This window comes from Gemmatimonas sp. (genome assembly GCF_027531815.1).
Taxonomy (GTDB): domain Bacteria; phylum Gemmatimonadota; class Gemmatimonadetes; order Gemmatimonadales; family Gemmatimonadaceae; genus Gemmatimonas.
This window is the reverse complement of record NZ_JAPZSK010000006.1, coordinates 172,356-230,026: the sequence shown is the minus strand read 5'-3', so window position 1 is coordinate 230,026 and position 57,671 is coordinate 172,356. Positions and strand designations below refer to the sequence as shown.

Sequence of the window (57,671 nt, the reverse complement as noted above, 5' to 3'; positions counted from 1 at the left end):
TCCAACTGGATGAACATGGAGATGACGCCGAAGGAGCGATACCTCGGCGTAAAGGCGGAGTTGCAGGATCTCGCGCACCGGCTGCTGATCTTCGGCACGCACGTGCACGTGGGGATCGAGGATCAGGAGTTCCGCATCGACTGCCTCAACGCAGCCCGCTACATCCTGCCGCACATCCTCTGCCTATCCACCTCCTCGCCGTTCTGGTTCGGGCGCAACACCGGGCTGCATTCCTACCGCAGCATCGTCTTCAAGAACTTCCCGCGGACCGGCGTGCCGCGCATCCTCAATGGGTGGAGCGACTACGCCGACCTCGTGGATACGCTCACCAAGACGCGCTCCATTCCCAACGGATCGAAGATCTGGTGGGATGTGCGCCCTCACCATCTCTACCCCACGCTCGAGTTCCGCGTCTGCGACGTGAACACGCGTGTGGACGAGGCGGTGTGCATCGCCGCCATGCTGCAGGCCGTAGTCGCCAAGATGTGGAAGCTGCGCCGCGACAACATGACGTTCCGCGTGTACGCCTCCGACCTCATCGAGGAGAACAAGTGGCGCGCCGTGCGCTACGGGCTGGGTGGCAAGCTCATCGACTTCGGCAAGAAGACGGAGCTCGAGGCGCCGGTGCTCATTCGTGAGCTCATCGAGTGGTTCCTGGATGACGTGCTCGATGAGCTCGGTACCCGCAAGGAAGTCGAGTATGCCTTCCGCATCATGGAGGAGGGGTCGAGCGCACAGCGGCAGTTGGCCACCTATGCACGCACCGGAGACCTTCGCGCCGTGGTAGACCAGCTCATCCGCGAGACCGCCGAAGGCGTGTGCGAACCCACACTCGGTCCGTCTCTCGACACCTTCGAGCGGCCGGTGAAAGCGGTCGCGGCGGCGCGGCTCAGGCCCGAGGCCAATCCGGCGGTGCGGGGGCAATCGATCCCGTAGGGTCTCTCGCCGTAGGCGTTCTCTCGCTCGCTACCGGAGCATGGCGGCGGTATATTCCCCCAGTGGGAAATCTTGGTCGGTGAGGTCTCCGGTTGCGTACACACATGGTGTACGGGCCGTCGGCCAACGGCATTCCGGTATTGAATATGGTGGGACCGGTTCCTCCCAGCGCTGCGGGCAGCGGTGGTACTGGCGGTGATGGACCCGTGTCTTCCGCCAGTTTGCGTTTGCGCGCACTGTCCACCCTGAGTGGATCCCTCACCGACGCGTTGACGCCGGAGATTGCCGCCGACCTCATCGAGCGGCAGGCGCTCACGGCATTGGGGGCAACAGGCGCCGTCGTGGTCACGCTGGGCAACTTTCCCCCGCTCCCCGGGCAGCCGCCCGCGCTTCCGGGCCCGGCCGCCCGTCTGCACGTGGTACACTCCGTCGGCGTGGACGCCGAGGTGAGTGACCTGCTGGAGTGGCGAACGCTCGATTCGCCATTGCCCTTCGCACAGGTTGCCCGGACCGGCGAGCCACTGTTCTTCGATGTCGACGAAGCGGAACGGCAGTTCCCGGAATGGGGGGCAAGCTTGCGCCGCGCCGGGGGCAGGGCTGCCGCCGTGGTGCCGGTGTGGGCGAACGGTGAACTGCGTGGGGTCCTGGGGCTGACATGGCCGCATGTGCCCGTCTTCGATGAGGACGAGCGGGCCTTCGTCACCACCCTCGGCATCATGTGCGCGCAAGCCATCATGCGTGCGCATCTCAAGGTGGCCGAGCGGGAGGCGCGGGAACGCGCCGAGAAGGCCAATCGCGACAAGGCCGAATTCGTGGCGAACGTGAGTCACGAACTCCGGTCACCCATCAGCGCCGTCATGAACTACGCCGAGGTGATCGCCCGTGGCGCCCTGGACGGAAGCACCGACGCAGCACAGCATCGGCTGAATCGTATGCACTCGTCGGGTCGGCATCTCATGTCGCTCATCGACGATCTGCTGGCGCAGGCACGTATCGATTCGGGGGTGGACCAGGTACGGCTGGAACGGGTGAATCTTGGCGAAGTGCTGAAGGAGGCCATCGCCATGACACGTCCGCTCGCTGAGCAGGCGGGCATGGCCGTGGTCTTCACGCCCATTCCTGGCTCGGTGGTGCTGCAGACCGATTCCGGCAAGGTGACACGCATTGTCGTGAATCTCATCACGAACGCCATCAAGTACGCCCACCGCGGCATCGTGCATGTGGTGCTGGAAAGGCCCGAGTCCCCGTCGCTGGCCAACGTGCGGGTGACCGTGCAGGACGAAGGGGAAGGGCTGTCCCCCGCCGACCGGGAGCATTGCTTCGAGCCGTTCTGGCGAAAGAGCGCGCCGGCAGGGGAGAGTCCACAGCCCGGGTCGGGGCTGGGGCTCAGTATCTCTCGGCAGCTGGCCCGACTCCTGGGTGGAGAGCTCATCGTCGAGGATACCGGGGCCCTTCCCAGTACCACCTTCGTTCTCACGCTTCCGCTTACTCCACCCCCGCTGCATTCACTCGCGTAAGTGGTCGGCGTCGCCGTAGTGATCAGGGATCGGTGGCCAACTCGCGCAGGTAGCTGCCGACCATCTCCGCCATCCCCGCCCGGGTGTACACATCCGGTCGGCGATCGGCGATGACCTGCGCGATGACCTCCGCCACCTCCTCGGCGCTTTGTGAGTTGGGGAGCGTGTGCGAGTCCGGGCCGCCGTGCAGGGCGTTGCTGCCGAAGGCGGTGCGTACCACGCCGGGGCTCACCAGCGAGAACTGAATTGCCGGGTGCGTCTCCTGCACTTCGGTACGCAGGGTGGCGGTGAGCGCGTTGAGGAAGTGCTTCGACGCGCTGTAGGCCGAGCGGAAGGTGGCCGTGGGCACCCGCCCCAGCATGGACGACACGTTGATCACGTGGCCGCGCCCCACGAGACGGAAGTGCGGGAGCACCGCCTGCATGCCGTAGAGCGCGCTCTTCACGTTGACCCGCATCATGTCGTCGACGTCGGCATCGGTGAGCGCCGACGGCGCCCGCGTGATGCCACGCCCGACATTGTTCACCCAGACGTCGAGGCGACTGAAGCGGGCGAGTGCGGTGTCGACGATGTCGTCGACCTCCTGTCGCACGGTCACATCGGCCGCGACGGTCACGACGTCCGGGGACCCCAGCGTGCCGGCGAGCGCGCGGAGCGGCTCGGCGCGTCGGGCCACGAGCACGAGGTGATGGGTGGGCGCCAGGCGGGTTGCCAGCGCCGCGCCGATGCCGGAGCTGGCGCCGGTGATGACGACGACCGGGCGGGCAGGGGGAGTGGGGGACATGCGCTCAAGGTTAGGGGGGAGGGGAATACCCTACGTCACCCCTCGGACAATTACGAATGCCACCCGCAGGACCGCTTTGCTAGGATCGGGCATGGTGCTTTCCCGAACGATTCCGACGCCGCCGACCCTTGCCGGGACGGCGCTTTTCCGCCGCCGACAGGCGCGCCATACCGTCGCCACGCTGGCTGCCCTGTTCACCCTCACCGCCTGCGAAGGCGAAGCCGACCTCACCGGCCCGGGCGCGCTCGGTCGTGAGCCGGCTCTCAACGAGGTGGTCACCACCGCGCCGCTCAACGCCAGCAGTAACGACACGCTCGTCTACTTCAGCTTTGCTTCCGGCGGGCTGGTGCCACGCAGTGCCGATTGGGACTTGGCGCTCCGTCGGTTCGAGGTGCGGCTGGCCTCGCCGGCCACCGGCGCCGGCAAGACGGTGTTGGGCTTCACGCTGGCCAACAATCAGAATGCCACCGCGCAGCAGGTGCTGGCGTTCACGCCGGCCAACACGCTCGCAGCGTTCGACGCGCTGCGCGACGCGCAGGTGCCGGCCGACAGTCTGTTCGTGACCGACCGCCTCGCCGACAACCCGCAGGGGCATATCGTCCTGGGGGGGGTCCCCGTGGCAAACGCGGGCCAGTTCTGGAAGATCCGCCTCGCCAATGGCCAGTTTGCCGTGTTCCGCAACGCCGCCATCGGATTCAATCGCACGCGCGCCACCGACTCGGTGGTGTTCGAGTCGCGGCTGCAGACGGGGACGGCGCTCGGGGCCGTGCAGCGGCTCGTCGTCGTGCCCGGGACCACCACGCGCGCGATCAGCCTTGCCACCAACAGCGTCGTCACACCCAGCGGCTGCAACTGGGATTTCCAGTTCAACCCTGACCCGACGCGCCTCGCCATCACGGTGAACACGGCATGCAACGTGGGCACCAACCCGGGGGGCGCGTCGCCAACCTTTGCCGCCGTAACGGTGGCCAACGACGCACCGCAGTACGTGCCCTTCCTGTCGCAGCTGCTCGGCCCCATCCCGAACTCGATCCTCGATCCTCGCGCGCCGTTCCGCTACGACCTCACCGGGCAGCAGCGTCTGCACCCGGCGTTCAATACGTATTTCGCCAGGGTCGGCACACGGGTCTGGAAGTTCCAGCTCATCGACTACTACAGCGCAACGGGAGCCGCCGGATTCCCGACCATTCGCTACGCGCGCATCCGCTGAGTTCCGCTCGGTGCTGATGCGGTGTGCGGGTCAGCTGGTGCCAGTCGTGGCGATGATGGCGTTGGCCGTGGGGCTGGCGCCGGCCACCGCTGCTGCACAGGTGCGCGGCGTCGTGGTGTCGCGTGCCGACGGAGCCCCCGTGGCGTCGGCAGAGGTGCGCCAGGTGCGTGGGAACGTGCGGCACCGCAGCGACGGCGAGGGGCGGTTTGCCGCGCCCTCCCGCGCCGGTGATACGCTGCTGGTGCGTATGCTCGGCTACCGTGAACAGCGCCTCGTGGTCACCCCCGAACGGCTGGTGGGTGAATGGCGTATCGCACTCGAACCATTGGCCACGGTGCTGCCGGTCTTCACCACCACCATGGGCCAGCGCGTCATTCGTGCCAGTGAATCACCGCGCAGCGTCACGGTGGTCGACCGCAAGGAAATCGATGCCGTGGCGGCAGTATCGGCGAACCAGCTGCTGCGGCAGTTGCCCGGCATGCAGGAGCTGCCGGCGCCTCCCAGCAAGACAAGCATCTCCATCCGTGGCTTCGATGACTCGCGCGTGCTCGTGCTGGTGGATGGTGAGCCGGTGGCGGGCTCGCTCGTGGAGAGCCGCGACATCGGGCGACTGAGCACCATTGCCGCCGAGCGTATCGAAGTCACGAAGGGGCCCAGCAGTGTGGAATTCGGCAGTGACGCGCTGGGCGGTGTGATCAACATCGTGCAGGCGGCGCCCACGCGCACGCTCACCGTGGACGGTGTGGCGCGGCAGGGGGAACTCGGGCGCGAGGAAGCCTCGCTGGGCATCAGCAACACAGCGGGGCGGGTAGGCTATCGCGTGAATGGCGGCTGGCGGCAGAGCGATCGGGTGACCGGCTACAACGCGGCAGGGTCCACGTTCAACCGCATCTTCGACCTGCGTAGTGACGTGCGCGTGGCGCTCGGGTCGCAGTGGACCGCGCGTCTCGACGTGCAGGGCTCGCAGGAGCGCCAGCGGTTTCCGCTCGATGCCAGCTTCAACGGCTTCATCGACAATCGCGGTGCGCAGGGATTCGCTGAAGTGCAGGGGCCGGCGCTGGGTGGCCACCTGCGCGTACGGTCGTTCCAGCAGCGTTTCAGCTACCAGTACCGTCAGGCCCGCGGGCTGCTGCCCATTCGCGGCTCTGCCGACTCGGTGGAACAGCAGGAGCGGCAGCAACGGTATCTGGTGGCGTATACCACGGTGGTCGGGCGTCATGCCCTCGATCTCGGGGTGCAGCATTCGCGGCGCACGCTGGTCGCTCCCGACAAGGTCGATGGTGACAGCGCGCGGGAGAACATCAGCGAAGTGTTCGCGCGCGATTCGTGGACGATGGGCAACGTGCTGCTCACCGCCGGTGCGCGGTACACCGCGAGCACCTTGTGGGGGAGCACGGCCAATCCGTCGGTGGGGCTGGCGTGGCAGGCGACACCGGCGCTGCGTTTCCGCAGCAATGTGGCGCGTGGTTTCCGGGCCCCCGGTTTCAAGGAGATTCGCTACACCTTCTTCAACCCGGCGGGTGGGTACGAGATCGTGGGCAATCCCGATCTGCGTCCCGAGAGCTCGGTGAGCGGCAGCGCCGGCGGTACGTGGGCCCCGTCGCTGCGCTGGTCGCTGGATGTGGAAGCGTACCGCAACGACGTGAAGGATCTCGTCGACTGGAGCTATCGCGGAGACAACGCCGCCGGCTTCCAGACCTACGCCAACGTGAACGTGTCCCGTGCGCGCACGCAGGGGATCGAGACCAACGCGCGGATGAATCTGCTGGGAGCCGAGTTCACGGTGGGGTACGACTATTTGCGGGCGCGCAACCTCTCCAGCGGGCTCCCCCTCAATCGCCGGGCCAGCCATACGGCGCGCTTCCGTGCGTCGCGGGAATTCGCGGTGCTGCAGGGGCTCGCCGGCGATGTTTCGGTGCGTTACACCGGCGGAGCGCCGCTCGTGGGGATCCCCGCTGGCGCCCCCATTACGGGGCCGTTCTCCACGGCGCCCGGGGTCATCGGGCGCCAGGGCGCACTGCTGTCGGTTGATGCACAATGGCGGTTGCGCATCACCCCCACCGCCACGTTGTCCGTGGGTGGCAACAATCTGCTGAACCAACGGCCGGCGCTGTGGACGCCGGCGTTCGACCGGCAGCTCTTTGCCGGCCTGCACATACACTGGGCGGCACTCGACTGATTCGTCGTCGCGTGCAGCGCTCCCGGTTGGCGCTCCCTGCATGGCGCTCCCGGTTGGCGCTCCCTGCATGGCGCCGGGTGACTACAACGGCGCCAGCAGGGCGTGATCGCTGTCGGTGCGTTGTGTGAGCACCGCGCGCGCCAACGGTTCGGGGAACTCGTGTGGACGCACCTCCTCCGGCGCCTCGTTCGGTACGGCAGCGTTGAACAGCCGCACGATCAGCGAGGGGCCCTCGCCTTCGACCGTGCCGAAAAAGGACGCGGTGGCGCCGGTGCGCCGGTGCGTGGTGCGCACATGCCACCCCGGTTCCCCAGCCTCCACCTGCACGTCGAACGTTCCCACACGCGATGGGGCACCGGACACGGTGGCACTGGCCGCGGCCATGGCTCCGGCGGCCACGCACAGCGTTGGATCGCGGTGCGGGAGTGCCTCCCGCACGAACACGTCACCGGCACTCGGCGCGTCGGGACGGCCGTTGGTGGCGGGTGCCAGCCACTGCACGAACTCCGGGGTGAGTCGCGCCGCGACGCCGCTCAGCTCGAGGCAGCGCGCGGCATAGCGCAGGACCTGTCGGACCTCGATGCGATCCACCTCGTCGAAGAACCAGGCACACGAGGTGAACAGCCGCAGGGCCGCACGCTGCAGTTCCAGCAGTGCACGTCCGCGTCGCACTTCGCTGTCGGTCGCCCCGGCGCGCATGACCTGTCTGGCGAAGGTCTCGAGCAGCGGGCCGTCGGCGGCCACCGCATCGCCGTACCGGTCGCGCACGGTCCAGGGATCGTCCGCGAACAGCGCGGCGCCCTCGTGCTCGTACACGGCATGCATCTGAGCGGCCAACTGTTCGAGGGCGGCGCGTAAGGGGCCGCGCCACTGCTGCAGCGGCGGCTTGCCGCCGTCCAGACGACAGCCGCAGTTGCTGCGCCAGCGCTCCACGCCGTGCGCGCAGCTCCACGCCGACGGGGAGACGAGATGCACATCGTGTATCGGGGCGTGGTTGGCCACCAGGGCGGCCGCGTTGGTGAGTCGGGTGCCCGACTGCCGCGCGACGATTGCCAGTGCTTCCAGCAGCACGGAGTCGCCCGACTTGTGATGATGTCCGAACGTCTCGCCGTCGGTGGCGAGCGTCGTGCCGCGCGGCCCCTCCAGCGTCTGGCCGCGATAGGGCATGAAGCGTTCCGCGAGCGCATACGCATTGCGCAGCAGGCCGCCAAAGGCCACGTCACCGGCCAGTGAGCCGTCGTACGGCACAATGGTGAGTGAACGCCCGGAGGCGCCGCGTCCGGTGGTGGCGCGCCAGCGTACCGGCATGCCTTCCCCCTGATGACCGTGCAGCTGATACGGCGCCAGAATCGTGAAGGCGATACCTTCGGCGGCCACCGCTTCCAGCGTGGCCTCATCGGCCGCGCACTCCGGGAGCCACATCCCTTCGGGCTCACGGCCGAAGCGGCGACGGAAGTCGCGAATGCCCCAGCGGATTTCCGTGAGCCTATCCCGTGGTGACGCGAGGGGCAGGATGACGTGGTGATACGGTGCCGCAATGGCATTGCCGTGCCCCCAGCGCCGCACGCTCGCGGCATCGCCGGCGATCATGGCCTGCATGGAGTCGGGGGCTTCGCTGTCCAGCCATTCGCACAACGTAGCCCCTGCGTCGAACGAGCACCACGCGTAGAGATTCACCACGCGGGCCAGCCCGGAACGCGCGTCGGCATCACGGGCCACGGCGCGCGGATCACGACGAAACGCCTCGGCGCGACCGAGCCGCGCGTAGCACTCGCGATTGATGCGGCTGTTCCAGTCGTGGTCGGGAGCCGCCGACGGTTCGCCCGGCACCAGCTCCAGCCAGGGATCTTCGCGCGGTGGCTGATAGAGGTGCTGGTGCACGATGAGGTGATGCGCGCCCTCGCTCATGCGTGATGGCGCGCGATGTCGGTGGCGCGCCGATACACCTCGGCATAACGCTCGGCCGAGCGTTGCCAGCTGAAGTCGCGGCGCATGGCCGTCTGCATGCGCGGTAGCCACGCGGCCGGATCATGAAAGCGCGCGAGTGCCCGCGAGATGGCCCGATCGAAGGCCGTCGGCTCGAACGCGTCGAAGAGGAACCCGGTGGCATCATCCTCAACGGTGTCGGCAATGCCCCCGACACGTCGGCCAATGGGGAGCGCGCCGTAACGCTGCGCCCGCAGCTGCGTAAGGCCGCACGGTTCGTACTGCGACGGCATGAGGAACAGGTCGGCGCCGGCCATGAGCCGGTGCTCGAGCCGGTCGGTGAAGTCGAGTTGCACCCCCACGTGGCGCGGACGTGCGCGCGAGAGGGCGGTGAGCGCCTGTTCGTATCGCTGTTCGCCGGCCCCGAGAAACACGAACTGTGCATCCAGGGTCCACACGAGGTGCGAGTTGAGAATCAGGTCGAGTCCCTTCTGCTTGACCATGCGTCCCGTGAAGCCGAAGAGTGGCGTGCGCTTCCGCTGCGGCAGCCCGAAACTGCGCTGCAGCGCCGCCTTGCAGCGCGCCTTGTCCGTCGGATCAACATCGCTGTAGGGCGCTGTGATCTGGTCGTCGTCTGCCGGATTCCATACGGCCTGATCGATCCCGTTCACGATGCCGGTGAAGCGGTTGCCCAGCCACTGGAAGACCTCGTGCAGGCCGAAGCCACCGTCGGCCGTGCGCAGTTCGGCGGCGTGATTGGGGCTGACCGTCACCACCATGTCCGCGTGCGTGAGCCCCGCCTTGAGGAAGTTCACCTTGCCGTACCATTCGGCGTGGCGGAAGGTGAACCGCTCCGGGGGAATGCCGCAGTCGTTGAGGGCGGCCGGGGGGAAGTGCCCCTGATAGCCCCCGTTGTGCACGGTGAGCACCGTGGGCGTGCCGGCGAATCGCTCCCGCAACTCCGCATAGCTGCGCATGTAGAGCAGGGCGAGTGAGGCGTGCCAGTCGTGCGCGTGCACGAGCACGGGGCCCGCGATGAGCCGAGGAATGGCGTCGAGCACCGCGCGCGAGTAGAGCGCGAAGCGGCGGGCATTGTCGGCGTAGTCACGCCCCCCTTCGCCATACAGACCGCTCCGCGAAAAGGCGGACGGGATGTCGACGAATACCACCTTGGGGCCCTTGGGCGCGTTGACCTCGCGGAAGAAGCGCACCTCTTCGCGACGGAACCCGAGGTCGACGGCAATGGGGCGGCCGAGCGGCGCGAGATCGGGCGCAAAATCGCGCACCGTGCGGTAGAGCGGCAGGAAGACCACCACATTCGCGCCGCCGTGCACCTGGACATTGGCCAGTCCCATGACCGCCTCGGCCAGCCCGCCGGAGCGGGCGAAGGGGCTGTACTCCGCCGTGAGGTGCACGATGGTGGGCGCACCCGATTCCGGAGCGCGCACTAGTGGCGAGCCCCAACTGGGCGTGGGCTTCATGGGGGAGGTCATCGTTCTATTCTAGCAGAATCCCGCGCCGATTCACGGAACTGGTGGTGAATCGACGCGGGAACGTACAGCAGGCAACGGTCTCGTTGGCCACGTTGCCGGTTCAGGCGAGTGGCGGATCGTCGGGAAGGGAATCGCCAAGAATGGCGGGGGCGTAGTAGGCCCGCGCGTACTGCTCCACCATGCGCCGCGCCGTGAACTGCTGTCCGCCCACACGAATGGCGTGCTTCATCATCGTGAGCCAGCGGCGCGGCAGTTCGTTCTTGTCGCGATCGTAGAAGCGGGGGACGACTTCCTGCTCGAGCAGTTCGTAGAGGCGATTGGCGGTGTTCATGCCGTTGTCGTCGTCCACTTCGGGCTCGATGGCCCAGCCGTTGTTCCCCTCGAAACCCTCCTCCCACCAGCCGTCGACGGTGGAGAGCTGCGGCACGCCGTTGAGCGCCGCCTTCATGCCGCTGGTTCCCGACGCCTCGAGCGGCACTCGCGGCAGGTTCATCCACAGGTCCACCCCCTGCACGAGCAGGTGGGCCAGGTGCATGCCGTAATCCTCCACGAACGCCACGCGCCCCTCGAACTGCGGATCGCGCGTGAACTGATACACGTTCTGCAGCACCTGCTTGCCCGGATTGTCGGCTGGATGCGCCTTGCCAGCGAAGACGATCTGCACCGGCCGCTGCGCATTCGTGACGAGGCGGCGCAGCCGCTCGACATCACGGAAGATCAGGTTGGCGCGCTTGTACGTGGCGAAGCGCCGCGCAAAGCCAATGGTGAGCGTGTTGGGGTCGAGCAACGTGCCGGCCCCCACCAACTGCGTGGTTTCCATCTGACGCGCCGCAAAGGCCCGACGCGCCTCCTCCCGCACCAGGCGCATGAGCGTGTTCTTGAGGCGCGAGTGCGTGTACCAGAGCGTTTCGTCGTCGAGGGTGAGCACCTGCTCCCAGAGCGCCGGGTCGTTGCTGTGCCCCCACGCCGGCCCCAGATGCTCATCGAGCATCGTCATGATGGGGGTGGCCATCCACGTGGCGAGATGCACGCCGTTGGTCACGTGCCCCACGGGAATCGATTCCGCGTCGTGAGTGGGCCAGAGCGAGCGGCTCATCTCGCGCGTGACGATCCCGTGGCGGCGCGACACCGCGTTGACCCGGCGCGAAAGACGGACGCTGGCGGCGGTCATGTGGTACACGCCCGATCCGGATTCGGGGTGGAACCCGATGCGCAGGAACGTCTCGGCATCAATCCCCATCTCGTTCCAGTAGCCGTTGGCGCACTGCCGCACTTCGTCCACCGAAAAATGGTCGTGACCCGCCGGGACGGGCGTATGGGTGGTGAACACGCTCGCGTTGCGGACCTGCTTCACCGCGTCCCGATACGCGAGGCCGCCGGCACACAGCTCGCGCACGCGCTCGACCATCATGAAGGCCGCATGCCCCTCGTTGGCATGCCACGCCGCCGGGGCGATCCCCAGGGCACGCAGCGCGCGCACGCCGCCCACTCCCAGCAGCCACTCCTGCCGCAGACGCATCGCCGGCCCGCCGGAATACAGCTTGGAAAGCAGGGGCCGGTCTTCGGGGTGATTGACCTCGAGGTCCGAATCGAGCAGGTACACCGGCACGCGTCCCACCTGCATCTTCCACACGCGAATGTGAATGTCGCGCCCGAAGGTGTTGACGGTGACCAGATGGCGGGCCCCGTCGCGCCCGGGAAGCGGCACCAGCGGTACCCCGTCGAACTCGATGCGCGCGTCGCTGTCCTCCTGCCAGCCATCCACCCGGATGCGCTGGTCGAAATATCCGTTGCGGTAGAGAATGCCGACCGCCACCAGCGGGACGCCAAGATCCGACGCCGTCTTGAGGTGGTCGCCGGCCAGCACGCCCAACCCACCGGAATAGATGGGCACCGAATTGTGGATGCCGAATTCGGCACAGAAGTACGCGACCGGTTTGCCACGAAGTTCGGGAAATGTACGGGCGTACCATGTGTGCTCGTCCGACCGCTCGGCCGCCAGCCACTGCATGGCGCGGTCGTAGCGGGCGCAAAACACCGGGTCGGTCGCGAGTGCGTCCAATCGATCGGGCTGGACCAGCTGCAGCAGCCGGATCGGATTGTGGCGGGTCCGGTTCCAGAGCGACTCGTCGATGGACTTGAACAGCGAGCGGGCGTCGCGGTTCCAGCTCCAGGCGAGGTTCTGAGCCAGCTGGGCCAGGCCGGCAATGCGACCGGGGAGGGTGCCCGGGGCCTGCACGAACGGAATCTGGGGCGCGTCGACGAGGAGTGTCATGAAAGGTGGTCTTTGTTTCTGAAAACGGGGATGCTTCAGTTTAGCACCCGCACACGGGAATAGTATGCCCCGTGCGCAGGGTGTGGACAGGCACACCAGCCGCGGCTAGTGTCGGAACGACCCCGTTACGCGGGACGTCCCGTCATCTCTGAGCCCATGCCAGCACGCACCGCCTCCCCATCCCGTTCCCCCCGTTCGGCCTCCTCTGGCCGGCGAAAGGCTGTCGACGTGTTCAAGTTCGGCGGGGCGTCGCTGGCCGATGCCGCTGCGGTTCGGCACGCCATCGACCTTATCCTGACGCCGCGCCCCTCCCAGGTGGTCACAGTCGTGTCGGCATTGGCCGGGGTAACCGACGCCCTGCTGGCCATGGCCGAATCGGCCCGCGCCGGCGACTTCCGGGCTGCCGACGCCGCGGTGGACCGCCTCGAGGCCCGGCACGTGGCCGTGGCGGAGGGCATCATTCCCACCCGGCGTGCCCGGGCCGTGCTAGTGGAGGAGCTGGAGGACGCCTTTGCGGAGCTGCGGACCCTCGCGCACGGGGTCGCCAGCCTGCGCGAACTCACCCCGCGCACGCGGGACTTTCTCGTGGCGCGGGGGGAACAGCTGTCCGCGCGGCTGGTGGTGGCCGGAATGCAGGCGCGCCGCGCCAAGGCTCAGTACGTCGAGGCGGCGGAGCTCATCGTCACCGACGGCGTCTTCGGCAACGCCTTTCCCGATCTGGCAGCGACCGACCGGCGGGTGCGCGACCGGCTGGCCCCATTGCTGCGCCGGCGCGTGATGCCCGTGGTGCCGGGCTTCGTGGGGGCGAGTCCCGACGGCGCCCTCGTCACGCTGGGGCGCGGTGGCAGCGACCTCACGGCCACCGTACTCGGGCGGGCCCTCAAGGCCCAGCGCATTACGCTCTGGAAGGATGTGCCCGGGCTGATGACCACCGACCCGCGCCTCGTGCCGAGTGCCCGCATCGTGCCGCAGCTGAATGTGCGCGAAGCGGCCGAGCTGGCCTACTACGGCGCCAAGGTGCTGCACCCGCGCGCCCTCATTCCGCTGGCGCGTATTCAGGTGCCGGTATTCGTGCGCCCGTTTGCCGAGCCGGACGCCCCCGGCACGGAAATCAGCACGCGGCACACGCTGCAGCGTTATCCCGTGAAGGCGCTCAGCATCGTGCGCGGCCAGGCGCTGGTCACCGTCACCGGCAACGGCATGCTGGGGGTGCCGGGCATTGCGGCGCGCACCTTCGCGGCGCTCCAGCAGGCGGGCATCAGCGTGACCCTCATTACGCAGGCCAGCTCCGAGCACAGCATCTCGTTGTGCGTGCCGGCGGAACGTGGGGCGCAGGCCCGCGCCGCACTGGAGGAGGCCTTCGCGCTCGAAGTGGCGCGTCGCGAACTGGAGGGGGTGGAGGTGAAGGGCGGGATGGCCACGCTGGCCGTGGTCGGCCTTGGCATGGCAGGCTCACCGGGCATTGCCTCCCGCATGTTCTCGTCGCTCTCCGGCGCCCACGTGAACATCGTGGCCATTGCGCAGGGGTCGAGTGAGCTGAACATCTCCGTCGTCATCACCGAAAAGGACGCTGAACAGGCGGCGCGCGCGGTACACGATGAGTTCCAGCTCGACAAGATCGGCGGCGGCGGCGTACGCCACGACGATCGTCTCGATGTGGTGCTGCTGGGGGTCGGACAGATCGGTCGTGAGCTGCTGCGCATCCTGCCGCGCACCCGCCGTCGCGTGAAGCCCACCATTGTGGGGCTCGTCGATCGCAGCGGGTACCTCTTCAACGCCGATGGCCTCTCGGCCAAGCAGCTGCTCAACGCGGTGACGCTGAAGGAGCAGGGGGCATCGCTCATGGCCATCCCCGGTGCCATCAAGGCCACGGCCTCCGAGGCGGTATCACAGATTGCGCGGCACGCGCTATCGCGTCCCGTGCTGGTGGACCTGACCGCCGATCAGACCTTGCCGGCCGTACGGAAAGCCATCACCGCCGACTGGGACGTGGTGCTGGCCAATAAGAAGCCGCTCTCCGCGTCACGCGTGGAGGTGGAGGCGCTGCGGGCGCTGGCCACCCAGCACGGTGCGCGTATTCTTCACGAAACCACGGTGGGCGCTGGCCTGCCCGTCATGGACAGCTACGCGAAGCTGGTCGAAACCGGCGACAAGGTATTGCGCATCGAAGGGTGCACCAGCGGCACGCTTGGCTTCCTGCTCACGGAGATCGGCAAGGGGCGCCCCTTCAGTGAGGCGCTGCGCGACGCCATGGCGCGCGGCTACACCGAACCCGATCCGCGCGACGACCTGAGCGGCATGGACGTGGCGCGCAAGGCGCTGATCCTCGCGAGGCTCATCGGCTTCACCGGCGATCTGGACGATGTCACCGTGGAGAGCCTCGTGCCCGAGGCCTTCCGCTCCATGCCGGTGGCCCGCTTCAAGGCCACGCTGGCCGATCAGGACGCGGCATGGGCCGCGCGGCAGGCGGCGGCCACCCGGCAGGGGCGCGTGCTGCGCTATGTGCTGCGCGCGACGCGCACCAGAGTGCAGGTGGGGCTGCAGGCGGTCCCGCCGTCGCATCCGCTGGCCGGACTGCGCGGCACCGACAATCAGATCGTGTTTACCACGATGCGCTATCGCGAGCATCCCCTCGTGATCACCGGCCCCGGGGCAGGTCCTGCGGTAACCGCCGCGGGGGTGCTCAACGACATCCTCCAGCTTACCCCGGCCTGACGATGGCAGCGAACGACTCGATCTTTCTGGGCGCGCAGGAGGCGCCCGGGCAGCACAGTGTGCAACGCTGCGATGTGTGCGGTGCCGACTGGCACGAACTCGACGCGAGTCCCGCCTGTCCGCACTGCGGCGGCCTGCTCGCCATCATTCACCGGGCGCCGGTGGACAGCATGGGCGCGTCCGCTGCACCAGCGGCCCTGCGGCACGCCTTCGCGCAGCACTGCTGTGCGCGCCCCGCCGGACATGCCAGCGGCGTGTGGCGCTTTGAGCAGGTGGTCATGCCCGCGGCCGGAGCGGCCATCACCAGCCATCCCGAGGGCAACACGCCGCTGCTCTCCCGGACGCGCGTGAGCGCCTGGGCCGGATGTGACGGCCTGTTGCTCAAGCATGAGGGGTACAATCCCACCGGTTCGTTCAAGGATCGCGGCATGACCGTGGGCACCACGCAAGCGGTGCGCACGCGGGCCACCGCCGTGGCGTGTGCCAGTACGGGCAACACGAGTGCCTCGTTGGCGAGCTACGCGGCCCAGGCCGGGATTCCCGGGTTGGTGTTCGTACCGGCCGGCAAGGTGGCGCTTGGCAAGATGGCGCAGACGCTCGCCTACGGCGCCACCACTCTGCTGGTGCGCGGCGACTTCGACGACTGCCTGCGCCTCGTGCAGGACGCGTCACGCGAGTTGGGCATTTACCTCCTCAACTCCATCAATCCGTGGCGGGTGGAGGGGCAGAAGACCATCGTGCTGGAGTTGCTGCAGCAGATGGACTGGTCCGTCCCCGACTTCATCGTGCTCCCCGCCGGCAACCTTGGCAACACGGCGGCCTTCGGCAAGGCGCTGCGCGAAGCGCACGCGCTGGGGCTCATCAACCGCATGCCGCGTCTGGTGAGCGTGCAGGCCGCCGGGGCGGCCCCCTTTGCCAAGGCGTTTCGCGACAGCTTCCGGGAGCGCCTCCGCGTGCAGGCCGAGACCATCGCCACCGCCATTCGTATTGGCGATCCGGCCAGCTGGGATCGTGCCGTGCGGGCCATTCGCGATACGGATGGCCTCGTCCTCAGCGTGACCGACGAGGAGATCATCGACGCCAAAGTGCAGGTGGACGCGGCCGGCGTCGGATGTGAGCCGGCCAGTGCCGCCAGTGTGGCCGGTGTCCGGCAGCTGGTACGCAGTGGCGTGATCCGCTCGGGCGATCGCGTGGTGGCGGTGCTCACCGGACACGTCCTCAAGGATCCCGGCATGCTCGTGGAGCTGCATCAGCAGCGCGACGATTTTGCCCACGCCAACCGGCCCGTGGAGATCGAGGCCACGGTGCGGGCGGTCGCCGACGTCATCGCGCGTCGTGCACGGGAGGTGGCGTGAGCGCCGCCAGTGCGCGCCGCACGCTCGTGACCGGTGCCTCGCGGCCACTGGGCGTCGAGTTCGTGCGACAGAGCCTCATCCGCGGCGATCGTGTGTATGCCTGCTGCCGCAATCCCGCACGCGTACCCATTCTGGCCGACCTGCGCGCAGAGTTCGGCGGGCTGGAACTGCTGCCACTCGATCCGGCCGACGCGTCGAGCGTGGCCGATGTGGCGCCGGTGCTGGAAGGACTGACCGATTCGCTGGATCTCGTGGTCATCGGCCCGGCGGAGCCCGGGCCGCACGAGACGCTCGCCAGCACCGAGCGCGATGAACATCTGCAGACACTCACCGGCAGCGGACTCACCGAGCATCTGCGCCGTCATGCCGTGGCGCCGCTGCTGCTGGTGCGCACGCTGCTGCCCTGGCTGGCCCGCGGCGATCGCGCGCGCGTGCTCGCCGTGAGCAGCTGGCTGGGCTCCCTCGAAGGCAAGTCGCAAGGGGCCGACTATGCCACGTGCACCAGCGCGGCGGCGTTGCACATGTACATGCGCACCCTCGCCCACGACCTGGCCGAGGAGCGCATCGCCGTGTTGATCGGCAACCCGGGCAACTACGCCACGACGCCCGATGGCCCGGCCTTCAAGGTGCCCATCGACGAAGCCGCGCTCGGCCTGCTCATGCAGGTCGAGCGCCTCCCGCTTGATCGAACGGGGGCCTTCCTCGACTGGACCGGGGCGGAACGGCGCTGGTAGCCCTCGCCGTGCCCGAGTCGGGCAACGCCTTGCGGTGGCCTGGCCCATGAGCGGGCGCGGCCATCGCACACCGTCGCTGGCGTTGGCCTCGCTCGTGCTGGCGGGTGCCTGCGCGCGCGCTGCCGGGCCGCCCTCCGGCGCCGCCACACCGCGCCCATTGCCGGCCAGCCCCGTGTCCGCCGGCACGGTGCCTGCGCCCGCGCCTTCGGCGGCACCGGCGGGCGGCAGCGAACTGGCCGTAGTGCCGGTCAAGGTCACCTACGTGCTGCGCGCGCTCGTGCCGTCGCTCGACTCGCTCTTTCCGGCACGCGACTCACTCACCGCGGCCCTGTGCGCCAATGCCGGTGGGCTGGTGTGTCATCAGTACGTATACCGGCGGGAGCCGCTGCGCCTGCGTGGCCGCGACAATAGGCTGCTCATCGACACGGACCTTGCCTTTCGCGCCCGTCTTGGCGTAGTGGGTGGTGCGCGCGTGGCCAGTTGCGGCTACGCGCCGGAGTCGATGCGCCGTGCCGCACTGTCCATGAGCACGGCGCTCTACTGGCGTCGGGACTGGCGCATTGGCGCGCAGGACAGTCGGCTCGCCGCCACCTTGCAGGATCCGTGTCTGGTGACGGCGTTCGGCGTGGACGCATCGAAAACGTTGCAGGGCATTGTCGACCGCCAGCTGCGGGTCTTTGCGGCGCAAGCCGACAGCACCATTCCGCTGGTCGCCGATTTTCGGCCGCTGGCTGACTCGCTCTGGCGCAGCTTTCTCGAACCGACGGCGCTCGACAGCGCGTCCAGCCTGTGGCTGCAGCTCGAGCCCGAAGCGGTGCGGGTCACCCCGTTCGTGGGAGCGGGGGTGAACATCACGACCACGTTGGTCCTGTATGCGCGCCCGCGCGTGGTTGCCGGCGGCAAGCCCATGGTGCGCACGCGCCCCCTGCCGCCGCTGGCGCTTGGCACGGCGCCGGCAGAGTTCTCTGTTCCGGTGACCGTGGAACTGCCCTTCGTGGAGCTGGCACGACGGGCCACGGTCTTGCTCACCGAGGACACCCGCAACGAAAGTGTGCGAGTGGACAGTGTGTTCGTGCGCGGCCAGGGCGATACGGTACTCGTGGACCTCGCGGTGTCGGGCGCGTTGCGTGGCCGCCTGGAGCTCCTGTCACGACCCCGATGGGATGCCGCCACGCGTGAGCTGCGCCTCGATGATCTGGATTGGACGCTGCAGAGCCGCGGGGCACTGTCGCGGGTGAAGGCCACCCTGGCGGCGCCGCTTGTGGCGTTCGCGGTGCGCCGTGCCACCGGCGGCGGCCGGGTGCCGCTTGGGGCGCAGCTCGATTCGGCTCGTGCGGAGTTGCTCACCAAACTGAATGGCACGCTCGCCCCGGGTGTGGTCATGGGCAGCAGCGTGCGCGACGTGCAGATCATGACCGTGAGTACCACGCCTACCGGCATCGTGGTGCGGGCGCGACTCACGGGGCAGAGTGGGGTATGGATTCAATGACCCCGCACCCTCACCATCCCACCCCCGTTGCCGTGTCGATCCGAGCGTCCCGGTCCTTCCTGTTGGCAGCCTCCCTCGCTGTGGCGCCCATCGCCGTGGCGCCCGTCGCCGTAGCGCCCCTCGCCGCGCAGCCCTTCCCGCCGCCCAGCGATTCCGTCACGTCTGCCCTCATGCAACGCCTGTCCGTGCTGGCGGCCGACAGCATGGAGGGGCGCCGCACCGCTACCCCCGGCAGCGCCAGGGCGCGCGCGTATCTCGTGCAGCAACTGCACGCCATGGGTGTGCGTCCCGTGGGGGCACGCTTCGAGCATCCCTTCCGTTTTCGCGCCCGTGGCGCCGCCGGGGCCGACAGCATGGCCGGTGTGAACATCGTGGCCCGCATTCCGGGGCGCTCCGGCTCGGGACGCGCCCTGGTGCTGAGCGCCCACTACGACCATCTCGGCGTACGCAACGGGGAGATCTTCAACGGCGCCGACGACGACGCGAGTGGGTGCGTGGCGCTGCTCACCGTGGCCGAACGGCTCATGCGCGCGCCACCGCAGCACGACGTCGTGCTGGTGTTCTTCGATGCCGAGGAAATGGGGCTGCAGGGCGCCCGCGCCTTCGTGAGCGCGCCGCCCATTCCGCTGGAAAGCATCGCGGCGAACCTCAATCTCGACATGGTGGCACGGCAGGATGCCGGCGCGCTCTGGGTGGCCGGCACCTCGCATTATCCGTTTCTCAAGCCGCTGGCCGAGGCCGCCTCGGCGGCGTCCAAGGTCACCGTGCGTTTCGGACACGACACCAGGGATCTCAAGCCCGGCGATGACTGGACGGGCTCGTCGGACCACAGCGCTTTCCACGCCAAGGGGATCCCCTTTCTGTATTTGGGGGTCGAGGATCACCCTGATTATCACAAGCCGGGCGACGATGTCGACAAGGTGGATCCCGCCTTCTATCGCCGCAGCGTGGAGTTCGCCGCCGCACTCGTGCGCCAACTCGACGGGGCGTTGGCAACGATCAGGCGCTGACGGGGGAGAGGGGCCTGCTGTGTGCCTCCCCACCTCTGCGCCTCCCCACCTCCGCGCCTCCGGTTATCCCGGAACGACGAAGGGCCGCCCGTTCGAAAACGGGACGGCCCTTCATGATTTCCCTGCCGGCTCGAGGAGACCCTGAACCGGAAGAACCCGTGTTACCGGGCGCCGATCAGGAGATCTGCTGCCCAGGACGAGCCGGCAAAGGGACAGGAACTAGACAATTGATCACCTCCTCGAGTAAGTGTGGAACATCGGGCGTGAACTACCACCGATTTGCTGCGCCGCCCCTGCGAATCGGCACACCGGCTGGCTGCCGGGGACGAACCTCGGGTCGGTTACGCGGCCGCTCCTCCGCGATGCCGAACATGGTAGGGGGATACCCACGGAAGGGCAAGAGAGAATTGGGATAAATGTCACAATCCTGCCCTGTCGGCGGCGCCGCCAATCGACTCGGGGCAGCGAAGTTGGCGCAAGACCGGCAGCACACCACCTACGGCGGGCGTATGTCAGGCAGGGTTGCCCACCGCCTCTTCCGCCCGCCATGATTCCGCCGCCCCTCCTGAGCGGCCCCCTCCTTACCCGTCCATGCCCATCCGACGTCTTGTCCCGATGCGGAGCCGCGCCGCTTGGCTCGCGCTTGCCCCCCAGCTGCTCCTCGTCCCGGCCGCCGTGAGCGCCCAGGGCGCCGCGGCCGCACGATCGGCCGCAACCGCCACACCGCTCCCCAAGGGCCCGCGCGCCATGATGCTCGGCGACTGGTATCGCGTGGTGAATGTGAGCGCACCGGCCGTGTCGCCCGATGGCAAGCGGGTGGCCATGACCGTGACCCGCGCGGTGGAAGGGGATAATCGCCGGCACAGCGAGGTGTGGGTGGTGAACACCGCCGGCGGCGAGCCGCAGCGGTGGACGGCGCCGAGTACCGAGAGCAGCAACCCGCGTTGGAGCCCCGACGGCAGCTACCTGTTCTTCACGTCGTCGCGCAGCGGCGGCACGGGAAACACGTGGGCCATCCGCCTCGACCAGCCCAGCGGGGAGGCCATGCAGGTGCCGGGGTATCCGACCAGCGGCACCATGCCGGCCACCGGCGCCTTTGCGGTGTTCGCCGAGCCGGCAGCGCCGGCCCCGCAGGTGCCCGCTGGTGACCCGTTCGCGCAGCAGCAGCCCATGGCGCGGCCGCCCTTCGACGCCATTACGCGCCCCGCCGTACCCACGCGCTTCGACGGCCGCCATGTGGTGGACATGGCGTACAAGAACAACGCCACCGGCTTTGTGCCGGGGCGCCGGGTCGCGCGCCACTGGCGCCCGCAGCAGCTGTTCAAGCAGCTGGTGGGCGATACGGCCAAGAAGCAGATCACGAACGTGGCGTATTCACACCGGAGCCCGGTGGTAAGTCCTGACGGCAAGTGGGTGGCCTTTGTGGCCGACGCGCGCCTGCGCCCCGACAGCGTGGTGGAGCTCGAGCGTGACTCGCTGGCCAGACTGCCCTACGACAAGGTGCGCGACGAGGCCGAGCGCAACGAGGCCGACATCTACCTGCTCAGCGTGGACGGGGGGACGCCGCGCAAGGTGGCCGACTGGATGGGGGCGGAGTCGGATCTCACCTGGTCTCCCGACAGCAAGCAGCTGGCCTTCATTGGCCGCCCTGGCCGTACGAAGAGTGCCCGCCTCTTCGTGGTCGAGGTGAACGGCGGCACGCCACGCAACCTGCTCGGCGACTGGCAGTTCGAGCCGAGCGGTATGGACTGGCTGCGTACGGGCATCCAGTTCACCGCCGACATTGGCGGTCGTTCGGCCGTGCTGCGCGCCGACCTCGCCGGGAAGAGCGCGCCGAAGGAGCTGGTGGGCGGCCGCCGACAGATTCGCGGCACCAGCTACGACGCGGCGGGCAAGGTGCTGGCGTACGTGGCGACCAGCATGACCAGGCCCACCGAGCTGTTCGTGGCCAACGCCGACGGCACCGGCGAGCGCAAGCTCACCGATTTCAACGATGCCGTGAACGCCGACGTGGTGTGGAGCGACGCCGAGCGCTTCACCTACAAGAGCGTGGGCAACCTCGAGATCGAAGGCTGGCTCATGAAGCCGTACGGCTACGAGCCGGGGAAGAAGTACCCCATGGTGATCTACATCCACGGCGGTCCGCACTCGGCGTATGGTGAGGGCTGGTTCGACGAGTTCCAGAACCTCGCCGCGCAGGGGATGTTCGTGCTGTTCACCAACCCGCGCGGGTCGAGCGGCTATGGCGCCGACTTCACGTACAGCACGCGCGGCCGCTGGGGCATGGAAGACTACGAGGACCTGATGAAGGCCGTGGACATCGTGGCGGCGCGCCCCGATGTGGACAGCGCGAAGCTGGGGGCCACGGGCGGGTCGTACGGTGGCTTCATGACCACGTGGATGGCGACGAAGACCAATCGCTTCGCCGCCATTCAGACGGACCGCACCATTACCGACTGGACGTACTGGTACGGGTCGAGCGATGCGCAGGGGCTGACCGAGTTCGAGTTCTATGGGAAGCCGTGGGACAACCAGGCGCTCTACGACACGCTCTCGCCCATCCGCTATGTGCAGAAGGTGAAGACGCCCATGCTCATCGTGCAGAGCGAGGAGGACCATCGCACGCCCATGGGGAGCGCGGAGATGTGGTTCATGTCACTCAAGAAGCAGGGGGTGCCGGTGGAGCTCATTCGGTACCCGCGCTCCAACCATGACCTGAGCCGCGCGGGAGAACCGTGGCTGCTGGTGGACCGGCTGGGGCGGTTGCGGCAGTGGTTTGCGTATTGGTTGCAGGACAAGAAGCCGGGTACGAACTGAGTAACGGCGGGACGGCTTACAGCGTGACGGATTACTGCGTGACGGATTACTGCGCTCAACAGCAGACGGCAGACGGCAGGAACTACAGCACGCAGTAAGCAGCACGGCGGTAGAACAACACAGGAGCGTGCGCTGCGCGCCGCTCCTGATATTCCTACCACAAAGGAAATCGGGCGCCCCGCGAAGCGGGGGCGCCCGTTTTTTCTACCACATTGCTCCCGTCTGCGTGCTGTGGTTCCTGCCGTCTGCCGTCTGCAGGTAACCGCAGTATGCAGTGCCGCTGTCAGCCGTTCGCGCAGTTACACCGCAAAGCAGTAGAACAACCCGTTCCCGCCCGTCGCCTGCAGGTTCTTCTGGCTGCAGCCGCGGGAGGCGTGCGCGAAGTTCCAGCTGGTGGGGTTGGCGCCGCCCCCCTGACGATCATGATGGCCCACGGAGGCGCTGCCGGTTTCGGCATTGCTCGTCCAGTTGCTGCACGTGCTGTCGCCGTCACCGGGCTGCACGCGGCCGTCGAGCGTCGAGCCGGTGAGGATGTCGTGCGTATTGGGCGTGTCACCGCGGCCGTTCACCACGGTGCCCTTCTCGGTGAGACTGTTGTCCTTGCTCAGCTTGTTGGCCTCGCTGTGCAGATCGTCCACGCTCGTGGCCACCACCACGCCCTTGGCGTTCTTCCACGGGCCCTTGCCGATGCGATCGCGCGCATGGACCGCCGACTTGCCGCCCACGGCCTGCTGGCTGAGATACGCATGCCACGTCTTGCCGCGCACGCCGGCGGCCTCGGCGAGCGTGGCGCAGTGCTTGTCGGCCCCCTCGAGCCCACCGAGGTTGGCGCCGTCGCCGGACCCCACGCTGGTGATGAAGAACGACATGTCCTGCTGCGCAAACGTCGGGCGAGGCGACGGCGACGGCGTGGACGCGAGGGATGCGGCGGCGATGACGACGGGCAACGTGAGCGACAGCATGAGCAGGTCTCCGGGAGCAGATGAACGGGTGACGAAGGGGGAGCGGCGATGGGCGGACAGATCGCCGGCTCAGGGGGTGAGGACCACGACTTCCGCGGCCTGTCGCTTGACGGCCGCAGGAGAGTAGGGCAGGGGCAGGAAGCGGTTTTGCGCCCACGACGAGAACAGGTTGGTGTAGAACGGGCTGCGCGGGTCACCACTCTGACCTGGCGTGTTGGTCACCAGCGCGGCGTCCCAGTCGGCCACGTCCATCACCACGCGCAAGCTGGCGCCATGATTCTGGTTGTCGGCATTGCTCGTGGCCAGCAGCGTATTGGCGTAGCCACCGCGCGGTGCCGGACCCGGCGACAGCACGCGCTTCAGCGAGTCGGATACCAGCGCGTCCAACGGATGCGCAATGCGCGCGTGATGGAAGCGCGCATCCCCGTAGCGCCAGCCACTCAGGTCGTCGCCGAAGCGTTGGCGCAGGTCGTCGATCGTCTCGGTGAACGCACGGACGAGCACGTCGTTGCGGGTGCCCTCCGGACGGTCGCCAAGCAAGGAGTCCGGGCGGGTGAGCAGCTCCACGACGCGGGACAGCGGCACCGTGCGCAGCAGCGGGCGTGCGTTGGGCGGCACGACGAGCGCCGCGGTGTGCGACGCCAGTCGGCGCTCCCACGCCACGTAAATGGCGGCGCCCCGCGACTCGGCATCGAGCACGCGATTCCACGCCATTAGCGTATCGCGCGCCGCCTTGGCCAACGGCGTGGGAACGGTCACGTGATCGAGCAGTGGGACCAGGCGCTCTGCCGCCAGGGCGTAGGCGTCGTGCTGCAGCGCCCCCGAGCTGGCCACGGTGGCCTGGCGCGTGGTGTCCAGCACCTGCTGCAGACGATCGTGACGGAATGGGTCGGACCAGCTGCGCGCGAGTGCCTCGAAGTGCGCATAGGTGCTTGGCACGTTGAAGGCGTTGGCCGTCCCCACATAGCCACGGGCGGGATTGGTCTCGTGCGGCAGCTGGGCGATGGGCAGCAACCCATCCCACTCGAAACGCCCATCGCCAGGGACCGGCATGAGCCCCTCCCAATTGCGCCGCACGGGCGCCACGCCCGCGGTCTGCCAGCCGATGGTGCCGCTGGTATCGCCCCAGATCCAGTTGAGCGCGGGCATGCGCGCATACGTGAGCGCCGCGCGCGCCTCCGTCCAGTTCGTGGCCTGATCCAGCCGCAGGCTGGCGAGATACGGCGCGCCACCGGGCTCCAGCCATCCGGCGCGCAACGCCACGGCGACGTGGCGGGTGCTGTCCACGTACAGCACCGGACCATGCCGCGTATAGGACAGCGAAACGGGAACCGCGCCGCCCCCTTTCACGCGTACCGTGTCGCCAAGCACGCGCAGCGGCTCGAAGCCGCCCTTGTAGCGATAGGCGCGGTTCGCGGCGTCGAGCTGGTACACGTACAGGTCTTCGCTGTCGATGCCGAAGATCGTGAGCCCCCACGCACCATGCTGATTGTGGCCAATGGCCACCCCGGGAATTCCCGGTTCACCACCGCCAATCACATCCCAACCCGGCGCCTTGAGATGCACCAGGTAGCGCAGCGACGGCAGCGAGATGGCCCGGTGCGGATCGTTGGCGACGATGGGCTTGCCGCTCGCGGTGCGCCCGCCGCTGATCACCCAGTTGTTGCTCTCCCAGCGGTCGGTCTCGACACGCGCGGTCGTGTCGCCAGGTGCCGCCGTCGGCCGGCGCCATGAGGCGGCCAGCTCGTCGGCGCGGAAGGACGGTGCGCTGCGCGAGCCACTGTAATCGGCCAGCAGCCGCGCATCGGCAACCGTGGCGACGAGCTGCGCCACCGCGCTGTCCAGCGCGAGACGCACATTGCCCGGTTCGAAGCGCCGCCGGCGCATCACGGCGTCGCTGCCCAGCATCCGCACGGCACGCGCCAGCCCGGCTTCCTCGCTGGCATTGCTGGCCAGCGCATTGTGGCGCGACACCACGACCGCCGGCGTCCAGTGCCCGGGGGTGATGCCAAGGGCCGCGAGATCGGGAGGCATGAGCGTGGCATCGGCGCGCACCCGGTCCACCCACGCGTTCACTCCTGCGACGAACGCCTCGATGATTGCCTTGCCCCGCGGGTGGTAGTGCGCGAGTTCGGTGGCCATGTCGCCGCGGTACGTCATGAGCCGCGCCGCCCGATCGCGCGCGACCCAGCGCGGCCCCAACGCTTCCGCCATCGTGCCCGTGGCCTGCCGGCGCCACAGCTCGAGCTGGAAGAGCCGGTCGCGCGCGGCGCTGTAGCCCTGCGCGAAGAACAGGTCGTGCTCGTTCTGCGCCTCGATGTGCACGATACCCGCACTGTCGCGCGTGAGGGAAACCGGCGCGCGCAGCCCCCTGGTGGCAAGCGACTGGGCGGACGCCTGCGCGTGGGCGGCGAGTGGTGTGGCGAGCAGGCAGCACACGAGCCACACGCCTGAACGGCGCAAAGTCGAAAAAGCGTAACGGGTCATGATGGCGAACCTGATGAATGGGGCGACGCATGCGTCGTGTCGCTGTCGGCCAGGGAGACCGGTGCTCCCTCCAGCGCCGCCGCGAATTCGCGCACGATGTCCCCCGCGGGTCGGATGTCGTGCACGGCGTCCACACTGCGGCCGGCCTGCCAGTAGTCGCTGGTGGCCCCATCCATGCTCGAGCGCTTGAGCTGCCGCAGTGAGCGCAGGGCGTACCAGGTGCGAATCCAGTGCTTGGTCTTGCGTCCCTTGAACAGCAGGCGTGAAATCGGACCCACCGTGGTACCCAGGCGCTCCACGTACGGGGTGCGCAACACCGACACCGGGACGCCGGTGAGCCGTTCGGTCAGCACCACGTCTTTCGAGGTCGCGTGCACGATGGCTTCCTTGTAGCGCACGTCGCTGTTGCACTCGGTAGTGGCGATGAAGCGGGTCCCCAGCTGCACGCCCGCATAGCCCATCTCGAGCAGTGCGCGGAAGTGGGCCGCCTCCCCCACACCGCCGGCCGCCACCACCGGCAGGCCAAGATCGGCGATCTCGTCGAACAGGGTGCGCGCATCACGCGACCCCGTGTGCCCGCCCGCCTCACGATTCACGGCCACGAGGCCGTCCGCGCCGCCGTCACGTCCCTTGAGCGCCCATTTGCGTTCGGTGATGTCGTGGTACACCACGCCGCCGGCGGCATGCACGCGCTCGCACACCCAGCGCGGGTTGCCCAGTGACGTGAGAAAGAAGCGCACCCCCTCCTCGAGCGCCGTCTCCACCCACCGCACCATGCGATTCTGGTACGTCTTGCTGGAGGCTTCGATGAGCGCGTTGAAGCCGATGGGGGCGCCACCGCTCAGCTCGTGGATCCGGCGCAGCCCCGCCCGGAACTCGAACCCGTGCACGTACGTGAGCGAAATGGGCTGCACGATCCCCAGCGCGCCCGCCCTGCTTACCGCGGCCACCAGTTCGGGGTTGCTGCAGGGATACATGGGGCCGCAGATCAGCGGCACGCGAATGCCGGCGTGGCGGGTGAGCGCGGTCTCGCCCAACGGCGAAGGCGGGAGCGGAGCAGCGGGCATGGTCACGCGGAAGGGGGAGACAGGCGCCAGTGCACGGTGGCCACGGCCACCACGTCCCCGGCGCTGTCGGCGATGGCGGCGTGTACATCGTGTGTCACGCTCGCGGGCATGCCGGGCGACACGGCAGACGGCACCGCCGCCTCGCATTCGCAGGTCAGGCGGCCGCGGGCCTTCTTGCGATACTCGATCGACAGCCCCGTCACGATGCCACGAACCCCGGGCGGCAGCGCCGTCATGAGCGCCACGCCGCTTGCCATTTCGGCGAGGTTCACGAGCGCCACAGCGTGGACCGACGCCAAGTGGTTGCGCACGGCACGCCGGTCGCGCAGCACGACGCGGGCAAAACCCGGGCGAACATCGGTGTAGACGCCACCCACCGTGCCGGTGTACGGCGCCGTGTAGCCCACGGCCCAGCTGAACAACCGCTTGCCGAGCGGGAGGCGGTGCAGGCGGTCCCAGTTGGACAGCAACTGGCGACCGGGGGAGGGATTGGCGCGAGACACGGGGAGCAGGAAAGGGGGCGTCAACGATGGAGAGAGGCTACCCCCTGGGGCGACAAGTCGCCACCTTCGCGGTGTGGATGGACTGGGCCTGCGCGGCCGGCCGGAGCCACAGGAGGAGTCTGCCACCCGGTATGTTGGAGCGGTGGTCGATGGGTGCCGGACGGACGCCTTCGACCCGTCACGAGGCCTGCTGCTGCGGGCAGAGACGTGGCTCCCCGGATACGTCTGGCTGGAATGCCGGGCGGAACCGGGCGGGGCAGGTACCCGGTTCATGCAGGAGGGGCGTTTCGTGCCTCCTGGGTTGTTTAGCCACCTCTACTGGTTCGCGATGGTCCCCGCACATCAGCTGCTCTTTCCGGCCTTGGCCACTGCCATTTGCGATCGTGCGGCGGTGCGCCACGCGTCGGATCCCCGGGAGGGTCGATGACGTTGCCCATGGTCTTTGCCGACGCGGGGCGCCTGATCGGCGTGGTCCTGCTGGGGCTGCAGGTGTGGCTCCTGTTCGTGCTGCTGGCGCGGTTGGCCCCGGGCTACTCGCGTCGGCCGCCCATCGCGCCCCGCCGTACGCCGCGTAGCGACACCACGGTCACCGTGATGGTCACGACGCTCAACGAGGCCAAGCGGGTGGGCCCGTGCCTCGAAGGGCTCATGCAGCAGGACGCCCCACTGCTCGAAGTGCTGGTGGTGGACAGCCGGTCTACCGACGGCACCCGCGAGCTCGTGGAGGCGGCGGCACGCAAGGACCCGCGCATTCGTCTGGTCACCGATGACCCGCTGCCGCCGGGGTGGGTGGGCAAGGTGTGGGCGCTCGAGAACGGTCTGCGCGAAGCCAAGGGCGACTGGGTGCTCGGCATCGACGCCGACACCGTGCCGGCGCCGGGGCTCGTGGGCGCGGTCATCGACGCGGTGGAGCAGGACGGCTACGACGTGGCCAGCTTCTCCCCACAGTTCCGCGACCAGACGCCGGCCGAGCGCTTCGTGCAGCCGGCCATGCTCACCACGCTGGTGTACCGCTGCGGTGCGGCGGGCGCCACCCAGCCGCCCCCCGATCGGGTGCTGGCCAACGGGCAATGCTTCGTTGCGCGCCGCGACCTGCTGCTGGCCCACGGGGGCTATTCGTGTGCCCGCACGTCGTGGTGCGATGACGTGACGCTGGCGCGGCACCTCGCCGCCAACGGCGCGCGCGTTGGCTTCCTCGATGGCTCGCAGATCATCCAGGTGCGCTCGTACGCCTCGCTGGGCGAAATGTGGCGCGAGTGGGGGCGCAGCTTCGACCTCAAGGACGCCACACCCATGTGGCGCCGGTGGCTCGACGTGGCGCTGGTGTGGGCGGTGCAGGGGCTTCCCCTGCCCATCCTGCTCGTGCTCGGCGCGCTGATTGCCACGGGAACGATCGCCCTCACCAATGCCCCCAACGCCATGCTGTGGAAGGCACTGCTGCTGGTGAACGGGTCGGCACTGTTCATCCGCCTGTTCATGCTGTGGGCGCTGCGTGGCAGCTATGCCGAGCGTGGCGTCACGTTCTGGCTCTCGTGGCTGGCCGACCTCGGGGCCGCCTGGCGGCTTACGCTGAGTACGGCACGACGCCCGAAGGCATGGCGCGGGCGATCGTTCGAGTCGCTGCCGGCATAGCCGTCTTCGGCCAGACGCCTTCCGCAAGGCGCCTTCGGCCGGGTTGGTCGTGGTGGGCGTTCCTGAATGCTACGGCATCTGCTCGGGTTGGTGGCGCCTGATGATCGTGCTGGACCTGTTCCGTGCACGAAATGCACGTCGGTTGTTTCGGTGTTCAATGATTTGGGCGGAAACAATGGCTGCTGTATTGTCGTTCGTGCAGAATTGGCACAAAGTCGTGTGCATGCGCCTGCTGCCCACGGTTCCATTCTGCCCGGAGTTTTCGTGAAGCTCATCGTTGCCGTGCTCCGTCCGGAAAAGCTGGCCGACGTGAAACGTGCGCTATTCCAGGTTGGCGTGACCGGAATGACGCTCTCCCGGGTCAGCGGGCACGGCGGTGAGCGCGACGTGGTGCAGCAGTATCGCGGCGAGTCCGTGGTGCTGGAGTTTCACGAGAAGGTGCGTATCGAGATGGCCTGCTCCGAAGAGTTCGTGGAGCGCACCATTCAGGCCATCTGCGACGGCGCCCGCACCGGCGAGGTGGGAGACGGCAAGATCTTCGTGCTACCGCTCGAGCGAACCGTGCGCATCCGCACCGGCGAGAGCGACAACGACGCGCTGACGGCGGTGAACGCCGACGAAGTCATGCGGCAAACACAACTCGAAATGCGCGTGCCCACGCGGGAGTCTCGCTGAATGTCGTCACCGAGCATGCTGCTCCCGCTTCTCTCCGCGGCGCAGGCCGAAACGCCCACCGTGTCCGCCGGTGACACGGCGTGGGTGCTCATCAGCACGGCGCTCGTGCTGCTCATGGTGCCCGGGCTGGCGTTCTTCTATGGCGGCCTCGTGCGCACCAAGAGCGCCCTCAACACCATGCTCATGAGCCTCGGGGCGCTCGGGGTGGTCACGGTCCAGTGGGTCCTTATCGGGTACAGCCTCGCCTTCGGTCCGGGGTCGTCCTGGATCGGCGGTTTCGAATGGGTGGGGTTTGCCGGCGTGACGGGTGCCCCCAACCCCACGTACTCGGCGCTGCTGCCGCATCTGCTCTTCGCCGCCTTCCAGGCGATGTTCGCCGGCATCACGGTGGCCCTTTTCTCCGGTGCCGTCATCGACCGCATGCGGTTCGTCGCCTACCTGGCGTTTGGCGTCATCTGGACCACCATCATCTATGATCCGCTGGCGCACTGGGTGTGGGGAGACGGGGGGTGGCTCCGCAAGCTCGGCGCACTGGACTTTGCCGGCGGGACCGTCGTGCACATTTCCGCCGGGACCACAGCGGTGGTGCTGGCGCTCTTCCTTGGACCGCGCCGGGACTTCAAGCGCCTCCCCAACGTGCCGCACAACGTGCCCTTTGCGCTGCTGGGCGCCGGATTGCTCTGGTTCGGATGGTTCGGCTTCAACGCCGGGTCGGCGCTGGCGGCCGACGGGATCGCCGCCAACGCGCTCGTCACCACGCACACCGCGGCGGCCGCGGGGATGATCGCGTGGCTGGCGCTCGAGCTGTTCAAGGGCGGCCGCGCTACGGCCGTTGGCGCCGCAACCGGCGCCGTGGTGGGACTGGTGACCATCACCCCCGCCGCGGGCTTCGTGACGCCCCTGTCGGCGCTGCTCATGGGCGCGCTCGCCGCCCCCTTCTCCTTTGCGGCGCTGCACTACCGCCCCAAGACACGCCTTGACGACACCCTCGACGTCTTTGCCTGCCACGGCGTGGCCGGCATCATGGGCGCCGTGCTCACGGGCGTCTTTGCGTCGAAGGCCGTGAACCCCGCCGGCGCCGACGGTCTGCTGCACGGCAATCCGTCACTCATTGGCGTGCAGCTGCTGGCCGTGGTGGCCACCATTGCCTTCGCCGCGGTCGCCAGCGTGGCCATCCTGTATGCGCTGCAGGCGGTCATGCCGTTGCGCGTGCCGGTGGAAGTGGAAGTCCAGGGCATCGACCTCGCGGAACACGGCGAAGAAGCCTACCACGGTGGCGATCTGTCCGATCTCACGGGCCGCACGACGTCGCTGAGCGACGCCGTGGTGCTCTCCGCGACGGAGCTGGGGCGGGTGCCGCGGGTGGCGTAGCCGCCCGGGACTCGAACTCACAACCCACAACTCGAACTTTCGACTCACCACTCGAGTTTTCAGTCGTGAGTTCGAGTTCTTGGTCTCGAGTCAGTCGACGCCACACAAGGAAAACGGCCCGCTCGATCTCCGAGCGGGCCGTTCGTGCGTTGGGGGATCGCGCCTTACGACTCGAAGCCGCCCTGCTTCTGCTTGAGCCACGTGAGGGGAATCACGAACAGCGGCGACAGGAACAGCCCGAGCAGGATATTGATCCAGGTGAGCGCCATGTAGTAGGCGGTCATCCCGAACGAAGCCCAGATGGTGCCGAGGGTGCCGTGTGATTCCACTGTGAGTCTCCGGAGACGAAAGATTGGCGACGTCGAACGTGATGGCGGCGTGCCAGACCCTGACAACTGTAGTCGAGCCAGGGCAGGCAGGGTAGGGGGCGCGGACCCGCCCGGGCGCCGAATTCGGCGCGGTACCGGTTGACGCCACGCCGTTCCCATCGCTTTGTGCGGAATGGATCGGCAGCAGCAGGAGTTCCCGCGGGACGACCTCCCCCCCGACGATATCGCCCCCGGCGATCTGTTGCACGCCGTCCTCGACGTGGCGTTGCAGGCCGTCGACGGCCCGCTGGTGCTGGCGGTGTCCGGAGGGCGCGACTCCATGGCGCTGCTGCATGCTATGGCCCGGTGGGCGCCGCAGCGCATTGCCGCCGTGGCCACCTACGACCACGCCACCGGGGACTACGCCACCGAGGCCGCCAGCCTGGTGGCGGCACAGGCGCGCCGCCTGGGGCTGACGGTGGTGCGGGAGCGGGCCCGGGTGGGGGGACGCAGTGAGGCACAGTGGCGCGACGCGCGGTGGGCGTTTCTCCGTCGGGTTGCGCAGGGCTTTCGCGCCCGCGTGGCCACCGCGCACACGCGCGACGATCAGCTGGAGACCATCGTCATGCGGGCCCTGCGCGGCAGCGGTGCCCGCGGGCTGGCGGCGCTCGGCGCCACCTCCGACGTGCTGCGCCCCTGGCTGGGCGTGTCCCGACAGGAGCTCGCCCGCTGGGTGGAAGGCGAAGGGCTGCCGTACCTCGACGATCCCATGAACGCCGCGCTCCGCTTTCTCCGCGGTCGGGTGCGCCACGAACTGCTCCCCGCACTGGAGACGGCGTCGCCCGGCTTCGGAGAGGCCATGCTGGCGCTCGGGGAGCGGGCCGCGGCCTGGCGCCGGGAGGTCGAGCAGTATCTCGACGGGTGCGGTCTGGTCCTCACCGGCGACCGGACTCGGCTCACCGTACCGGCCCGAATTCTCGAGGGCACCAGTGCCGAGGGACGCGCGGTGCTCTGGCCGGCCATCTGCGCACGCGCCGGGGTCACCCTGGACGCCAACGGAACCCGTGCGGCCGTGCGGTTTACCATGTCGGACCGCCGTGGGGCGCACATCAGGCTCGCCGGCGGGGCCACGATTGCCCGGCGTCGGGACGGGCGGAGCGACATCTTCGAAGTGCGTCGCGCTGCCGGTCGTGACTCGGGGTGGCCGGTGTTCGCCGGCTCGGTCGATGCGCTGCCGCCCCGGTTCGGGCGGTGGCGCATTCGTCGTCTTGGCGTGGAGCCGTTGGCCACGGATGCGTGGTGCATCGGTTTGCCCGCCGGGACGTCCGTTACCGTACGACCCTGGCAGCCCGGTGATCGCATTCGTACCGCCGGAGCACCAGCAGGGAGACGGGTAACCCGGTACTTTACGGAGTCGCGGGTTCCCGTGCTCGATCGTCCCACGTGGCCCGTCATGTTGGCCGCTGGCGAACCGATGTGGGTTCCCGGCGTTTGCCGCGGTCTTGCGGCACCGTCCCGGCCCGGGAGGCCGGAACTGATCTGGTACCGGTGTGAGCGCGAGTTTGACTGAGCATTCTGGGGCACCGCTGTCCGGGGTAACCGCGGATCCCCGTCTCGACGGGCGCGCCGTGCGGCGTATCGTCTACGATGCGGCGGCGATCGATGCGCGCGTGCGCGAGCTGGGAGCCGCCATTACAGCAGCGTACCCCGACGGGGAGCTCCTGGTGTTGGGGCTGCTCAAGGGCAGCTTCATCTTCCTGAGCGATCTCGTGCGGCACATTGCCCGGCCGCTGCAGGTGGACTTCCTGGTGGCCTCGTCGTACGGCGACGCCATGGAATCGAGTGGCGTAGTGCGTCTGCTCTACGATCCGGAAACGGAATTGGAAGGCAAACACATTCTTCTCGTCGAGGACATCGTGGACTCCGGCCGCACGCTCAATCGGCTCATCGAGCTGCTTGGGGAGCGGAAACCCACGTCCCTGGAAATCTGCGCGCTGTTGCACAAGCACATCGCGACGGAGCTCCACCATCCCACGCGGTTCATCGGGTTCGATGCTCCGCACGAATTTCTGGTCGGGTACGGCTTGGATCACGCCGAGAATTTTCGGCACCTGCCGTACGTGGCCAGCCTGCAGTAAGGCGGTTATCCCATGGCACCAAACATGACGCCCTCGCCAAAGAAGCCCACCAACTGGGCGCGGTATTCCAAGTCGGCCGCGTTCTGGATCATCGTCTTCCTCATTCCGGTGGCGTTCCTGTCGTACGGGAACGGCCGCGAGGCGGCCGCGCCGGAAATCGGCTACTCCGATTACCGCCAGCAGCTGGCTGCCGGCAACATCAAGCAGGCCACGTTCACCGACAATGTCCTGACGGGGCAGTTCAACCAGGAGGTCCGGGTCTCCAACCGGCCGGCCAAGCGGTTCACCGTGCGGCTGGTGCAGGGGTCCGCTCCCAAGGAGCAGGAAGACCTGTACAAGGCGGGCGTGAAGACCGCCACGACGGAGCCGCGGGCAAACTTCGGCAGCCTGCTCATCACCATGCTGCCGTACCTGCTGCTCATCGGCTTCTGGATCTTCCTCTTCCGCCAGATGCAGGCGGGCGGCAACAAGGCCTTCTCGTTCGGCAAGAGCAAGGCGAAGCTGCTCAGCGGTGACACCCCCAAGGTGACGTTTGCCGACGTGGCCGGCGCTGACGAAGCCAAGGTCGAACTGCAGGAGATCATTGAGTTCCTCAAGGATCCCCAGAAGTTCACCAAGCTGGGGGGTCGCCTCCCCAAGGGAGCACTGCTGGTGGGTCCGCCGGGCACGGGCAAGACGCTGCTGGCCAAGGCGGTCGCCGGCGAGGCGGGGCGGCCGTTCTTCAGCATGTCCGGATCCGACTTCGTCGAGATGTTCGTGGGCGTGGGCGCGTCGCGCGTCCGTGATCTGTTCGAACAGGGCAAGGCGCATGCGCCGTGCATCATCTTCATCGACGAGATCGATGCTGTGGGCCGGCACCGCGGCGCCGGCCTCGGCGGCGGTCACGATGAGCGCGAGCAGACGCTCAATCAGCTCCTCGTGGAAATGGACGGGTTCGAGTCCAACGACGGCGTCATTCTCATCGCCGCCACCAACCGCCCCGACGTGCTCGATCCCGCGCTGCTGCGCCCGGGCCGCTTCGATCGCCAGATCGTCGTCGATGCCCCCGACCTCCGTGGCCGCGAAGGCATCCTCAAGGTGCACCTGCGCAACAAGCCCATCGCCGAAGATGTGAGCGTGACCTCGCTCGCGCGCGGGACGCCGGGCATGGCGGGTGCCGATCTTGCCAACCTGGTCAACGAAGGGGCGCTGCTCGCCGCCCGCAAGAATCACGACAAGATCTACATGAGCGATCTCGAGGAAGCGAAGGATCGCGTCATGCTGGGAGCCGAGCGCAAGTCGCTCGTCATGAAGGAAGAGGAGCGACGCCTCACCGCGTTCCACGAGGCGGGCCACGCCGTGTGCGCCATGATGGTCCCGGGCAACGATCCGCTGCACAAGGTCACCATCGTGCCGCGCGGCCGGGCACTGGGCATTGCCTTCACGCTGCCGGAGGACGATCGCGTTTCCGTGACGCGTGAACAGCTCGAGGCGCGACTGGTCATGGCCTATGGCGGACGGGCAGCCGAAGAAATCGTCTTCGGCCACAATCGCGTGACGACCGGGGCGGCCAGCGACATTCAGCAGGCCACCAACATCGCGCGGCGCTACGTCACGCAGTGGGGGCTCTCCGACACGATCGGGCCCATCCTCGTGGGGGACAACGAGCAGGAGCTCTTCCTGGGTCGCGAGATCCAGTCGCGCCGCGAGGTCTCCGAGCAGACGGCGCAGCTGGTGGACGGCGAGGTCAAGCGCGTGGCGTTCGAAGCGCACGCGCGAGCCGTGGCCGTGCTGACGGAGCATCGTACGCTCCTCGATGCCGTTGCGCACAGCCTGCTCGAGCGCGAGACGCTCACGCGCGACGACATTCTCGTGCTCAAGGAGGGCAAGCCGCTACCGCCGCGCAGCGGGCCCGACTTCCCCTCGGCACCGGCACCCCTGGCGACGCAACCGGTGGCCGCGCCGCGTCCCATTACGCCACCGCTGCTGGGTGGCCCCGAAGTCGCCCCGGCCTGATGCGCGCGCCGGCTTGAGTCCCCCGGCTCGAATCCAGCTCCCCTCATCCATCGTCGCCGCAGTCGTGGCGACGATGGTGCTTTTGGGGCTGTACCTGAGCACGGCCGCCCCGGATCTCACGTTCTGGGATGCCACCGAGTTCATGGCGGCGGCGCACACCCTCGGCGTGCCGCACCCGCCGGGTACACCGCTCTGGGTGGTACTCGCCAACGTCGCCACCCGCCTGTTCGCCGGCACCGCACCGCCGCGGGCGGTCACGCTGCTTTCCGTATGGGCGGCAGCGCTCACCGGCGGTCTCACGGCCTGGATGATGGCCCGGGCGCTGGGGGCCCGTGGCGCCGTGGTAGGCGCCGTGATGGCCGGCACGATGTTCAGCGTGTGGAACACCGCGACCGAAGCCGAGGTGTACGCGGTCACCATGCTCGCCAGCGTCGCCATGCTCGCCGCTGGCGAGTTCGCCGGCCGCCACGGCAGCAGCAACGGGCAGCGCGCCCGTGGCCGCGCCCTCGTGGCCTTTCTCGCCGGGCTGGCCGTGCCGCTGCATCTGTCGCTGCTGGTCGCGCTCCCCGCAGCGATCGTGCTGGCGTGGCGTGGCGCCCGCCCCACGCGGCGCGAGGTGGCCAGTTGGCTGGCCCTTTTTCTCCTCGGCTTCTCCGCGGTGGCGCTGCTGCCGCTGCTGTCGGTGCGCAACCCGGCACTCGATAGTGGCAACCCCGAGACCTGGCGGGCGCTCCTCGCCGTGCTCCGGCGCGAGCAGTACCAGGTGGCCGGGTTGTGGCCGCGCCAGGCGCCGCTCTGGCTGCAGGTGGCCAACGTCTTCCAGTGGGCCGACTGGCAAGTGGCGTTTGGCGCCCACCCGTTGCCCACGGCGGCGTTCGGTCGTACGGCGCTCAGTCTCTGTTGGGTGTGGCTGGCTGCATTGGGATTGCGCCGCGTCTGGCGCTTCGATGCCCGCCTCGGGCGCGGCCTGGCCGTGCTCCTCGCCTCCGCCACGCTCGGCGTGGCCGTGTGGCTCAACCTTCGGGCAGGGCCCACGTTCGGTATCGGCGTGCTGCCCGACGGCGCACCGCACGAGGCCCGCGAACGGGACTACTTTTTCGTCCTCGCCTTCTGGGCGTGGGGGGTGCTGGCGGCTGCCGGTGTGGTGGCGTTGGCCGCCAGTCTCGCCCGGCGACTGCCGGCACCGGTGGCGGTGCTGCCGTTCGTGCTGGCGCTCGTGCCGGTTCTGGCCAACCGCCCGGTGACCGACCGCACGCGGGAGCCCGTGTCGTCGTTGCCACGCACGTACGCCCGGCTGTTGCTGGACGCGGTGCCGCCCGCCGGGGTGCTGGTCACGGCAGGCGACAACGACAGTTTTCCCCTCTGGTATCTGCAGCAGGTCGAGGAGTATCGCACGGACGTGGCCGTGGTCACGGTGCCATTGCTCGGCGCCACGTGGTACCGTGCGCAGCTGGCGGCGCAGCGGCTGCTGGATGACGGCGCCGTGGAGCGCTGGCCGGGGAGTGGCGCGGCGCTTCGCTCCGTCATGCAGAGCGCCAGCCGGGCGCGACGTCCCGTGCGGGTGAGCACACTGCTCGCCGCCACCGACCGACGCCGCCTCGATCCGGGGAGTGGGTGGGCGCTGCAGGGGCTGGTGTACGCGCCCGACAGCATCGCGCCGGCGGGTCGCACCACGCTCGACCTGCGGGCCCTGCGCACGAGCCGCGATCTGCTCCCCGTCGGCGCGCTGGATGTACTCCCGGCAGACGCCGATCCGGCGGCACATGCCGCGCAGGAACTGCTGCGCTGCACGCTGCTGACGACACCCACCGACACGTTACTTGTGTCGGGGTGCAACGGTGTCTAACCTTATGTGCTATGCCAATTTCCGAGCACGTGACGGCGCTGCGGCCAGAGGCCGTTCGGAACGCGGTGGCGGAGGTGCGTGCGCGCATCAACGACGCGCGTTCGCGCGGCGGACACGGGCAGGACGTCACATTGGTCGCGGTCACCAAGACCCACGGGCCAGAAGCGGTTGAAGCGGTGTGGGACGCCGGGATCACCGACGTAGGCGAGAACCGCGTGCAGGAAGCGGAAGGCAAGATGGCGCAGGTTACCGTACCGGTGCGCTGGCACCTGATTGGTCATCTGCAACGCAACAAGGCGCGCCATGCGCTGCGCTTCGCACTGTTCCACGGGCTCGACAGTGAGCGACTGGCGGTGGCGCTTCACGACGAAGCGACCCGCGTCGGCACCACCCTCGATGTCCTGCTGCAGGTGAATGTGAGTGGCGAGGCGAGCAAGAGCGGGGTGGCCGTGCCCGATGTGGCCATCACCGCCGAGCGGTTGCTCGCGCTCCCGTCGCTGCGGGTGTGCGGGGTCATGACCATGGCGCCGTTCGACGCCGACGAGGCGCTGCTGCGTGCCGTGTTCTCCGGCGCGCGCGCGGCGCGCGAGGTGGTGCGCGCGGCCGGTCATCCGGCCGAGTGGCTCAGTATGGGGATGTCCGGCGATTACGAAATCGCCGTGGAGGAAGGGGCCACGCATGTGCGCCTCGGTACCGTGCTTTTCGGCAGTCGGACCTGACGCATACCGGACAGCGAATGACCGACGAAAACTTCCAGGGGTTCCGCTTCACGTCGCTCGACGCGCGCCGATACGATTTCGGCAATGCGCTGCGGGGCTATGATCGCGCGCGGGTCGATCAGTTTCGCGATCAGGTGGCGGAAGAGCTCGAACGGTTGGCGCGCGTCAACCAGGAGATCGAGCAGAAGGCGCGCAACTTTCACGAGCAGCTCAAGTCGTTTCGCGAACGCGACAAGGCGTTGAACGAGGCACTCGTCAGCGCCCAGCAGCTGCGCGGCGAGATTCGCGAGCAGGCCGAACGTGAAGCGCAACTCATCGTGCGCGAGGCACAGCAGGAGGCCGAACGCCAGCTGGCGGGGGTGCGGGACGAGGTGGCGCGTGCCCAGCAGGAGCTGCAGGGGCTTTGGCGCAGGCGGCGGGCGTATGTCTCGCAGTTGCGCCATCAGCTCGAGCGGCAATTGGCGGAAATCAACTCCGTCGAGCAGGAGCCCATCCCCGACTTCACGTTGCCACGCACGGCAGACGGCGACACGGAGCCCCCCGTCGCGCGGGAGCTGCGTCAGTTGCCGCCGCGCAACATCACGCCCACGCCGTCGTGGCTCGACGCCGTCGTGGAGGAGGAGAGGTGAGCGACGGCGCGGGGACACCGTCCGTTCTGGCTGCTCGGCCGCCGCTGCACGACACGCCGGAGCACACGGCCATTGGGGCGGCGCAGCCGGCGCTCGCCGTGCACCCCGGCGAACGCATCGAGGCGTGTGCCCTCGCCATCCGTCAGCGATTCCCGCGACCGGTGGAAGCGGCCATCATCCTCGGCACGGGCCTCGGGGGCCTCGCCAACGAGATGACCGTCGAACAGGTCATCGAGTACAGTCAGCTTCCCAACTTCCCGCTCTCCACCGTCGAGTCGCACCAGGGACGTCTGTTGTGCGGTACGCTCGCCGGCCGGACGGTCGTGGCCATGCAGGGACGATTCCACGCGTACGAGGGGTACTCGCTCCAGCAGGTCACCTTCCCGGTTCGCGTGCTGCGTGCCCTGGGCGCCGAGACCCTCATCGTGAGCAACGCCTGCGGTGGCATGCATCCCCTGTGGGCCCCCGGTGATCTCATGCTCCTTGCCGATCACATCAACCTGTTGGGTGACAACCCGCTGATCGGCCCCAATGACGAAACGCTCGGGCCGCGCTTTCCGGACATGTCGGAGCCGTACGACCCGGCACTGCGACGCTTGGCGCGCGAGGTGGCCGTTGCCGCCGGCATCACGCTGCGCGAGGGCGTGTATGTGGCGGTGCAGGGCCCCAATCTCGAGACGCGCGCCGAGTATCGCTTCCTGCGCGGTATCGGCGCCGATGTGGTGGGCATGAGTACGGTGCCGGAAGTCATCGTGGCCGTGCACGGCGGCATGCGCGTGCTGGGACTCTCCATCATCACCGACCAGTGTCTCCCCGACGCGCTGAAGCCGGCGCACGTCGCCGACATCATTGCCGTGGCCCGAAGCGCCGAACCCAAGCTGTCCGCCGTGGTGCGGGGCGTGCTGGCGCGACTCTGACCTTCTGCTTCGTTCCTCTCCATTGGTGCTCATGACGCAGGACGCCGTGCTGTATCCGCTGCTCCCCGACTCCACCGCTGACGCGCTCGAACGCGGCATCCTCGCCCAATGGGACGACGAGCAGCTGTTCGCCGCGTCGCAGGCCGCGCGCGCCAACGCAAAGCCGTTCGTGTTTTTCGAGGGGCCGCCCACTGCCAACGGCCGCCCCGGCATTCACCACGTCTTCGCGCGCACCATCAAGGACCTCTTCTGCCGCCACCGCGCCATGCAGGGGTTCTACGTGCCGCGCAAGGCCGGCTGGGATACGCACGGCCTCCCCGTGGAGATCGAGGTCGAGAAGGAGCTGCAGCGCGAAGAGGCGGAGCGGCAGGGCGTCGACCCCAGCGAGATCGCCAAGCTCGGCGGCAAGCAGCTCATTGAACAGGTGGGGGTGGCGGAGTTCAATCGCCGCTGCCGCGAGAGCGTGTGGAAGTACCGTGGCGAATGGGAGAAGCTGTCCCATCGGACGGCCTACTGGCTCGACTACGACAATCCCTACGTCACCTACTCGCACGATTTCGTGGAGAGCGTGTGGTGGGCGCTGCGCACCATGCACGACAAGGGGCTGCTCACGCGCGGCCACAAGATCCTGCCGTACTGCGCGCGTTGCGGCACCGCGCTCTCCAGTCATGAAGTCGCCCAGGGCTACGACGACGTGGAGGACCCGAGCGTGTACGTGGCGCTCGACCTGCTCGATGCCAATGGCAACGCGCCCGCGATGCGCCGCCGGATTCTGGTGTGGACCACCACACCATGGACGCTCGTCTCCAACACCGCGCTCGCGGTGCACCCGGAGCTGGTGTACGCGGAACTCCGCAAGAAGACCGGCGCCGACTGGACGATCATTCTGGCGGAGGCCCGGGTTCCGGGGGTACTGGGCGCCGACTGGGCCGATCGCTGGGATGTGGTGGGCACCATGACGGGTCGTGAACTCGCCGGTCGCCGCTATCGTCGCCCACTCGACTGGGTGCCGTACCCGGAGCAGGGCAATCACGAGATCATCGTGCCCGAGGAGTTCGTCTCCGCCGAGGACGGCTCGGGGGTGGTGCACATGGCGCCGGCGTTTGGCGCCGACGACTACGCCGCCGGTCAGCGGCACGGGCTCGCCTTCGTGCAGCCGGTCAACGTCCGCGGGGAATTCGTCGAAGGCGTCCCCGAAGTGGCCGGCCAGTTCGTGAAGAAGGCGGATGCGCGTATCCTGGAGGTGCTCAAGGAGCGCGACGTGCTCTGGAAGGCCACGACCTTCGTGCACGCGTACCCCCACTGCTGGCGCTGCGGCACCCCGCTGCTCTACTACGCGCGCGGGTCGTGGTTCGTGCGTACCACCGCCGTGCGCGACGCGCTGCTGCAGCGTAACGGCCACGTGAACTGGAATCCCAGTGAGGTGGGGACCGGCCGCTTCGGCGAGTGGCTGGCCAACAACGTGGACTGGGCCATCTCGCGCGATCGCTACTGGGGGACGCCGCTGCCCGTGTGGGTCAACGACGAGGATCCCGCCGAGATCGAGGTCATCGGCAGCTATGCCGATCTCGCGGCGCGCATCGGACGGCCCCTCCCCGACGACTTCGATCCGCACAAGCCGCATATCGACCAGTACACCTGGCCTGCACGGAGTGGTACCGGGACCATGCGCCGGGTGCCGGAGGTGATCGACACCTGGTTCGACTCCGGCTCCATGCCCTTCGCGCAGTGGCACTATCCCTTCGAGAACCGGGAGGTGGTGGCGGCGCAGTATCCCGCCGACTTCATCTGCGAAGGGGTCGACCAGACGCGGGGCTGGTTCTACTCGCTGCTCGCCATCGCCACCACGCTGGGCGATGCCCTGCCGCACAACGCGAACGATCAGGCCGCCCCGTATCGTCATGTGGTGGTCAACGACCTGGTGCTCGACGCGAACGGCCAGAAGATGTCCAAGTCGAAGGGCAACGTGGTGAATCCGTGGGACGTCATGGAGCGGCACGGGGCCGACGCCGTACGCCTGTTCCTCGTGGCCTCCAGCCAGGTGTGGGTGCCGCGCCGCTTCGACGAGAACGCCATTCGCGAAACGGCCGGCCGCTTCCTGCTCACCTTCCGCAATGTCTACAACGGGATCTTCGCGCAATACGCCAACTTCGGGTGGCACCCCGGTGCCGCCGACCCGTCGGTATCGGAGCGCCCGGCACTCGATCGCTGGATCCTTTCGCGACTCACCCGCGTAGAACGCGAGGTGAATCAGCACCTCGACCAGTACGACGCCACACTGGCGGCCCGTCGGGTCATGCAGTTCATGGACGACGACGTATCCAAGTGGTACGTCCGGCAGAGTCGTGCCCGCTTCTACGAGGTGGACAGCGCAGACAACCGGGCCGCCTTCGCCACGCTGCACGAGGTACTGGTGGTGACCTGTCGGCTGCTCGCGCCCTTCGCACCGTTCATGACCGACGCCGTGCACCGCCATCTCACGGGTACCTCGGTGCATCTCGCGCCGTTCACGCGGGAGCAGCCCACACCTGTCGATGACGCGCTCGAAACGGCCATGGACGACCTGCGCACCCTCGCCGGACTTGCCCATGCGGCGCGTGACGTGGCCGACGTGAAGGTGCGCCAACCGCTGCCGTCCATGCAATGTGTCGTGCCGGGCGACGCCACCCTGGTCGCCACCCTCGGCGGACTGCTGGCATCGGAGCTGAATGTGAAGCACGTGGAGTTTGTCACCTCCACCGATGCGCTCGTTGCGCTCGAGGCGAAGGCGAACTTCCGCACCCTGGGCAAGAAGTTCGGCAAGGAGACGCCGCAGGTCGCCGAGGCCGTGGCCGGTCTGCCGGCCGACCAGCTGCGCCAGCTGGCGGCCGGAAACCCGGTCACCATCACGGTCGCCAACGCCGAGCGCTTGATTGCCCCGGACGACGTCGCCATCATCCGGCGCGCGTCAGGGGCAGCGGTGGTGCAGGAAAACGGCGGCTATGGGGTCGCGCTCGATCCCACCATTACGCCGGAACTGCGCGCCGAGGGGCTGGCGCGGGAGGTCATCAGCCGGGTGCAGCGGCTCCGCAAGGAATCGCAGCTCGAGGTGAGTGATCGCATCACGCTCGCCGTTGCCGGGGACGAGGAGCTGGAAAGCGCCGTGGCCGCCCATCGCAGCCGCATCGCCGACGAAGTGCTCGCCGTGCGATTGCTGCTCGGTCGAGAGGTGGGATCGCCATTCTCCGGCCCGGGAGACGGCGCCATGTGGACCGCAACGCAGGCGGGCGACGTCGATGGACGGCCGCTGCAGCTTGCACTCACCAGGGAACAGTCGTGATGGCCGAATCGAAGACCGCGTCGACGAAGGACGCCAAGAAGCCCAAGGCGATGCCCAAGAAGCAGCTGCAGCACTTCGAGAAGCGACTGCTCGAGGAACGCAAGCGTGTGCTCAAGGAGCTCGGCCATCACAGCGACACCCTTGGCCCCAACGGCGAGGCGTCAGAGGGGGACAGCAGCGCCTACTCCTTCCACATGGCCGATCAGGGCACTGACGCGATGGAGCGGGAAAAGGCGTTCCTCTTCGCCTCCAAGGAAGGGCGCTTCCTGTGGCACATCGATCAGGCGCTCCGCCGCCTGTACAAGGCCCCGGAGACCTTCGGCAAGTGTCACCAGTGTGGCGAGGACATTGCCTTCGAGCGTCTCGATGCGCTGCCGAATGCCCGTTATTGCATCGCGTGCAAGCAGCGCGAGGAAGACTCCAAGAAGGGATGACGTGAAGGCGATTCTCGCGATTCCCGTTTTTGTCGTCATCGTCCTGCTGGATCAGATCACCAAACTGGTGGCCGAGGCGACGTTGGCGGCGACCCCTCGGCCGGTCTTCGGCGAGTGGTTCCGCTTCGCGCTCGTCTACAATCCGGGGGCGGCCTTCGGGCTGCACCTCGGTCCGTATTCGCGCTGGCTCTTCATGGGCCTCACCGCCGGGGCGCTCGTCATTCTGGGCCGTCTGTACCAGCACACCGAGAATGACGATTACCGGCGCGTGCTGGCTATCGCGCTGGTGGCGGCCGGTGCCGTGGGCAACGTGATCGATCGCATTCGTTCCGAGTACGGGGTGGTGGATTTCCTCGATATCGGGTTCGGCGTGCACCGGTGGCCGACCTTCAACATCGCCGACATCGCGGTGAGCAGCGGCGCGTTCCTCCTGGCCCTCGTGCTGTGGCAGGAAGAGCGTCGCGAGCTGGCGGCGCAGGCCGCCGCCGGCGAGGCGGCCACGCCGTCGCCCACCGATTCACGCGACCTCGCTCCGTAATCATGGCGTCGAACACTCGGCCATCCGCCGCGCGCACGGCCGCCGCGCACGTGGCACTCAGCGACCGCCCCGCCGCGTCCACCACCGTCCCGTTCTGGATCATCGTGGCCGTTACGGTGGCGGCTGACTTCGTCACCAAGGCGCTCGCGGTCGAACACCTGGTGCCGCGGCACATGCCGCATCGCATCATCGGCGATGTGGTGCGCTTCACGCTCTCGTACAATCCCGGCGCCGCGTTCGGCATGCATCTGGGCCCCGGATCGCGGTGGATCTTCGCCGTGCTCAGCATCTGCATCGTCGTCGTGCTGCTGCGGGCCACCAGTGATCTCACGCGGACCTCGCGTCTGGCTACCTTCGGCGTACCCGTCATCGTGGGGGGCGCCATCGGCAACCTGCTCGATCGCATCCGCCTGCGCGAGGGCGTCGTGGACTTCATCGACATCGGGATCGGCACAACGCGCTTCTGGACCTTCAACGTGGCCGACACCGCCGTCACCATCGGGGCAGCGTGCCTGGTCATTGCCCTCTGGCAGGAAGATCAGGCGCTCCAGTCGGCGGCGAAGGCACAGCAGCCGACCCCCGATGGCCCCGCGGCGTGAGCGCGGAGCGCACCTTCCAGGTCACGGTTCACGACGACACCGGTGAGCGGCTCGATCTGCTCGTGGCGCGGAGCGCCGGGGTGTCGCGCACGCAGGCAGCCACGCTGATCGCCAACGGCCACGTGCTCGTGAATGGGACGCGAGCCAAGGCCAGCTATCGCACCGAAGAGGGGGATCGCATTGGCGTGGTGGTGCCGCCGCCGCCCGGCCGCGATATCGTCCCCGAGCAGATCCCGCTCGATATCGTGTTCGAGGACGAGCATCTCCTCGTGGTGAACAAGCCGGCCGGCATGGTCGTGCACCCCGCTCCGGGCAACTGGTCGGGTACCCTCGTGAATGCGCTGGTCGGACGGGGCGAGCCGCTGGCGGAAGGGGGTGGGGAAGACCGGGCGGGATTGGTGCACCGCCTCGACAAGGACACCTCGGGATTGCTGGTCGTGGCGAAGACCGATGCCTCCCACCGCATCCTCAGTACCGCCCTCGCCGCCCGGCAGGTCACGCGCCGCTACGTCGCGGTCTGTTGGGGGCATCTCAGTGGCGATACCCTCACCGTCGACCAGCCCCTCGCGCGGGATCCGCGAGACCGAACCCGCATGGCAGTCGTCCCCGGGGGGAAGGCAGCCCGTACGGATTTCATCCGGCTGGCGCGCTTCGACAGTGTGGACCTGTTGCGCGCCCACCTGCACAGTGGACGCACCCACCAGATCCGCGTCCACCTGTCGAGCGTGGGGCACCCGGTGATCGGCGACGATGTCTACGGCGGTGGCGGCGGGCGCAAGCTGGCCGCGCTGCCGCCGCGTCGTCACTTCCTCCACGCCGCCTGGCTTCGCTTCAAGCACCCCGTCTCCGGCAACGTGATCGATCTCCGCTCGCCGCTGCCCCCCGACCTGCGTCAGTCGCTGGCCACCCTCAGCGACATGCCGGAGCTCGCCACGCATCAGGACCCGCTCGATGTCTTCGGATTCTATCGGACCACCGACGACCCCCCCGCTGCCCGACACACCGCCGACTGACGCCGTGGAGGGCGTGGAGGGCGTGGAGCGCGTGGAAGAGGCCCGGCCGCAGTGGCTGGTCGTGACCTCCGGAGAGGCGGTCTTCGGCATCCCCGTGACCCAGGTACGTGAAGTCGTACGCCCCGGCGGGGTCCGTCCCGTGCCAGGCACTCCGCCGCTGCAGGCGGGCATCGTGAACGTGCGGGGCGCCATCGTCACCGTGCTGGACCTGCAGGCGCTCCGAACCGGAGAGCGTGCCGTTACACCGGGGTCGATCGTCCTCCTCCAGTACGGCGCCCGGCCGATCGGGCTTGCCGTGGATCGTGTCCTGGATGTTCGCACGGCCGCGCCGGAAGATCCGGACGGACCCGCTGGCGCCACCGTCCTGGACGCGGTCGCGCTCTGTGCGCGGCATCTGCATTCAGCCGAGGAGAGAACACGGTGAGCAAGACGGTACTGATCTGCGACGACGCGATCTTCATGCGCACCATGGTGGGGGACATCCTCACCCAGGCAGGATTCGAGGTGGTCGGCGAAGCCGAAACCGGTGTCCAGGCCGTGGAGAAGTACAAGCACCTGCGCCCGGATCTCGTCACCATGGACATCGTGATGCCCGACATGGGGGGCATCGATGCCGTGCGTGAGATCACCTCGCACGATCCGCACGCCCGCATCCTCATGTGCAGCGCCATGGGCCAGCAGGCGCTCGTGGTGGAGGCCATCCAGGCAGGCGCGAAGGACTTCGTGGTCAAGCCGTTCCAGCCCAGTCGGGTGCTGGAAGCGGTGAACCGCGTACTCGCCGCCTGACCCGGAGCATCCTGATGGACACGGCGCGCTATGCGGCCCTCTTTCAGGCCGAAGCGCGCGAACATCTGGCGGAGCTCGACGCGACGCTGCTGGCGCTCGAGGAGGCTGGACGCACCGCGGCGAGCCCGCTCGACACGAGCGAGCTGGTGGCTACGCTCTTTCGCGGGATGCACACGATCAAGGGCATGGCCGGCTCGATGGGCTATGGCACCGTCGAACGCGTCGCGCATGCCCTCGAATCGCGATGCGAGCCGGTGCGACGTGGAGATGAGGCGGTGCACGCGGAGCTGCTGGCCTTGCTCTTCGAGGGCACCGACGTGCTGCGCGCCGCGATTGCCGATGTGGTGTGCGGGGGAGAAACGGCGCCCGCGATGGTTGGGAGCCTGCTCGTGCGACTCCGCCCGCCGGTGTCGACGCCGCTGGCATCCGACACCACGAAGGACGCGCTGCCAGTGCCGGGGCCGGCGGTCGACGGTGCCGCCGCCGCCACGATTCGCCACCTCGACGTGCATCTCGTGGACGATTGCCCGCTCAAGGGCGTGCGCGCCATGCTGGTCCTGACCAAGCTCGGTACACTCGGGCAGATCCGCGGCACGCATCCCGAGCAGCCGCGCTGGCAGGACGAGACGTTCGACGGCCGCTTTCGCGTCGTCCTGGCCAGCAACGTCACCGATGAGGCGCTCGAGCAGGCGGTGCGCGCCGCCGGCGATGTGGCACAGGTCTATGTGCGTGTGCCGGCTGGAGCCACACAAGCGGTCCAGCAGCGGGTCCGTGCGGTCGCGCCGGCGACGACACGAACCGTGCGCATCGACCCCCGGCGCCTCGACACGCTGCTGGATCTTGCCGGGGAGCTGGTCATCACCCGTGATCGCCTCCTGCGCGCCATCGAGGCCCTCGACCACCCCGATCGCGACGTGTTGCGCGCTGCGCGTGACGCCGCGCGCCTCGTGAGCACACTCCAGGACGAAGTGCTGCAGGCGCGTCTGCTGCCCGTAGGGCAGGTGTTCGACCGCTTTCCCCGCCTGGTTCGCGACGTGAGTCACGAATTGGGCAAGGAGGTGGCCTTCACCATGGAAGGGCGGGACATCGAGATCGATCGGTCGCTGCTGGAGGCCATCGGCGATCCCCTGCTGCACCTGCTGCGGAATGCGCTCGATCACGGCATCGAAGACGCGGCCGGGCGAGTGGCGGTCGGCAAGGCGGCGCGTGGTGAGCTCACGCTGCGCGCGGTGCGCGATCGCGCCAGCGTGATCATTCAGGTGCAGGATGACGGACGCGGGATCGACCGACACGCGGTGCTGGAGCGCGCGAGAGCGCAGGGGCTCGTCGCGGCTGAGGTACAGCAGCTGGACGACGACGCGTTGCTGCGGATCATTGCGCATCCCGGCTTCTCCACGGCGCGCCGCGTGACGACCCTGTCGGGACGCGGCGTGGGCGTGGATGTCGTGAACACGCGTGTGCGCGCTCTGGGTGGGCAGCTCGAGCTCGAGACCATCGAGGGCACCGGAACGGTGGTCACGCTACGCCTGCCGGTCTCGCTGACCATCACACGCGCGCTGCTCGTGGAGGTGGCCGGATGCACCTTCGCCCTCCCCGCGATCCACGTCAGCGAGGCCACGGAGTATCACGAATCCCTGCGGGTGCATCACACAGAGCGCCCCGCCGTCACCATTCGTGACGACCTCGTTCCGCTGGTGGCGCTCGATGAACTCTTCGGGCTCACTCGGTCGTCCACCCTCGAACGCCACGATGACGCGGCGGGCGATCGTCATCTCGCCATCGTCGACGCTGGCGGTCGCCGCGCAGCGCTGCTGGTCGACACACTGGTCGCCCAGCAGGACATCGTGGTCAAACCGCTCGACGTGGTGCACGGAGCGGCACCGTGGTTCAGCGGTGCCACCGTGCTTGGCGACGGCAGCCCGGCACTCATCATCGATGTGCCGAGCGTCGTGTGACGGTGGCGAACGGGGATGTCTCATTCATGGCGGACGTGATCATGCAGCACAACGACATCAGCCACGCGCGCGCCGACGGGTCAGCCGTTGCGCCGGCGTCCGCAGGGCGCGCCGTGACCACGGCAATGCCCCGTGGCGGTACCGCGTCGTCGGCGCCGCGACCCGCTCCCCCGGTCCACCCCCTCAAGAGCATCCAGCTCGATGCGCTGCGGGAAATCGCGAACATCGGTGCTGGCCACGCCGCCACCGCCCTCTCGCAAATGACCGGTAGCACCATCATGATCAAGGTGCCCGCCATCTGCCTCGCGAGCCTGGAGGAACTGCCCGCCCAGGTGTCGCCGCACGAGGAGCCCGTGGCGGCCGTCATGATGCACATGCTCGGCGATCTGTCGGGACGCACGTTGCTGGTGTTCCCCAAGCCTACCGTCATGCGGTTGGCGGAGCTCATGTTGCGGCGGCCCGTGGGAAGTTCCGTCGCGTTCAGTGCGCTCGAGTCATCGGCCATCAAGGAAACGGGGAACATCCTCAGCGGGGCCTACATGAATGCCCTCAGCGATTTTCTCGGCATGCTGCTGTTGCCGTCGCCGCCCACCCTCGTGATCGACATGTCGGCGGCGGTGCTTTCCACCGCCGCCGGCGAATTCGCTCCCGATCCCGATTCGGTGCTGTGCGTGGAGAGTGAGTTCCTGCTGCGCGAGGCCGATCTCACGCTGCGCGGATACTTCCTCCTGCTGCCCGACCCGGCGTCGCTGCAGGTCATGTTGCGCGCCATTCGCCTGGCCTGACGGCGAGTCGCGGTACCATGCAGGCGAATCCAGCCGGTTCCCACACCGGTCTCTTGCGCGCCCTCGCTGATCGCATCGATCAGCAGGATCCGGGGGCGTTCAACAACCTCGGTGTGCTGTACCACACCCGCGGGCTCCACGCGGAAGCGGTGGACGCGTTTCTCCGGGCGCTGGAGCTCGATCCGCGCATGCGCGCCGCTGCGCGCAATCTCGAGATTGCTGCGAGGCAACCGGGAGCATGTGATGCGCGACTCGCCGTCGTGGAGGCACGCATCGCCGCCAACCCCGCTGACCGCGCGGCATTGCGTGAACGGGCTCAGCTCGTGCGCCTCCTGGGGCGTACCGACGCGGCCGTGCACCAGCTCGATGCGCTGATCGCCGAGGATCCCGACGACGCCGAGGCGCTGTTCGAGCGCGGCCTCGTCGAGCAGCGTGCCGGCGACCTCCGGCGGGCACAGCGATGGTTCGCGCGGGCCGTCAATGCCGGAGCGGTGGGCAACGCCCGGCTCCACCTGGCCGAGGTGCTGTACCAGCGCGGGCAATACGAACAGGCGCTCGCTGGTCTCGAGGCGCTGGTGCGCGAATACCCCGACCAGGCTGACGCGCACCTGCTGCGTGGGTTCGTGCTGGGGGACATGGGCAATCACGAGGCGGCTATCGAAGCCGCACGCCGTGCGGCGCAGCTCAATCCGGCGCTGGAAGCGCTGCAGGGGGATCTCGTCATCGAGGCTACGGCAGCGCATCACGACACCGCCGCCGCCGGGGTGATGACCGTCGAACCCAACGGAGCGCTCGCGCGCCACGGCTTGGGCCTCGCTTTTCGGCAGCGTGGGTACTTCCGCGAGGCGCGCGTGGAATTCGTACGGGCCCTGGCCCAGGGCGAGGATGTGCGACTCGTACAACACGCCCTCGCCGAACTGGACCTGCTCGATGGCGACTCGGCATCGGCTCGTGCGCGGTACGAGCTGTTGCTGGGCATGGAAGAAACGGCGCGGGGGTGGAACGAGCACGGCGTGGCCCTGCATCAGGCCGGTGAGGTCGCCGGTGCGGCCGACAGCTATCGCCGGGCCCTGCGTATTGATCCTCGCCACGCCCTCGCCTACAACAATCTCGGCGTGGCGCTCGCCGACCGTGGCGATACGCAGGCCGCGCGCGAGGCCTTCCTGCGCGCGGCCGAGCTCGACCCCACCCTGGTGCTGGCTCAGCTCAACCTTGCGCGCTGGTACGTCCGGCACGACGATGCCGTGGCCGCCCTGTCGCTGCTGCGCGAGCTGGCCGAGTTCCACCCACAGGAGGCCGAGGTGTGGCATGTGCTGGGGCGCGTGCTGGCGCAAACGGCACGCCTCGAGGAGGCACGTGCTGCCTTGGTCAAGGCCATCGAGGCGCGCCCGGCGCACGCCGAGGCGCGCTACGCCCTGGCCCGGGTACTCGAGCAACTTGGCGACGGCGACGGCGCCGTGCGCGAAACCCAGCGCGCGCTCGCTGGGGCGTCGGTGCACAAGGAGGACCGCCTCACGGTGGGAATCGATCTGCAGCGCGAGTGCCCCGACGCCGTGGGCCCGGTGGATCTGCTGAGCCTGGTGGGCGGCACGCCGCTGGTGGGCGTGGCGATCGGCGACCGCGAGGTCGACGCGCTGCTCCCGGAACGGCCGCACCACACGCCCGCGCTGCCGCCGGTGGGCGAACGTGCCCGTCGTCACTGCGAAGCGGCCGACGACTATGCCGTGCGTATCCTGCACGGCGAAGCGGTGGAGCGCTATCGCGCGGCGCGTGACCTGCTGGAGACGGCCCTCGCCCCCGATGCAGACGCGGCCGAGGCATCGGCGTCGTCGGATGAGCGCGCCGTCTGGCGCGCGCTCTGGATACGCGCCGCGCTGGGGGAGGCACGCTCCGAGTGTCTGCTGCGTCGCGAGGCGGGCGCACTGTCATTGCTGCGCCGTCTGTCGCGCCAGGTGAACGACAGCGTCGACGTCCTCGTGCTGCTGGCGGCCTCCCTCACGGCATACGACGATACGGCCTATCGCGACGAAGCACGGAGCGCGCTGCTTCGCGTGCTGCGGCGCGACGTGGCCAGTCCGGCGCTTTTGCATTACGCTGGTGATGTGTCGGTGCGTCTGCGTGACGAACCGCTCGCGCTCGGCTTTTATCGTCGCGCGCTCGCGCACGACCCCATGCGCCCCACACCACGGGTGGCGATCGCACGTCTGCTGCGTGACCGCGGCGATCTGCTTGCCGCACGTCTCGAGCTGGTGGCGGCGCTCGCCGCCGCGCCCGGCTGGCCCGACGCCGTCGTCGAGCTGGCACGCGTACATCGCGACGCACGCCGTCTCCCAGACGCGCGGTCGGTACTGGTGGAACACCTCATGGCCATACCCACCGACCTCGACGCGCTCGCATTGCTGGCCGAGGTGCTGTTGGCCGAGGAACGGCACACCGATGCGCGCGTAGCGGTGAATCGGGTGCTGCGCCACGACGCTGACCATCCCCAGGCCATCTGGATGGATGGCGTGCTGCTCGCCGCACAGTCCCGGCTGCGCGATGCGGTGGATCGTTGGAGCCGCCTCTCGCGGCGCACCGACGCGGAGCCCTGGAGCAGTCGCGCGCGCGCGGCGGTCGCGCGCTTTCCCCACGGCGATGCGGCGGCCGACACCGAAGCGGTCGACGTATGCATCTTCGATGAGACATGGCCTGGCGGAATGGCGCGGCATATCGCGTCCCCGGCGGCGTCGGCCATCACTGCGCACGTGGCCTGAGGCGGCATATGGCTCTCGAAGGACGGCTCCGTGATCTGGCACTGACCGAGGTCCTGCAACTGCTGGCCCTGGGGCGAAAGACCGGTGTGCTGCATTGCGACGCGCCGCTGCAGGGGCGCCGCGCGCAGCTGGCCTTCGAGGCCGGGGCGATCGTGGATGCCGAGGTGGTGGGAGCCGACCGCGTGCACGAGCTGGCCGCGCCGCGGCGCCGGGAGAGCGATCGCGCGGCCATGGAAGCGGCCGTGCAGGATGTGCTGCTCTGGCGCGACGGGACCTTCCGCTTCGCGCCCGCCCAACGGCCCCTGCACCCCAGCGCGGTGCGCCTCACGGTGGAGCCGCTGCTCATGGACGCCGCCATGCGCGCCGAGGTGTGGCAGCACATCGAGGCCCGGGTGCCGCATGCGCGTGTCATCCCGGCATTCGTCGAGGTGGAGCCACATCAGCTGCCGTTGCTGCGCCTGACGCCGCCGCAATGGGACATCCTCACGCGTGTCGATGGCCAGCGCGACCTCATGTCGCTCGCCGCCGCCATGCAGCGGGATGTCACTGATGTGGCCCTCCTCGTGCACGACCTGCTGGGGGCCGGGCTGCTCACGTTGCGCGAGGGACAGGCCGCGCCGCGGCGCAATCCCACGCCGCCCGCGATGGCGAGCATCCCTACCACCGCCGAACTGCCGTCCGCTCCGCCGGGCTCCTCACCGCCGACCTCCACCGCGGCGGTGCCGCTCCCCGGGCCGGTTGCCGCGGAACTCTGGGTGCCATCGGGCTCCTACACGGCGATCGTGGGGCCCGCGGAACCGGACGAGGACTCGCTCTTCGACCCGGTGGCGCATGGCGTTCTCAGCACCGACGGGCTGCCGCTTGCCCCCGCCCCCTGGCAGGGCAGCGGCATGACGTCGGCGGCGGTTGCGCCAGCGCCCGTTGAACCGTCCTTCCCACAAGAGCAGCCGCCGGACGGCGCTCCGGTGCCCACCGACGGGCAGATCGGCCATGTGTTGTGCCAGCAGGGAGATGCGCTGGCGCGGACCGGGGATCTGCGTGGTGCGGTGGCGCACTGGAATGCCGCCCTGCGGTCGCCGGTACCGCCGCCCAACGCCGATCAGGTGCGTGAGGCCATCGGGCTGGCCGCTCGATTGCACGCGCTGTTGCACCCGTAGGGTACGGGCGCGACGGCGTACCGTCTACGGAGAGGACGCGCCGGTGCCTACACCGGCGTGCGGCGAGGAAGAGGAGCGGGCGCATGCCCATTGTCGATCACGCCACGCGGCTGATCACCTGCAAGCTGGTCTATTACGGCCCCGGTCGGTCGGGAAAGACGACAAATCTCACCTATCTGCATTCGGCCTTGCCGAGCGGGCAGGTGGGATCGCTCACGTCGCTTGCCACGCGTCGTGATCGCACCCTCTTTTTCGATTACCTGCCGGTAGACCTTGGCACCGTGGGCGCGTACAAGGTGCGCTTCCAGTTGTACACCGTGCCCGGCCAGCCGTACTACAAGGCCATCAGGCAGCTGGTACTGCAGGGCGCCGACGGCGTGGCGTTCGTGGCCGACAGTCAGCGGCACCGGTGGGACGACAACTTCGAGAGCCTGCAGGACATGCACGCGAATCTGGCCGAACACGGGGTGGACGCCCGGGCGCTGCCGATCGTGCTGCAGTACAACAAGCAGGACCTGCCACCCTCGCTCGCGGCCAGTGTCGCCGAGCTGTCGGCGGCGCTCAACTTCCGCGTCGTCCCCGAATACGCGGCCGATGCGCTGAACGGCGTGGGCGTTTTCGACACGCTGCGGGCGCTGGGCCGCACCGTGTTGCGGCGGCTGGGCGCTGAAGACGGAACCGTGGCCGGGCGGCGGGCCAACGCCGCCTTGCGCACGCCCGTGTATGCGCCCGCACTGGACGCCCCGACGGGGCAGGGTGTCCTGACCGGTGCTGGTGTCGCCGCGTGACCGGCAGCATGGATCGCTCCCTGCGATTCGACACGTTTGTGGTGGGCGCCTCGAACCGATTGGCCGTCTCGGCGGCACGCGCAGTGGCCGACGCCCCCGGGCAGGCCTACAACCCGCTCTTCATCTATGGTGGGTCGGGGCTCGGCAAGACGCATCTCGTGGCGGCCATCGCCCATCGCACCCGCGAGGTGCAGCCGGCGGTCCGTGTGCGCTTCTCGTCGGGCGAAGAAGTCGCCGAACTGCTGCACCGCGCGGTGGCATCGGGACAGCCGCAGCAGTTTCTCGAGCCCTTTTCCCAGGCGGACCTGTTCATCCTCGATGATGTCCAGTTCCTGACCGGCCAGCGGGAGACGCAGAGTGAACTGCTGCGGCTGCTCAGCGTGTTGCTCAGCGCCGGCCAGCAACTCGTTCTCACGAGCGATCGCCAGCCATCGGAGATCCCCGATGTCGACCAGCGACTCCTCTCGCGACTGTCAGGCGGCCTCGTGGTGGATGTGGGGGCGCCCGACTTCGAACTGCGCCTCGCCATTCTGCGCAATGTCGTGGCCGACCGCGCCGACTCCTTCGCCGATGGGGTGCTCGACGAGGTGGCGCGCCTCCCGTTCGGCAACGTGCGGGAACTCAAGGGAGCGCTGAACAAGCTCACGGCATACCAGCAGCTCGATGGCCGACCGGTGGCCTCCGACGAGGTGCGTGCGGTTCTCGGCGTCCATGCCGCACCTTCGGCCCCGCCCACCCCCGAGCGCATTCGGGCCATCATTCCCAGCGGCACGGACTACGAAGGCTTCCTTGCCGATGTGCTGACGGAGGTGGAGACGCGTGTCGAACCCTGGCGCGTGCGCATTGGCGAGGCCATTGGCGCCTACCGCGTCGACGGCTGGAACGTGAGGGTCCTCGAGCGGGCACTGCAATCGCCCCAAGCCATCGATGCCGACGGATTGCTGCGCGCCTATGCCGCCGCCGTGGACCATCTGCGTGGCCTTGAGGTGCACGCGGTCGCCATTGATCCGGCACTGCGTGGCCATGGTGCCTTCCGTAATGTGGAGGCCATTCCGGCTGCCGAGCAGCTACTGCAGTACACCATCGATACCGCGCTGCCGCTGCCGCCGCCGTCACCGGGATTCACCCGGGCCGCCCTTCAGGTGGGAGCCGAGAATCAGCTGGCCGTACGCGCCATTGATGCGGTCATCGACGCGCCGGGCGCCGGCTACAATCCGCTCCTCCTGCACGGACCTGCCGGCAGTGGCAAGACCCACTGCGCGCACGCCATCGGCAACGCGGTGAAAGCGCAGTGGCCAGGCAAGCAGGTCGCCTGCCTGCCGGCTCGCCAGTTCGTCGAGGAATACATCGCCGCGATGCAGGAGGGCGGGGTGGAGCGTTGGCGGGTGCGCTACCGCCAAGCCGATGTGCTCATTCTCGACGATGTGCAGGAGCTGGAAGGAAAGGAACGCACACAGGACGAGCTGTTCCATCTGTTCAACCTGCTCGTGGGCCGCGGGGCGCAGGTCGTGCTCACGAGCTCTCGCCCGCCCAAGGAAATGCTCGGGCTGGCGGACCGGCTGCGGTCGCGTTTCGAAGGCGGGCTCGTGATCTTGCTCGCGGCGCGCGAGCGACTGCGCCTCGAGCAGCTGGCCGGTCTCGAACCCGGAGAGCGCGACCGGTTCTTCGAAGACCGGGAAAAGACCATGTGGCGCTGGCCAGAGCTCGGCGGTCGCCTCATTGAGGAGTACCGGTAATGGCCATTCGCGGCAACTTGAGCGAGGCCAGTCTCGCCGATGTCCTGCAGCTCCTCTCGTTGGGGCAGAAGACGGGGTGCCTGAGCATCGCGCGCGATGGCAGCTTCGGCGCCGTTCACTTCGCCGACGGGCGCGTGGTGCACGCCTCCATCGTCAATCGGCGCGACCGGCTGGGCGATCGGCTCGTGCGCCTCGGGGCCGTTGCCGCTGACGAACTCGCGCGGCTCGCCGCCCAGTTGCAGCTCCAGGACGACCGCGATCTGGCCAGGGCGCTGCTCGCCAGCGAGCTGGTGGATCATGACCTGCTGGTGCAGGTGTTCCGGGCGCAGGTCGAGGAAGTGGTGTACCACCTCTTTGGCTGGACGCAGGGTACCTTCACCTTCGAGTCCGATGGCGACCTCTCGCTCGATGCGCCGCTCTTCTCCATCAGTGCGGACGCGCTGCTGCTGGAAGGGGCGCGCCGGATCGACGAATGGTCGGTCATTGAAAAGAAGATCCCGTCCTTCGACCTCATCTTCGAGGCCGACGGCTCGCGCGTCAGCGCGCGCGACGTCTCGCTCTCGTCGGTACAGGAGCGCATTGCCGAGCTGCTCGACGGGACGAACGACGTCCACGCGCTCATCGAACGCTCCGGACTGAGCGAGTTCGATGTGGGCAAGGCACTGTACGGACTCGTGACGACGGGCTACGCGCGGCGGGTTGGGCGCAGTGCGGCCCACCGCCAGCCGCCCCCGGAGAGCCGCGTGGCCGAGCATCGCAACCTCGGCATCGCGTTCTATCGCACCGGCATGCTGGACGAGGCGTCGCGCGAATTGCGCCGCGTCCTCGAGCTGCGCGAGTCCGATGGCATCGCCCGCTTTCACCTGGGGCTGGTGCACGCCCGCCGCGGAGCCTGGGCCGACGCGGCGTCCACCTTCGCGCGGGCGGCCCAGGAGCCGGAGGCACCGTCGGCGGTGCTGCACAACTTGGCCTTCGCTCTCGAACAGACCGGCGACCGCGAGGGCGCATCGCGCGCCCTCGACGAGGCCGCGCGACGTGCCGGGTCGCTCCCCGACCCGCGGCTCGCCCTGTCGCGGGCCGACATGGCGCTTCGCGACGGTGATCTCGCTGCCGCCGAGGCGTTGCTGGCGACCGCGCGCGCCCAGTGGGGCGCGCGCCAGCCATCGGCCGCGTGGTTCCACAGTGCCGGTCTGGCCGCGGCACTCGCCGGCGACAGTCGCCGGGCGGTTGCCGTGCTCGAGGAAGGGTTGGCGGTGTACCCGCACGCCGTGCCGCTGCACAACAACCTTGCGGTGATACACGAGCGGCGCGGCAGCTACGAACTGGCCGCGCGGACGCTCGAACACGCGCTGCTGGAGGACGCCAACTGTCCGCACCTGCACAAGAACCTGGGCGATTATCTCTATCGCGCGCAGCGCTACGACGAGGCGTTCGACGCGTTCGTGCGGGTGGTGCGCCTCGCGCCGTGGCACGGCCCCGATGTCTACCTCAAGCTGGGGAACATTCACTACCGGCGTGGGGCACTCGACGACGCCCGTGAGGCGTGGGAGCAGGCGCTGGTGCTCGATCCCGGCAATCGCATCGTCATGGCGAATCTGGCAGCCATGCTGCCGGCAGCCGACCAGGTCTTTCCCGAGTCGTCCGCCACGCGTCCCGTCGCGCACGATGAGGCGCTGGCCGTGCTGGGGGCGGACGCATGAGCGTGCTCGCGGCGCCCGTCATGGTCGGCATCGCCGAGATCGAAGTGGGGCAGGGCGAGCTCACCCTCGTCACGACAGGGCTGGGGAGCTGTGTGGCGGTGGCCCTGTACGACGCCACCGAAAGGGTGGGGGCGCTGGCGCATGTGCTCCTGCCGCATGCGGCTCTGTCATCCCGGCCCCCGCGACCCGGCAAGTTTCCGTTTACCGCCGTGCCCGCCATGCTGGAGCGCATGCGTGCCTGCGGCGCCCGCGGCGAGATCAATGCGCGGCTCATTGGCGGTGCCTCCATGTTCGGCGCGCTCCTTCCCGCCGGGGCCGTAGGACTCGGCGTGCGCAATGTGAAGGCGGCGCGTCAGGCATGCGCCGCGCACGACGTCCCCATCGTGGGGGAAGCGGTGGGTGGCTCCATGGGGCGTTCG

At 68.6% G+C, this 57,671-nt stretch carries 44 protein-coding genes (2 of these 44 cut by a window edge); 35 read left to right on the top strand and 9 right to left on the bottom strand.

The window, feature by feature from the left end; all coding sequences use genetic code 11:
* Window positions 1-936, top strand: partial view of a carboxylate-amine ligase gene (locus O9271_RS08545; protein WP_298268298.1) — the 3' portion only. 282 nt of this gene lie to the left of the window's left edge; 936 of the gene's 1,218 nt are visible here — the last part of the coding sequence; the start codon falls outside the window, past its left edge; it ends in the stop codon at window positions 934-936.
* 206 nt (window positions 937-1,142) lie between these two features.
* Complete coding sequence (locus tag O9271_RS08540) at window positions 1,143-2,453, top strand: GAF domain-containing sensor histidine kinase (protein WP_298268296.1); 1,311 nt, start codon at window positions 1,143-1,145, stop codon at window positions 2,451-2,453.
* Window positions 2,454-2,475: 22 nt separating this feature from the next.
* Here O9271_RS08540 and O9271_RS08535 read toward each other — a convergent pair whose 3' ends face one another.
* Window positions 2,476-3,237, bottom strand: a complete 762-nt coding sequence (locus O9271_RS08535) for an SDR family NAD(P)-dependent oxidoreductase (protein WP_298268294.1) — start codon at window positions 3,235-3,237, stop codon at window positions 2,476-2,478.
* Window positions 3,238-3,328: 91 nt separating this feature from the next.
* Between O9271_RS08535 and O9271_RS08530 the strand changes: the two genes are divergently transcribed.
* Together O9271_RS08530 and O9271_RS08525 are read left to right on the top strand one after the other, a co-directional pair.
* A complete protein-coding gene (locus O9271_RS08530; RefSeq protein ID WP_298268292.1) occupies window positions 3,329-4,447 on the top strand; it encodes an HmuY family protein in 1,119 nt (372 codons plus the stop codon).
* Between the two features lie 16 nt (window positions 4,448-4,463).
* The gene (locus tag O9271_RS08525; RefSeq protein WP_298269307.1) at window positions 4,464-6,626 is read left to right on the top strand and encodes a TonB-dependent receptor; all 2,163 of its coding nucleotides are present in this window, start codon (window positions 4,464-4,466) and stop codon (window positions 6,624-6,626) included.
* 81 nt (window positions 6,627-6,707) lie between these two features.
* Here the strand turns inward: O9271_RS08525 and O9271_RS08520 are convergent, their stop codons facing one another.
* The 3 genes from O9271_RS08520 to glgP form a co-directional block, all read right to left on the bottom strand.
* Complete coding sequence (locus O9271_RS08520; RefSeq protein WP_298268290.1) at window positions 6,708-8,534, bottom strand: DUF3536 domain-containing protein; 1,827 nt, start codon at window positions 8,532-8,534, stop codon at window positions 6,708-6,710.
* On the bottom strand, window positions 8,531-10,045 hold the full coding sequence (locus tag O9271_RS08515) for a glycogen/starch synthase (protein WP_298268288.1): 1,515 nt from the start codon (window positions 10,043-10,045) through the stop codon (window positions 8,531-8,533). The genes O9271_RS08520 and O9271_RS08515 overlap by 4 nt, the downstream gene beginning before the upstream one ends.
* A gap of 100 nt (window positions 10,046-10,145) precedes the next feature.
* Entirely contained in the window at window positions 10,146-12,320 is a 2,175-nt protein-coding gene (gene glgP / locus O9271_RS08510) for an alpha-glucan family phosphorylase (RefSeq protein ID WP_298268286.1), read from the bottom strand.
* Window positions 12,321-12,548: 228 nt separating this feature from the next.
* Between glgP and thrA the strand changes: the two genes are divergently transcribed.
* The 6 genes from thrA to O9271_RS08480 all read left to right on the top strand — a co-directional run bounded on the left by thrA (window position 12,549) and on the right by O9271_RS08480 (window position 22,440).
* Complete coding sequence (thrA, locus tag O9271_RS08505; RefSeq protein ID WP_298268284.1) at window positions 12,549-15,035, top strand: bifunctional aspartate kinase/homoserine dehydrogenase I; 2,487 nt, start codon at window positions 12,549-12,551, stop codon at window positions 15,033-15,035.
* A gap of 2 nt (window positions 15,036-15,037) precedes the next feature.
* On the top strand, window positions 15,038-16,390 hold the full coding sequence (gene thrC, locus O9271_RS08500) for a threonine synthase (protein WP_298268282.1): 1,353 nt from the start codon (window positions 15,038-15,040) through the stop codon (window positions 16,388-16,390).
* Complete coding sequence (locus O9271_RS08495) at window positions 16,387-17,124, top strand: SDR family NAD(P)-dependent oxidoreductase (RefSeq protein ID WP_298268280.1); 738 nt, start codon at window positions 16,387-16,389, stop codon at window positions 17,122-17,124. The genes thrC and O9271_RS08495 overlap by 4 nt, the downstream gene beginning before the upstream one ends.
* A 46-nt stretch (window positions 17,125-17,170) precedes the next feature.
* Window positions 17,171-18,613, top strand: a complete 1,443-nt coding sequence (locus O9271_RS08490; RefSeq protein ID WP_298268278.1) for a DUF4403 family protein — start codon at window positions 17,171-17,173, stop codon at window positions 18,611-18,613.
* 80 nt (window positions 18,614-18,693) lie between these two features.
* Window positions 18,694-19,623 (top strand): M20/M25/M40 family metallo-hydrolase, encoded by a 930-nt coding sequence (locus tag O9271_RS08485; RefSeq protein WP_298268276.1) that lies wholly within the window; start codon window positions 18,694-18,696, stop codon window positions 19,621-19,623.
* Between the two features lie 591 nt (window positions 19,624-20,214).
* On the top strand, window positions 20,215-22,440 hold the full coding sequence (locus O9271_RS08480) for a S9 family peptidase (RefSeq protein WP_298268274.1): 2,226 nt from the start codon (window positions 20,215-20,217) through the stop codon (window positions 22,438-22,440).
* A 299-nt stretch (window positions 22,441-22,739) separates the two neighbouring features.
* On the opposite strand, the gene O9271_RS08475 is transcribed toward O9271_RS08480, so the two are convergent.
* The 4 genes from O9271_RS08475 to O9271_RS08460 form a co-directional block, all read right to left on the bottom strand.
* Window positions 22,740-23,402, bottom strand: a complete 663-nt coding sequence (locus O9271_RS08475) for a hypothetical protein (protein WP_298268272.1) — start codon at window positions 23,400-23,402, stop codon at window positions 22,740-22,742.
* 69 nt (window positions 23,403-23,471) lie between these two features.
* Entirely contained in the window at window positions 23,472-25,889 is a 2,418-nt protein-coding gene (locus tag O9271_RS08470; RefSeq protein ID WP_298268270.1) for a penicillin acylase family protein, read from the bottom strand.
* Window positions 25,886-26,956, bottom strand: coding sequence for a nitronate monooxygenase (locus tag O9271_RS08465; protein ID WP_298269304.1), 1,071 nt, complete (start codon window positions 26,954-26,956; stop codon window positions 25,886-25,888). The genes O9271_RS08470 and O9271_RS08465 overlap by 4 nt, the downstream gene beginning before the upstream one ends.
* A 2-nt stretch (window positions 26,957-26,958) precedes the next feature.
* Entirely contained in the window at window positions 26,959-27,483 is a 525-nt protein-coding gene (locus O9271_RS08460) for a hotdog fold domain-containing protein (RefSeq protein ID WP_298268268.1), read from the bottom strand.
* Between the two features lie 399 nt (window positions 27,484-27,882).
* Here O9271_RS08460 and O9271_RS08455 point away from each other — a divergent pair, with 399 nt between their 5' ends.
* From O9271_RS08455 to O9271_RS08445, 3 genes are all read left to right on the top strand, one after another.
* A complete protein-coding gene (locus O9271_RS08455; RefSeq protein WP_298268267.1) occupies window positions 27,883-29,091 on the top strand; it encodes a glycosyltransferase in 1,209 nt (402 codons plus the stop codon).
* 264 nt (window positions 29,092-29,355) lie between these two features.
* Window positions 29,356-29,766, top strand: a complete 411-nt coding sequence (locus O9271_RS08450) for a P-II family nitrogen regulator (RefSeq protein ID WP_298268266.1) — start codon at window positions 29,356-29,358, stop codon at window positions 29,764-29,766.
* Window positions 29,767-31,137: an ammonium transporter gene (locus O9271_RS08445; RefSeq protein ID WP_298268264.1), complete on the top strand. Its 1,371-nt coding sequence runs from the start codon at window positions 29,767-29,769 to the stop codon at window positions 31,135-31,137. It begins immediately after the preceding gene.
* Window positions 31,138-31,301: 164 nt separating this feature from the next.
* On the opposite strand, the gene O9271_RS08440 is transcribed toward O9271_RS08445, so the two are convergent.
* Entirely contained in the window at window positions 31,302-31,466 is a 165-nt protein-coding gene (locus O9271_RS08440) for a hypothetical protein (RefSeq protein WP_291262712.1), read from the bottom strand.
* A gap of 172 nt (window positions 31,467-31,638) precedes the next feature.
* On the opposite strand from O9271_RS08440, the gene tilS reads away from it, so the two are divergent.
* The 22 genes from tilS to O9271_RS08330 all read left to right on the top strand — a co-directional run.
* Window positions 31,639-33,015, top strand: coding sequence for a tRNA lysidine(34) synthetase TilS (gene tilS, locus O9271_RS08435; RefSeq protein ID WP_298268262.1), 1,377 nt, complete (start codon window positions 31,639-31,641; stop codon window positions 33,013-33,015).
* Window positions 33,008-33,583: a hypoxanthine phosphoribosyltransferase gene (gene hpt / locus O9271_RS08430; RefSeq protein WP_298268260.1), complete on the top strand. Its 576-nt coding sequence runs from the start codon at window positions 33,008-33,010 to the stop codon at window positions 33,581-33,583. Before tilS ends, hpt begins: the two co-directional genes overlap by 8 nt.
* Window positions 33,584-33,607: 24 nt before the next feature.
* A complete protein-coding gene (ftsH, locus tag O9271_RS08425) occupies window positions 33,608-35,578 on the top strand; it encodes an ATP-dependent zinc metalloprotease FtsH (protein WP_298268258.1) in 1,971 nt (656 codons plus the stop codon).
* A 73-nt stretch (window positions 35,579-35,651) separates the two neighbouring features.
* A complete protein-coding gene (locus tag O9271_RS08420; RefSeq protein ID WP_298269302.1) occupies window positions 35,652-37,424 on the top strand; it encodes a DUF2723 domain-containing protein in 1,773 nt (590 codons plus the stop codon).
* 11 nt (window positions 37,425-37,435) lie between these two features.
* Window positions 37,436-38,143, top strand: coding sequence for a YggS family pyridoxal phosphate-dependent enzyme (locus tag O9271_RS08415; RefSeq protein WP_298268256.1), 708 nt, complete (start codon window positions 37,436-37,438; stop codon window positions 38,141-38,143).
* A 17-nt stretch (window positions 38,144-38,160) separates the two neighbouring features.
* A complete protein-coding gene (locus O9271_RS08410; protein ID WP_298268254.1) occupies window positions 38,161-38,772 on the top strand; it encodes a DivIVA domain-containing protein in 612 nt (203 codons plus the stop codon).
* A gap of 116 nt (window positions 38,773-38,888) precedes the next feature.
* Window positions 38,889-39,689, top strand: a complete 801-nt coding sequence (locus O9271_RS08405) for a purine-nucleoside phosphorylase (RefSeq protein ID WP_343213888.1) — start codon at window positions 38,889-38,891, stop codon at window positions 39,687-39,689.
* Between the two features lie 31 nt (window positions 39,690-39,720).
* Entirely contained in the window at window positions 39,721-43,008 is a 3,288-nt protein-coding gene (ileS, locus tag O9271_RS08400) for an isoleucine--tRNA ligase (RefSeq protein WP_298268250.1), read from the top strand.
* Window positions 43,008-43,442 (top strand): TraR/DksA C4-type zinc finger protein, encoded by a 435-nt coding sequence (locus O9271_RS08395; RefSeq protein WP_291262703.1) that lies wholly within the window; start codon window positions 43,008-43,010, stop codon window positions 43,440-43,442. Before ileS ends, O9271_RS08395 begins: the two co-directional genes overlap by 1 nt.
* Before the next feature lies 1 nt (window position 43,443).
* The gene (gene lspA, locus O9271_RS08390; RefSeq protein ID WP_298268248.1) at window positions 43,444-43,980 is read left to right on the top strand and encodes a signal peptidase II; all 537 of its coding nucleotides are present in this window, start codon (window positions 43,444-43,446) and stop codon (window positions 43,978-43,980) included.
* A 2-nt stretch (window positions 43,981-43,982) separates the two neighbouring features.
* Window positions 43,983-44,579 (top strand): signal peptidase II, encoded by a 597-nt coding sequence (lspA, locus tag O9271_RS08385; RefSeq protein ID WP_298268246.1) that lies wholly within the window; start codon window positions 43,983-43,985, stop codon window positions 44,577-44,579.
* Window positions 44,576-45,592, top strand: coding sequence for an RluA family pseudouridine synthase (locus O9271_RS08380; RefSeq protein WP_298268244.1), 1,017 nt, complete (start codon window positions 44,576-44,578; stop codon window positions 45,590-45,592). The genes lspA (O9271_RS08385) and O9271_RS08380 overlap by 4 nt, the downstream gene beginning before the upstream one ends.
* 4 nt (window positions 45,593-45,596) lie before the next feature.
* A complete protein-coding gene (locus tag O9271_RS08375) occupies window positions 45,597-46,016 on the top strand; it encodes a chemotaxis protein CheW (protein ID WP_298268241.1) in 420 nt (139 codons plus the stop codon).
* Window positions 46,013-46,378, top strand: a complete 366-nt coding sequence (locus O9271_RS08370) for a response regulator (protein ID WP_298268239.1) — start codon at window positions 46,013-46,015, stop codon at window positions 46,376-46,378. The genes O9271_RS08375 and O9271_RS08370 overlap by 4 nt, the downstream gene beginning before the upstream one ends.
* Before the next feature lie 14 nt (window positions 46,379-46,392).
* Window positions 46,393-48,333: a chemotaxis protein CheA gene (locus O9271_RS08365; RefSeq protein ID WP_298268237.1), complete on the top strand. Its 1,941-nt coding sequence runs from the start codon at window positions 46,393-46,395 to the stop codon at window positions 48,331-48,333.
* A gap of 26 nt (window positions 48,334-48,359) precedes the next feature.
* Complete coding sequence (locus tag O9271_RS08360; protein ID WP_298268235.1) at window positions 48,360-49,118, top strand: chemotaxis protein CheC; 759 nt, start codon at window positions 48,360-48,362, stop codon at window positions 49,116-49,118.
* A 17-nt stretch (window positions 49,119-49,135) separates the two neighbouring features.
* On the top strand, window positions 49,136-51,871 hold the full coding sequence (locus tag O9271_RS08355) for a tetratricopeptide repeat protein (protein ID WP_298268233.1): 2,736 nt from the start codon (window positions 49,136-49,138) through the stop codon (window positions 51,869-51,871).
* An 8-nt stretch (window positions 51,872-51,879) separates the two neighbouring features.
* A complete protein-coding gene (locus O9271_RS08350; protein WP_298268231.1) occupies window positions 51,880-53,028 on the top strand; it encodes a DUF4388 domain-containing protein in 1,149 nt (382 codons plus the stop codon).
* Between the two features lie 83 nt (window positions 53,029-53,111).
* The gene (locus O9271_RS08345) at window positions 53,112-53,816 is read left to right on the top strand and encodes a GTPase domain-containing protein (protein WP_298268229.1); all 705 of its coding nucleotides are present in this window, start codon (window positions 53,112-53,114) and stop codon (window positions 53,814-53,816) included.
* A complete protein-coding gene (locus O9271_RS08340) occupies window positions 53,813-55,552 on the top strand; it encodes a DnaA/Hda family protein (protein WP_298268227.1) in 1,740 nt (579 codons plus the stop codon). Before O9271_RS08345 ends, O9271_RS08340 begins: the two co-directional genes overlap by 4 nt.
* Entirely contained in the window at window positions 55,552-57,252 is a 1,701-nt protein-coding gene (locus O9271_RS08335) for a DUF4388 domain-containing protein (RefSeq protein ID WP_298268225.1), read from the top strand. Before O9271_RS08340 ends, O9271_RS08335 begins: the two co-directional genes overlap by 1 nt.
* Window positions 57,249-57,671, top strand: the 5' portion of a protein-coding gene (locus tag O9271_RS08330; protein WP_298268223.1) for a chemotaxis protein CheD. The gene runs 69 nt beyond the window's last position; the window shows 423 of its 492 coding nt (coding positions 1-423); its start codon is at window positions 57,249-57,251; the stop codon falls past the right edge of the window. The genes O9271_RS08335 and O9271_RS08330 overlap by 4 nt, the downstream gene beginning before the upstream one ends.

Excerpts from the sequence above, each read along its gene's own strand:
- O9271_RS08535 (WP_298268294.1), bottom strand. The coding sequence starts at position 3,237 with ATGTCCCCCACTCCCCCTGCCCGCCCGGTCGTCGTCATCACCGGCGCC.
- O9271_RS08530 (WP_298268292.1), top strand. The coding sequence starts at position 3,329 with ATGGTGCTTTCCCGAACGATTCCGACGCCGCCGACCCTTGCCGGGACG.
- O9271_RS08445 (WP_298268264.1), top strand. The coding sequence starts at position 29,767 with ATGTCGTCACCGAGCATGCTGCTCCCGCTTCTCTCCGCGGCGCAGGCC.
- O9271_RS08350 (WP_298268231.1), top strand. The coding sequence starts at position 51,880 with ATGGCTCTCGAAGGACGGCTCCGTGATCTGGCACTGACCGAGGTCCTG.
- O9271_RS08480 (WP_298268274.1), top strand. The coding sequence starts at position 20,215 with ATGCCCATCCGACGTCTTGTCCCGATGCGGAGCCGCGCCGCTTGGCTC.
- O9271_RS08355 (WP_298268233.1), top strand. The coding sequence starts at position 49,136 with ATGCAGGCGAATCCAGCCGGTTCCCACACCGGTCTCTTGCGCGCCCTC.
- thrC (WP_298268282.1), top strand. The coding sequence starts at position 15,038 with ATGGCAGCGAACGACTCGATCTTTCTGGGCGCGCAGGAGGCGCCCGGG.
- ileS (WP_298268250.1), top strand. The coding sequence starts at position 39,721 with ATGACGCAGGACGCCGTGCTGTATCCGCTGCTCCCCGACTCCACCGCT.
- O9271_RS08465 (WP_298269304.1), bottom strand. The coding sequence starts at position 26,956 with ATGCCCGCTGCTCCGCTCCCGCCTTCGCCGTTGGGCGAGACCGCGCTC.
- O9271_RS08360 (WP_298268235.1), top strand. The coding sequence starts at position 48,360 with ATGGCGGACGTGATCATGCAGCACAACGACATCAGCCACGCGCGCGCC.
- O9271_RS08345 (WP_298268229.1), top strand. The coding sequence starts at position 53,112 with ATGCCCATTGTCGATCACGCCACGCGGCTGATCACCTGCAAGCTGGTC.
- O9271_RS08475 (WP_298268272.1), bottom strand. The coding sequence starts at position 23,402 with ATGCTGTCGCTCACGTTGCCCGTCGTCATCGCCGCCGCATCCCTCGCG.
- O9271_RS08525 (WP_298269307.1), top strand. The coding sequence starts at position 4,464 with ATGCGGTGTGCGGGTCAGCTGGTGCCAGTCGTGGCGATGATGGCGTTG.
- O9271_RS08520 (WP_298268290.1), bottom strand. The coding sequence starts at position 8,534 with ATGAGCGAGGGCGCGCATCACCTCATCGTGCACCAGCACCTCTATCAG.
- O9271_RS08365 (WP_298268237.1), top strand. The coding sequence starts at position 46,393 with ATGGACACGGCGCGCTATGCGGCCCTCTTTCAGGCCGAAGCGCGCGAA.
- O9271_RS08515 (WP_298268288.1), bottom strand. The coding sequence starts at position 10,045 with ATGACCTCCCCCATGAAGCCCACGCCCAGTTGGGGCTCGCCACTAGTG.
- lspA (WP_298268246.1), top strand. The coding sequence starts at position 43,983 with ATGGCGTCGAACACTCGGCCATCCGCCGCGCGCACGGCCGCCGCGCAC.
- O9271_RS08420 (WP_298269302.1), top strand. The coding sequence starts at position 35,652 with ATGGTGCTTTTGGGGCTGTACCTGAGCACGGCCGCCCCGGATCTCACG.
- O9271_RS08455 (WP_298268267.1), top strand. The coding sequence starts at position 27,883 with ATGACGTTGCCCATGGTCTTTGCCGACGCGGGGCGCCTGATCGGCGTG.
- O9271_RS08470 (WP_298268270.1), bottom strand. The coding sequence starts at position 25,889 with ATGACCCGTTACGCTTTTTCGACTTTGCGCCGTTCAGGCGTGTGGCTC.
- tilS (WP_298268262.1), top strand. The coding sequence starts at position 31,639 with ATGGATCGGCAGCAGCAGGAGTTCCCGCGGGACGACCTCCCCCCCGAC.
- ftsH (WP_298268258.1), top strand. The coding sequence starts at position 33,608 with ATGACGCCCTCGCCAAAGAAGCCCACCAACTGGGCGCGGTATTCCAAG.
- O9271_RS08395 (WP_291262703.1), top strand. The coding sequence starts at position 43,008 with ATGGCCGAATCGAAGACCGCGTCGACGAAGGACGCCAAGAAGCCCAAG.
- O9271_RS08490 (WP_298268278.1), top strand. The coding sequence starts at position 17,171 with ATGAGCGGGCGCGGCCATCGCACACCGTCGCTGGCGTTGGCCTCGCTC.
- O9271_RS08335 (WP_298268225.1), top strand. The coding sequence starts at position 55,552 with ATGGCCATTCGCGGCAACTTGAGCGAGGCCAGTCTCGCCGATGTCCTG.
- glgP (WP_298268286.1), bottom strand. The coding sequence starts at position 12,320 with ATGACACTCCTCGTCGACGCGCCCCAGATTCCGTTCGTGCAGGCCCCG.
- O9271_RS08410 (WP_298268254.1), top strand. The coding sequence starts at position 38,161 with ATGACCGACGAAAACTTCCAGGGGTTCCGCTTCACGTCGCTCGACGCG.
- O9271_RS08415 (WP_298268256.1), top strand. The coding sequence starts at position 37,436 with ATGCCAATTTCCGAGCACGTGACGGCGCTGCGGCCAGAGGCCGTTCGG.